Annotated in this window: 54 protein-coding genes and 2 pseudogenes (1 of these 56 running past the window's edge); 32 read left to right on the forward strand and 24 right to left on the reverse strand. The window is 55.2% G+C overall.

Annotated features, from left to right (window positions below; all coding sequences use genetic code 11):
* Positions 1-89 precede the first annotated feature (89 nt).
* Entirely contained in the window at positions 90-572 is a 483-nt protein-coding gene (locus tag C482_RS13170) for a DUF2240 family protein (protein WP_006168130.1), read from the reverse strand.
* Between the two features lie 86 nt (positions 573-658).
* The gene (locus tag C482_RS13175) at positions 659-1,309 is read right to left on the reverse strand and encodes a ribonuclease H family protein (protein WP_006168131.1); all 651 of its coding nucleotides are present in this window, start codon (positions 1,307-1,309) and stop codon (positions 659-661) included.
* 195 nt (positions 1,310-1,504) lie between these two features.
* Between C482_RS13175 and C482_RS13180 the strand changes: the two genes are divergently transcribed.
* From C482_RS13180 to C482_RS13210, 7 genes are all read left to right on the forward strand, one after another.
* Entirely contained in the window at positions 1,505-3,061 is a 1,557-nt protein-coding gene (locus C482_RS13180; RefSeq protein ID WP_006168132.1) for an ABC transporter substrate-binding protein, read from the forward strand.
* Positions 3,062-3,282: 221 nt separating this feature from the next.
* Positions 3,283-4,272 (forward strand): ABC transporter permease, encoded by a 990-nt coding sequence (locus C482_RS13185; RefSeq protein ID WP_006168133.1) that lies wholly within the window; start codon positions 3,283-3,285, stop codon positions 4,270-4,272.
* The gene (locus tag C482_RS13190) at positions 4,269-5,279 is read left to right on the forward strand and encodes an ABC transporter permease (RefSeq protein WP_006168134.1); all 1,011 of its coding nucleotides are present in this window, start codon (positions 4,269-4,271) and stop codon (positions 5,277-5,279) included. Before C482_RS13185 ends, C482_RS13190 begins: the two co-directional genes overlap by 4 nt.
* 1 nt (position 5,280) lies before the next feature.
* A complete protein-coding gene (locus C482_RS13195; protein WP_006168135.1) occupies positions 5,281-6,570 on the forward strand; it encodes an ABC transporter ATP-binding protein in 1,290 nt (429 codons plus the stop codon).
* Positions 6,567-8,030, forward strand: coding sequence for an ABC transporter ATP-binding protein (locus tag C482_RS13200; protein WP_006168136.1), 1,464 nt, complete (start codon positions 6,567-6,569; stop codon positions 8,028-8,030). The genes C482_RS13195 and C482_RS13200 overlap by 4 nt, the downstream gene beginning before the upstream one ends.
* A gap of 200 nt (positions 8,031-8,230) precedes the next feature.
* Positions 8,231-8,608: a DUF7344 domain-containing protein gene (locus C482_RS13205; protein WP_241431925.1), complete on the forward strand. Its 378-nt coding sequence runs from the start codon at positions 8,231-8,233 to the stop codon at positions 8,606-8,608.
* 131 nt (positions 8,609-8,739) lie between these two features.
* A complete protein-coding gene (locus C482_RS13210) occupies positions 8,740-9,678 on the forward strand; it encodes a DMT family transporter (RefSeq protein ID WP_006168138.1) in 939 nt (312 codons plus the stop codon).
* 324 nt (positions 9,679-10,002) lie between these two features.
* Here the strand turns inward: C482_RS13210 and C482_RS13215 are convergent, their stop codons facing one another.
* Both C482_RS13215 and C482_RS13220 read right to left on the reverse strand, forming a co-directional pair.
* Positions 10,003-10,254: a hypothetical protein gene (locus tag C482_RS13215; RefSeq protein WP_049896726.1), complete on the reverse strand. Its 252-nt coding sequence runs from the start codon at positions 10,252-10,254 to the stop codon at positions 10,003-10,005.
* Between the two features lie 615 nt (positions 10,255-10,869).
* A complete protein-coding gene (locus C482_RS13220; RefSeq protein ID WP_006168140.1) occupies positions 10,870-13,098 on the reverse strand; it encodes a CDC48 family AAA ATPase in 2,229 nt (742 codons plus the stop codon).
* A gap of 255 nt (positions 13,099-13,353) precedes the next feature.
* Between C482_RS13220 and larC the strand changes: the two genes are divergently transcribed.
* Complete coding sequence (gene larC / locus C482_RS13225; RefSeq protein ID WP_006168141.1) at positions 13,354-14,736, forward strand: nickel pincer cofactor biosynthesis protein LarC; 1,383 nt, start codon at positions 13,354-13,356, stop codon at positions 14,734-14,736.
* Positions 14,737-14,830: 94 nt separating this feature from the next.
* Here larC and C482_RS13230 read toward each other — a convergent pair whose 3' ends face one another.
* Positions 14,831-15,205, reverse strand: coding sequence for a hypothetical protein (locus tag C482_RS13230; RefSeq protein WP_006168142.1), 375 nt, complete (start codon positions 15,203-15,205; stop codon positions 14,831-14,833).
* Between the two features lie 689 nt (positions 15,206-15,894).
* Between C482_RS13230 and C482_RS13235 the strand changes: the two genes are divergently transcribed.
* Positions 15,895-17,412, forward strand: coding sequence for a hypothetical protein (locus C482_RS13235; protein ID WP_083858620.1), 1,518 nt, complete (start codon positions 15,895-15,897; stop codon positions 17,410-17,412).
* 369 nt (positions 17,413-17,781) lie between these two features.
* Here the strand turns inward: C482_RS13235 and C482_RS13240 are convergent, their stop codons facing one another.
* Positions 17,782-18,090 carry a hypothetical protein gene (locus tag C482_RS13240; RefSeq protein ID WP_006168144.1) on the reverse strand — a complete coding sequence of 103 codons (309 nt, stop codon included), beginning with the start codon at positions 18,088-18,090 and terminating at the stop codon, positions 17,782-17,784.
* Between the two features lie 420 nt (positions 18,091-18,510).
* Between C482_RS13240 and C482_RS13245 the strand changes: the two genes are divergently transcribed.
* From C482_RS13245 to C482_RS22035, 3 genes are all read left to right on the forward strand, one after another.
* Positions 18,511-19,077 (forward strand): hypothetical protein, encoded by a 567-nt coding sequence (locus tag C482_RS13245; RefSeq protein ID WP_006168145.1) that lies wholly within the window; start codon positions 18,511-18,513, stop codon positions 19,075-19,077.
* Positions 19,078-19,422: 345 nt separating this feature from the next.
* Positions 19,423-20,268 carry a DUF4330 family protein gene (locus tag C482_RS13250; protein ID WP_006168146.1) on the forward strand — a complete coding sequence of 282 codons (846 nt, stop codon included), beginning with the start codon at positions 19,423-19,425 and terminating at the stop codon, positions 20,266-20,268.
* A 777-nt stretch (positions 20,269-21,045) separates the two neighbouring features.
* Positions 21,046-21,243, forward strand: a complete 198-nt coding sequence (locus C482_RS22035; protein ID WP_006168147.1) for a hypothetical protein — start codon at positions 21,046-21,048, stop codon at positions 21,241-21,243.
* Positions 21,244-21,263: 20 nt separating this feature from the next.
* Here the strand turns inward: C482_RS22035 and C482_RS13260 are convergent, their stop codons facing one another.
* From C482_RS13260 to C482_RS13270, 3 genes are all read right to left on the reverse strand, one after another.
* Positions 21,264-22,592 carry a TIGR00341 family protein gene (locus C482_RS13260; protein WP_049896731.1) on the reverse strand — a complete coding sequence of 443 codons (1,329 nt, stop codon included), beginning with the start codon at positions 22,590-22,592 and terminating at the stop codon, positions 21,264-21,266.
* Between the two features lie 235 nt (positions 22,593-22,827).
* Positions 22,828-23,865 (reverse strand): two-component system sensor histidine kinase NtrB, encoded by a 1,038-nt coding sequence (locus C482_RS13265; RefSeq protein ID WP_006168149.1) that lies wholly within the window; start codon positions 23,863-23,865, stop codon positions 22,828-22,830.
* A gap of 287 nt (positions 23,866-24,152) precedes the next feature.
* Positions 24,153-25,139, reverse strand: coding sequence for a GDP-mannose 4,6-dehydratase (locus C482_RS13270; protein WP_006168150.1), 987 nt, complete (start codon positions 25,137-25,139; stop codon positions 24,153-24,155).
* 318 nt (positions 25,140-25,457) lie between these two features.
* Between C482_RS13270 and C482_RS13275 the strand changes: the two genes are divergently transcribed.
* Positions 25,458-26,705: an NAD(P)/FAD-dependent oxidoreductase gene (locus C482_RS13275; protein WP_006168151.1), complete on the forward strand. Its 1,248-nt coding sequence runs from the start codon at positions 25,458-25,460 to the stop codon at positions 26,703-26,705.
* A gap of 476 nt (positions 26,706-27,181) precedes the next feature.
* On the opposite strand, the gene C482_RS22420 is transcribed toward C482_RS13275, so the two are convergent.
* Complete coding sequence (locus C482_RS22420) at positions 27,182-27,394, reverse strand: hypothetical protein (RefSeq protein ID WP_241431926.1); 213 nt, start codon at positions 27,392-27,394, stop codon at positions 27,182-27,184.
* Between the two features lie 88 nt (positions 27,395-27,482).
* Between C482_RS22420 and C482_RS13285 the strand changes: the two genes are divergently transcribed.
* The 4 genes from C482_RS13285 to C482_RS22425 all read left to right on the forward strand — a co-directional run bounded on the left by C482_RS13285 (position 27,483) and on the right by C482_RS22425 (position 29,337).
* The gene (locus tag C482_RS13285; protein ID WP_006168153.1) at positions 27,483-27,926 is read left to right on the forward strand and encodes a helix-turn-helix domain-containing protein; all 444 of its coding nucleotides are present in this window, start codon (positions 27,483-27,485) and stop codon (positions 27,924-27,926) included.
* A gap of 258 nt (positions 27,927-28,184) precedes the next feature.
* A complete protein-coding gene (locus C482_RS13290; RefSeq protein ID WP_006168154.1) occupies positions 28,185-28,799 on the forward strand; it encodes a DUF7437 domain-containing protein in 615 nt (204 codons plus the stop codon).
* Positions 28,796-29,182, forward strand: coding sequence for a hypothetical protein (locus C482_RS13295; protein WP_006168155.1), 387 nt, complete (start codon positions 28,796-28,798; stop codon positions 29,180-29,182). The genes C482_RS13290 and C482_RS13295 overlap by 4 nt, the downstream gene beginning before the upstream one ends.
* Positions 29,179-29,337 carry a hypothetical protein gene (locus tag C482_RS22425; RefSeq protein WP_006168156.1) on the forward strand — a complete coding sequence of 53 codons (159 nt, stop codon included), beginning with the start codon at positions 29,179-29,181 and terminating at the stop codon, positions 29,335-29,337. Before C482_RS13295 ends, C482_RS22425 begins: the two co-directional genes overlap by 4 nt.
* 405 nt (positions 29,338-29,742) lie before the next feature.
* Here C482_RS22425 and C482_RS13300 read toward each other — a convergent pair whose 3' ends face one another.
* Both C482_RS13300 and C482_RS13305 read right to left on the reverse strand, forming a co-directional pair.
* Complete coding sequence (locus C482_RS13300; protein WP_006168157.1) at positions 29,743-30,666, reverse strand: hypothetical protein; 924 nt, start codon at positions 30,664-30,666, stop codon at positions 29,743-29,745.
* Positions 30,659-31,198: a hypothetical protein gene (locus C482_RS13305; protein ID WP_006168158.1), complete on the reverse strand. Its 540-nt coding sequence runs from the start codon at positions 31,196-31,198 to the stop codon at positions 30,659-30,661. The genes C482_RS13300 and C482_RS13305 overlap by 8 nt, the downstream gene beginning before the upstream one ends.
* Before the next feature lie 246 nt (positions 31,199-31,444).
* Between C482_RS13305 and C482_RS13310 the strand changes: the two genes are divergently transcribed.
* The 3 genes from C482_RS13310 to C482_RS20510 all read left to right on the forward strand — a co-directional run bounded on the left by C482_RS13310 (position 31,445) and on the right by C482_RS20510 (position 35,958).
* Positions 31,445-31,732, forward strand: a complete 288-nt coding sequence (locus tag C482_RS13310) for a winged helix-turn-helix domain-containing protein (RefSeq protein ID WP_241431927.1) — start codon at positions 31,445-31,447, stop codon at positions 31,730-31,732.
* 1,226 nt (positions 31,733-32,958) lie between these two features.
* On the forward strand, positions 32,959-34,419 hold the full coding sequence (locus C482_RS20505; protein WP_006168160.1) for a sulfatase: 1,461 nt from the start codon (positions 32,959-32,961) through the stop codon (positions 34,417-34,419).
* Positions 34,420-34,473: 54 nt separating this feature from the next.
* Positions 34,474-35,958, forward strand: a complete 1,485-nt coding sequence (locus tag C482_RS20510) for a flippase (protein ID WP_083858621.1) — start codon at positions 34,474-34,476, stop codon at positions 35,956-35,958.
* Positions 35,959-36,461: 503 nt separating this feature from the next.
* Here the strand turns inward: C482_RS20510 and C482_RS21535 are convergent.
* Positions 36,462-36,784: pseudogene (locus tag C482_RS21535) on the reverse strand (IS6 family transposase); the annotation flags it as partial.
* 148 nt (positions 36,785-36,932) lie between these two features.
* Here C482_RS21535 and C482_RS21205 point away from each other — a divergent pair.
* From C482_RS21205 to C482_RS22865, 3 genes are all read left to right on the forward strand, one after another.
* Positions 36,933-37,850, forward strand: a complete 918-nt coding sequence (locus C482_RS21205) for a hypothetical protein (RefSeq protein ID WP_152422008.1) — start codon at positions 36,933-36,935, stop codon at positions 37,848-37,850.
* Positions 37,851-37,922: 72 nt separating this feature from the next.
* Positions 37,923-38,954 carry a glycosyltransferase family 4 protein gene (locus C482_RS20515; protein WP_275039631.1) on the forward strand — a complete coding sequence of 344 codons (1,032 nt, stop codon included), beginning with the start codon at positions 37,923-37,925 and terminating at the stop codon, positions 38,952-38,954.
* Between the two features lie 623 nt (positions 38,955-39,577).
* Positions 39,578-40,162 (forward strand): O-antigen ligase family protein, encoded by a 585-nt coding sequence (locus C482_RS22865; RefSeq protein ID WP_394295542.1) that lies wholly within the window; start codon positions 39,578-39,580, stop codon positions 40,160-40,162.
* Between the two features lie 24 nt (positions 40,163-40,186).
* Here the strand turns inward: C482_RS22865 and C482_RS13330 are convergent, their stop codons facing one another.
* From C482_RS13330 to C482_RS20520, 3 genes are all read right to left on the reverse strand, one after another.
* The gene (locus C482_RS13330) at positions 40,187-41,278 is read right to left on the reverse strand and encodes a glycosyltransferase (RefSeq protein ID WP_006168163.1); all 1,092 of its coding nucleotides are present in this window, start codon (positions 41,276-41,278) and stop codon (positions 40,187-40,189) included.
* Positions 41,279-42,084: 806 nt separating this feature from the next.
* A complete protein-coding gene (locus C482_RS21540; RefSeq protein WP_161605603.1) occupies positions 42,085-42,366 on the reverse strand; it encodes a hypothetical protein in 282 nt (93 codons plus the stop codon).
* 230 nt (positions 42,367-42,596) lie between these two features.
* On the reverse strand, positions 42,597-43,454 hold the full coding sequence (locus C482_RS20520) for a glycosyltransferase (protein WP_152422009.1): 858 nt from the start codon (positions 43,452-43,454) through the stop codon (positions 42,597-42,599).
* Between the two features lie 410 nt (positions 43,455-43,864).
* On the opposite strand from C482_RS20520, the gene C482_RS20525 reads away from it, so the two are divergent.
* Positions 43,865-44,650, forward strand: coding sequence for a class I SAM-dependent methyltransferase (locus C482_RS20525; RefSeq protein WP_083858623.1), 786 nt, complete (start codon positions 43,865-43,867; stop codon positions 44,648-44,650).
* A 97-nt stretch (positions 44,651-44,747) separates the two neighbouring features.
* On the opposite strand, the pseudogene C482_RS21210 reads toward C482_RS20525, so the two are convergent.
* A pseudogene (locus C482_RS21210) lies at positions 44,748-44,888 on the reverse strand (glycosyltransferase family 1 protein); the annotation flags it as partial.
* A 304-nt stretch (positions 44,889-45,192) separates the two neighbouring features.
* Here C482_RS21210 and C482_RS13340 point away from each other — a divergent pair.
* The gene (locus C482_RS13340) at positions 45,193-45,645 is read left to right on the forward strand and encodes a hypothetical protein (protein ID WP_152422010.1); all 453 of its coding nucleotides are present in this window, start codon (positions 45,193-45,195) and stop codon (positions 45,643-45,645) included.
* Between the two features lie 120 nt (positions 45,646-45,765).
* Here the strand turns inward: C482_RS13340 and C482_RS21215 are convergent, their stop codons facing one another.
* Together C482_RS21215 and C482_RS13355 are read right to left on the reverse strand one after the other, a co-directional pair.
* Complete coding sequence (locus C482_RS21215) at positions 45,766-46,704, reverse strand: hypothetical protein (protein ID WP_152422011.1); 939 nt, start codon at positions 46,702-46,704, stop codon at positions 45,766-45,768.
* Between the two features lie 6 nt (positions 46,705-46,710).
* Complete coding sequence (locus tag C482_RS13355; protein ID WP_006168170.1) at positions 46,711-47,871, reverse strand: eCIS core domain-containing protein; 1,161 nt, start codon at positions 47,869-47,871, stop codon at positions 46,711-46,713.
* Positions 47,872-48,242: 371 nt separating this feature from the next.
* Here C482_RS13355 and C482_RS13360 point away from each other — a divergent pair, with 371 nt between their 5' ends.
* From C482_RS13360 to C482_RS13370, 3 genes are all read left to right on the forward strand, one after another.
* Complete coding sequence (locus C482_RS13360) at positions 48,243-48,443, forward strand: hypothetical protein (protein WP_006168171.1); 201 nt, start codon at positions 48,243-48,245, stop codon at positions 48,441-48,443.
* 127 nt (positions 48,444-48,570) lie between these two features.
* Positions 48,571-48,858, forward strand: coding sequence for a ribbon-helix-helix domain-containing protein (locus tag C482_RS13365; RefSeq protein WP_006168172.1), 288 nt, complete (start codon positions 48,571-48,573; stop codon positions 48,856-48,858).
* Entirely contained in the window at positions 48,851-49,114 is a 264-nt protein-coding gene (locus C482_RS13370; RefSeq protein ID WP_006168173.1) for a type II toxin-antitoxin system RelE family toxin, read from the forward strand. Before C482_RS13365 ends, C482_RS13370 begins: the two co-directional genes overlap by 8 nt.
* 124 nt (positions 49,115-49,238) lie before the next feature.
* On the opposite strand, the gene C482_RS13375 is transcribed toward C482_RS13370, so the two are convergent.
* The 3 genes from C482_RS13375 to C482_RS13385 all read right to left on the reverse strand — a co-directional run bounded on the left by C482_RS13375 (position 49,239) and on the right by C482_RS13385 (position 51,852).
* Entirely contained in the window at positions 49,239-49,427 is a 189-nt protein-coding gene (locus C482_RS13375) for a hypothetical protein (RefSeq protein WP_241431928.1), read from the reverse strand.
* A gap of 218 nt (positions 49,428-49,645) precedes the next feature.
* The gene (locus tag C482_RS13380; RefSeq protein ID WP_006168175.1) at positions 49,646-50,611 is read right to left on the reverse strand and encodes a hypothetical protein; all 966 of its coding nucleotides are present in this window, start codon (positions 50,609-50,611) and stop codon (positions 49,646-49,648) included.
* A 2-nt stretch (positions 50,612-50,613) separates the two neighbouring features.
* The gene (locus tag C482_RS13385; RefSeq protein WP_006168176.1) at positions 50,614-51,852 is read right to left on the reverse strand and encodes an eCIS core domain-containing protein; all 1,239 of its coding nucleotides are present in this window, start codon (positions 51,850-51,852) and stop codon (positions 50,614-50,616) included.
* Positions 51,853-52,167: 315 nt separating this feature from the next.
* On the opposite strand from C482_RS13385, the gene C482_RS13390 reads away from it, so the two are divergent.
* From C482_RS13390 to C482_RS13405, 4 genes are all read left to right on the forward strand, one after another.
* Positions 52,168-52,677 carry a hypothetical protein gene (locus C482_RS13390; protein WP_006168177.1) on the forward strand — a complete coding sequence of 170 codons (510 nt, stop codon included), beginning with the start codon at positions 52,168-52,170 and terminating at the stop codon, positions 52,675-52,677.
* A complete protein-coding gene (locus C482_RS13395; RefSeq protein WP_006168178.1) occupies positions 52,670-53,158 on the forward strand; it encodes a metal-dependent hydrolase in 489 nt (162 codons plus the stop codon). Before C482_RS13390 ends, C482_RS13395 begins: the two co-directional genes overlap by 8 nt.
* A 228-nt stretch (positions 53,159-53,386) precedes the next feature.
* A complete protein-coding gene (locus tag C482_RS13400; protein ID WP_006168179.1) occupies positions 53,387-54,364 on the forward strand; it encodes an NAD-dependent epimerase/dehydratase family protein in 978 nt (325 codons plus the stop codon).
* Complete coding sequence (locus C482_RS13405) at positions 54,364-55,728, forward strand: nucleotide sugar dehydrogenase (RefSeq protein ID WP_006168180.1); 1,365 nt, start codon at positions 54,364-54,366, stop codon at positions 55,726-55,728. Before C482_RS13400 ends, C482_RS13405 begins: the two co-directional genes overlap by 1 nt.
* Here the strand turns inward: C482_RS13405 and C482_RS13410 are convergent.
* Positions 55,677-57,122 carry a sugar transferase gene (locus tag C482_RS13410; RefSeq protein WP_049896725.1) on the reverse strand — a complete coding sequence of 482 codons (1,446 nt, stop codon included), beginning with the start codon at positions 57,120-57,122 and terminating at the stop codon, positions 55,677-55,679. The two genes, C482_RS13405 and C482_RS13410, sit on opposite strands and share 52 nt — an antisense overlap.
* Positions 57,123-57,362: 240 nt before the next feature.
* Positions 57,363-57,671: the 3' end of a hypothetical protein gene (locus C482_RS13415; RefSeq protein WP_006168182.1), read on the reverse strand. The gene runs 2,154 nt beyond the window's last position; 309 of the gene's 2,463 nt are visible here — the last part of the coding sequence; the start codon falls outside the window, past its right edge; the stop codon is at positions 57,363-57,365.

The raw sequence follows: 57,671 nt of genomic DNA on the forward strand, positions 1-57,671 counted from the left end.
CGCACCTCGAAAACAAGTCCGCTCGTAGACCTTAAATATCCCAACGCGGTCGGGAATCCTCGCGCTTCAGCGCGGGGAGGACGTCAAGCTCACCCGTTTTCGTTCCCGTTCCCGTCTCCATCCTTGTCCGTGACGAGTGCCGAACGGGCAACTGGAACCAGCTCGTCGATGTCGATCCCCTCGCGACGGGCGTAGATCACTGCCGCGGTCTCGATCGTGACGCCGAGTTCGCTCTGGAGTGTGTTGATCGCGCCGACGGCCTCGTGTTTGGCCATGCCTTCGGCGACCAGCGCGTCGAGGACGCGTTCGAACGCAGAGCGCTCCGTAAGGATGTCTTCGTCTGGGACGAACTCTTCTGGAATCGTCACCTCGGACGGGTCGAACCCGGCGACGAGTTCGTTTCCATCGGGTTCGAGGAGCCCATCTTGCGTCGCCACGTCGATCAGGCGTTTCGACTGGTCGGGCGAGAACCAGTCACGGTCGAGCGAGAGTGCGACGACGAACTCGTTCTCCTCGAGTCGGTTCGTGCCGTTCTGGACGAACGGGGCGGCGACGGCGACGCGAAGGCTCATCGGAGACGACTCTCTGGAGCGGCGAAATAACGATGGCGGTTCGGCTGCGCTCGGCTTGAACGTGATTCGATGGGATAGTGGTATCGTCAGTCAGAGGCCTGACTGCCGCCGCCACTACTGTTTCTGTTTGCGCGAGACGGTGGCGGGAACTCGGTCGGGGACGGTTCTGACTGTGGTGGTTCTGGGAGTACACAGCGGTCGGGTTCGCGGTTGACGTGCTGGTACTGTCCAGGTGCGTTCGCGAGCGGATGGGCCGGGTTCTGATCGCTATCGATTTGGGCAGCACGGACCTCACCGAAGCCGGTGAGCCGTGCCTGGATGCCACGCCAGTGATAGCGCGTTGCGGCCGGAATCGAGACCGGCTGTGGCGGCTTCCCATCGGGGTGGCTCGTCGCCAGAATCGTGTTGTTGACGTTACTCGCGAGCGCGTCGTGGTCGATGAGGACACCAACAGATGCGTCCTCTGGCGCGCGTGCGGCGAGTACGTCGAGCCCGAGATGGAGCGCCCGATACTCGGCAACGTTGTTGTCCGGCGGCGTATCCGCGGTCGCAACTCTGGCGACGCGGGTGCCGTCGCGCGTTTCGATGACAGCGCCGAGCCCGCCACCCGACTGGCGGAAGGACCCATCGGTAGCGACGTAGAAGTCTCGGTGATGGGTCCGCGGGGGGTGGGCGATGTGGGGCGTCGGCGACTCGTCGAACAGGTCCCGCAGTGCGGACCGGCCGTGAGCGGCCATACTCGTGGTACGTCCTGTGTCGCACTTAAACTTGTGGCACGCTTCAGGTGCTGAATTGACGACACTGTTCTCTTCCAGAATGTTTCGTGAAAGTGTGTGTTTGTTCGTAATACCACGAGAAATGGGACACTTCCACACGAGATATGTGATGGCGTACCAGTATATATAAATAACATCCCTTCTATGAGTCAACGTATGCAGGGTGCCAATTATTCACTCGACCGCCGGACGCTACTACAGCGGACCGGAGCAGCGACGAGTATTGCTGGACTTGCAGCAATTGCAGGCTGTATCGACGACTCGAACGGCGACGGTGACGACGAGTTCGTCGTCACGCAGGGGGAGTTCGCCACGACGGTCGACCCGAACGACCACAACGACTCGCCGACGTACAACGTCCTTGATCAGGTGTACGAGCCACTCTGGGACGTCACACCCGACGGCGAACTCGAGCCACGAGTCGTCACGGAGTGGGACCACCCCGACGATAACACGATGGAGCTGACGGTTCGAGACGACGTAACGTTCCACGAGGGCCAAGAGATGACCGCCTCGGACGTCGCGTACACGATCAACCGTGCCGTCGACGAGGATGTCGGAATCGTCAGCGAACAGGCCGACCGCTACCCTGGCGTCACCGGCGCTGAAGCCGAGGACGACACGACCGTGCTCGTCGAACACGAGTCGGTGGCGTCGCTGGTTGAGTTCAACCTCGCCACAGTCGCGACCGTCGTCAGCGAGGAGTGGATGGAAGACCAGGACCAGCCTGCCAACGAGGAACTGAACGGAACCGGGCCGTACCAGGTCGAAGAGTACACGCCGGATCAGGACATTATTTACACGACATTCGACGATTACTGGGGCGATGTTCCCGATATCGACCGCGTCCGCTACCGTGCAGCCAGCGAGGCGAGCACGCGAGTCTCCGAACTCGAGACGGGCGAGAGCGACCTGATCGTCAACGTCCCGCCGACGGACACCGCGGGAATCGACGAGGCCGACGATGCCGATATTCGGTCGGTCGTCAGCCTCCGGAACATCTTCCTGGTCATGCCGAACGACGACGAACCGTTCGACAGCCAGGAGTTCCGCCAGGCGATGAACTACGCGGTCGACGTCGATTCCATCATCAGCAACGTGCTCGACGGCTTCGGCGAACCGAGCACGCAGCCAATCCCCGAGGGGATCTTCGGCTACAACGACGACCTCGAGCCGTACCCACACGATCCCGATGAGGCCGAGGCACTCATCGAAGAGAGCGGGTACGCAGGCGCTGAAATTACGCTCGAGTCGCCCGAGGGACGCTACCTCAACGACACCGAGGTTGCGGAGATGGCAGCCCAACAGATCGACCAATTGGACAACGTCTCCTGTGACTTCCAGATCATCGACTTCGAGAGCCTCACCGAGTCCTCGCTCGACGGTGATCCGTCGACGTCGCCGGACTTCTTCCTCATCGGCTGGGGGAACCCGACGTACGACGGCGACTACGGCCTCACCCCGTGGTTCGTCGAGGGGCAGGCGTCGTACAACTTCATGGACGACGACATCGAGGAGATGATCGTCGAGAGTCAGAGTATCGACGATCCGGACGAGCGCGAAGAACTCCTGCAGGAGATCAACGCAGAGCTCTACGAGGCAGCGCCGTGGGTCTTCCTGCACCGCGAGGAGAGTATCTACGGCATCCGCTCTGATGTCGACTGGGAGCCACGCGCCGACGAAAGCATCTTCCTCGACGAGATGCAGCGGTAGACAACCACAACCGAACCATCACTGGTCACTGTCAGTCGCTGCGCCGCCCGCACCGAGTCGGACTGTCGGTCTCGCCGGCTTCGGCTGGCCGATCAGCGCTCGACAGACAACAGACACACAGTGACGAACCGACACCCCACGTCGGACCAATGCAAACACACGCACAGTACGCATACCAACGGACAATCCGTCTTTACACGATTCGAACGCATACATAGTCGATGTCTCTTGCCAAATTCCTTATTAAACGAACACTACAGGGTATCTTCGTCGTCTGGGGAGTAGTCACGATCACCTTCGGCCTTCGGGCTATCGCACCTGGCGACCCCGTCGACCTGATCGTCGATCCGGCGACATCCCCCGAAATCCGTCAACAGGTTCGCGAGGAGATGGGACTCGACCAGCCGCTGCTCATTCAGTACATCGAGTACCTCCAGGGCATCCTGGTCGGCGACCTCGGATTCTCGTACCAGTCTCGCCGCGACGTGACGACCATGGTTATCGAACGAGTGCCCGCAACACTCGAGTTAGCGATCGCCGCGACGATCGTCGCGATCGTCATCGCGATCCCGCTCGGCGTCATCAGCGCGACCAGACGCCACGAGCCGTCCGATTACGGCGCAACGATGTTCTCGCTGGTCGGGATTAGTACGCCGAACTTCTGGCTGGGGATCATGTTGATTCTCGTCCTCTCGGTGCAGTTCGGTCTGTTCCCGGTGAGCGAGCGACCGGTCGGCTTCGTCGAAGCTGTGACCGTGCTCGTGACGACCGGCTACTTCAACGACCTGATCACCTGGTTCCGTCATATGACGCTGCCCGCACTCACACTTGGAACGTACTTTACAGCCCTTATTACGCGACTCACGCGCAGTGGTATGGTCGACGAACTCGGGAAGCCCTACGTGACGGCGACCGAAGCGAAGGGACTCCCGAGCGTGCTGATCAGATACAAGCACGTCCTCCGGAACACGATGATTCCGATCATCACAGTGCTCGGCCTCCAGCTCGGGACGCTCATCGGTGGCGCGGTCATTACCGAGTGGGTTTTCGACTGGCCAGGACTCGGAACGAGACTGATAAACGCCCTCTATGCCGGTGACTGGCCGGTTATTCAGGGCGTGCTCATCTTCATCGGGATCGGGTTCGTCGTGATCAACATCGTGGTCGACTCGCTGTACGCCTACCTCAACCCGCGGGTGGTCGACGAATGATTTCAGATCGTCTCAAATCGAGTCTGAAGCGGGAGTTCGACCAGAGCCTGATGGCGAAACTCGGGCTTTCGATCGCGCTCGTCATCATTCTGGTCGCGACCTTTGCACCGATACTCGCAACACATCATCCGGGCCAGACCGGTCACTTCGACGAGGAAGGGAGCTCCTACCCACCGATCGGATTTGACTACCAGACCCACGCCTGGGAGGACGGCGATGACGGCCGTGAGCGCATCCCGCACACGGTCCAGCCAACGTCTGAGCACGTGCTCGGGACGAACAACCTCGGACAGGACGTCTACTCGCGAATGCTGTTCGGTGCGCGAACGTCGCTGCTCGTCGGGTTGATCGGAACCGGCCTGGCGGCAGCCTTTGGCGTGCCGTTCGGGCTGGTTGCGGGCTACTTCGGTGGCCGGACGGATGACTCGATGATGCGGGTGGCGGACATCATGCTCGCGTTCCCGTCGCTCGTCCTCGCAATCGCCCTCATTGGGGTGTTCGGCAGAAGTGTCCAGTACATCCCGGACCCGATCGTTATGGCCGGGTTCGCCGAGGGAATGCCTGAATACGCGGTGCTTCCCGGGACCGTCACACTCGTTGTTGCACTCGTCAACTGGGTGTGGTTCGCCCGTGTTGCCCGCGGTGAGGCGCTCGCGATACGCAACGAAGAGTACGTGAAAGCCGCACGAAGCCTCGGTGCGAGCAACTGGACCGTGCTTCGCAAGCACGTGCTGCCGAACAGTCTCACGCCGATCATCGTGCTCGCAACGATTCAGGTCGCCGCGATCATCCTCCTCGAGAGTTCGCTGTCGTACCTCGGGTTCTCCGGGACGACGCTCTCGTGGGGGTACGAGATCAGCCAGGGACAGGATTACCTCCGAACTGCCTGGTGGATCTCGACAATCCCAGGCGTCGCGATCGTGCTCGCCGTAATCAGCATTAACCTACTCGGCGACTGGCTCCGGGACGCCCTCGACCCGAACATCGAGGGAGAGGGAGGTGTCTAACATGACTGAAGATATTATTCGCGTCGAAGGACTCTCGACTCGCTTCTTCACGGAACAGGGACAGGTAAACGCAGTCGACGACCTCGACTTCCGGATCGAACGCGGCGAGGTCTTCGGCATCGTCGGCGAGAGTGGCAGCGGAAAGAGCGTGACCGCTCGCTCGCTCATGGACCTCATCGAGTCACCCGGTCGGATCACCGACGGGGAAATCTGGTTTAACGACGCCGAACTTGCCGACAGCGTCGCCGAAGGCAACGAGGAGGCCGTCGACGGCGACTTCGTCGACCTGCTCTCGATCACCGAACAGCAACGAACGGCGCTCCGGGGAACCTCCTTCAGTATGATCTTTCAGGACCCCGAGAGCAGTTTCAATCCGAGCCTCACCGTCGGCGAACAGCTTGCCGAAGCCGTCGAGGTCCAGCAACGAGCCAGTGCGAACCCGCGTTCGACGAAGGCCAAGACACAGACGGCCGACTACTCCTTTGGCAACTACCTGCTCTCGACGATGCTCCCCTCCCAGCGATTCGTCACCGACGAAAGCCGGGAGCGAGCGATCGAGCTACTCGAGTTAGTCGGCATTCCGGACCCCGTCGAGCGAGCCGACGAGTATCCACACGAGTACTCGGGTGGGATGCTCCAGCGGGCGATGATCGCCCAGGCGCTTGCGGGTGAGCCGGACGTGCTCGTCGCCGACGAACCGACAACGGCACTCGACGTGACGATTCAGGCCCAGATCCTCGACCTGCTCGACGAGCTACAGGAAGAGAACGGGATGACAATCCTGCTGATCACGCACAATCTGGGTGTCGTCGCGCGGATGTGCGACCGTGTAGGCGTGATGTACGCCGGCGAGATCGTCGAGCGGGGGACACTCGAGGATGTCTTCGACGACCATGTCCATCCCTACACGGAGGGGCTGCTCGGGTCGATCCCGGATCTGGCGAGTGCCGGCGGGCGGCTCCAGCCAATCGGCGGAAACGTGCCAAGCTTGCTCGATCACGAAATGGGAGATAGGTGTCACTTCGCTGACCGCTGTCCGAAGGCAATGGATCAGTGTCTGGAGCATCCACCCGAGTACGCTGCAGCAGGCAGCGACGACCATACCGTCCGGTGTGTACTCGCAGAGCGTTCCTACGACGAGCAGGATTCGCTTCCGACGGGTTATTTTGACGAAACCGAACGACCAGCGGGAGACAAACACGAGGATCCCGACCGGTCAGCGGGGGAACCGCCAGAGGAACGAACGCAGCCACAGACGACGATCGACGAAGTTGGAGGTGAGTCCCGATGAGTTCCGACGAGCAACGCGAACACGCAGCTGAGACAGCAGGAACAGAGTCTGGAGTGGACACTGCCGGCTCGGGAGCCGGAGCTGGCACTACATCCAGATCGTCAGCCGACAGTGACGCCCACACTACCACCTCGGCCGCAACGGGTGCTGAAGCACCGCTGGTCAGCGTCCAGAACCTCGAAAAGTACTTCTGGGAGAACGACTCCCTGCTGGACCGACTGCTGGGCGGCGAACCGGTCGCCGTCCGCGCCGTCGACGGCGTGAGTTTCGACATCTACGAGGGCGAGACGCTCGGGCTCGTCGGTGAATCCGGCTGTGGAAAGTCGACGACCGGCGAAACCCTGTTGCGCCTGCAAGAGCCGACCGGCGGCCGCGTTGAGTTCGGCGGTGAGAACGTCTACGAGATGGACAACGGAGCAGTCACCGACTTCCGACAGAGTGCACAGGTCGTCTTCCAGGACCCGTTTTCGAGTCTCGATCCGCGGATGACGATCGGCGACATCGTCCAGCAGCCACTCGACATCCACGACGTCGGTACCACCGACGAACGCCGTGCTCGCGTTCGAGACCTCCTCGAGCGCGTCGGCCTCTCGACCGACCAGCTTGACCGCTACCCTCACGAGTTCTCCGGCGGCCAGCGCCAGCGAATCGGCATCGCCCGCGCACTCGCACTCGAGCCGGAGTTTCTCGTCCTCGACGAGCCGACAAGCGCACTCGACGTTTCCGTGCAGGCGCAGGTACTGAACCTACTCGAGGACCTTCAGGACGAGTTCGACCTCACGTACCTGCTCATCAGCCACGACCTCTCGGTGATTCGCCACATCTGTGATCGGGTTGCCGTGATGTATCTTGGTGAAATCGTCGAAATCGGCCCCGTCGAAGAGCTGTTCGACGATCCGAAACACCCCTACACGAAGGCGCTACTCGAGAGCGTCCCGAGAGCGACGACGGAGGAGCGAGAGCGCGACCGGGAGACGCTCGCAGGAGACGTGCCCTCGCCACGCGATCCGCCCAGTGGCTGTCGGTTCCGGACACGGTGTCCGATGGTGATTCCGCCGGAGGACCTACAGATTGAGCAAGAGACCTTCCGCGAGATCATGACCGCCCGCGAGCGAATCGAGAACCGAGACATCTCACTCGAGACGGTCGGTGGCGAGCAGATCGAGTTCGAGGATGGTTCGGTTCCATCGGCGGACGTGCCGGCGTTCGTCGACCTGCTCCACGAGCGGTTGTTCGACGAGCCGTTGCCGGGCCGACACCGCGAGGTCGTCGACGAGGCACTCGCCGAACTAGCAGACTCCGATTGGGAGGCAGCAGAGTCCACCCTGCGGATGGAGTACGAAAGCGTTTGTGAGCGCGAGAATCCGGGTCTCGGCGAGGGTGCGCATCCGGTGGCCTGTCATCTTTACGGTGAGGCAGGTACCGGAGAAAACGCGATCGATCCAGATACCTGGTCCTGAACACTCACACACCAATATTCAGCGAGTGCAGAGTGTTCAACGACTGCGAATTGAATTGTGATGTTTTTCACACGAGACGGTTATTTCTCGTCGAAGAGGTGCCACATCACCGGAATTGCGGTACACGTTCAAAATCGTGAACGAACGAACCCAATCTGTATTGGCAGTAGGTGTAATACCGTCACTAGCTTGGCACAGATATGAAACACTCAAGCGCCGCTCGGATGGAAGCAGCGTGCTCACTGCTGTCAAAATTGGAACGTCGGTATCTGCTGTATCAACTGTCGGACGGTCGCCGAGCGAATATCGACGACCTCATCGACCAGATTGCAGCCTGGGAGCTCGAGGGCGACGGGCAAGGAGGGTACGACGCTGTCGACGAAGAGACGCGCCAGCAGGTATATATTTCGCTGATCCACAACCACCTGCCGCGGCTGGCGGATTACGAGATTATCGACTACGACCTCCGGAGCGGTGACATCGTCCTCGACGACGGTTTCGAGGACATCAAGCCGCTGCTCGAGCAGTTCAGGCAGACAGAAGAACATCCGGAGTTGCGAAAGCGAGCGACGCTGTAGCCAGGCGGCCGGCGACTCGACCGTTGTGACAGCAGTTCGTCTGTTACTCGGCAGTTGTACTATCCCTTTGTTGTCAACGGAGACCGTCACCGAATCGCAACAGATAGTGTCACCGAACGGCGAGTATCGCTGTGAGCCGCGCTAGGAACACCGGACTCTTTCTCGCTCTCGCTGCCGCCTGGGGTACCGCATTCGTCGCTATCAGCGCCGGTCTCGACCACTTCCCGCCGGTGCTGTTCGCCGCCTTGCGCTACGATATCGCCGGCATCCTGATGCTCGTCTACGCGGCCTACGCCGTCGACGACTGGTACCCGACCGGACGCGCAGAGTGGGCCGTTGTCGCCGTCGGGGCGACGCTTTTAATCGCAGCCTACCACGCATTTCTGTTCGTCGGCCAGCAGCACACGACCGCCGCCGCAGCCGCGATTCTCGTAAGTCTCTCACCCGTCCTGACAACCGGCTTCGCTCGTCTGCTGATGCCCTCGGATGCGCTCTCAGCACTCGGTATCGTCGGCGTCGGCCTCGGACTCATTGGTGTCGCAATTATCTCACAGCCAGAAACCGGCGACCTGTTCGCACCAGACGTCATCGGCAAGGTGCTGGTCTTCTGTGCGGCGACCGCGTTCGCACTCGGCAGCGTCCTCACCCGCCGTATCGATGCTGCGTTGCCGATCGAGACGATGGAAGCCTGGTCGATGCTCGGCGGCGCACTCCTGATGCACCTCATCAGTCTCGCTCTTCGGGAACCGATCGAACCGTCGGCCTGGACCGACCCGCAGGCACTCGGCGCACTCGGCTACCTCGCCGTCGTGGCGAGCGCGCTCGGCTTCCTGCTGTATTTCGACCTCTTGGAGCGTCTCGGTGCCGTCGAAATTAACATGGTTTCCTACGTTGCCCCAATCTTTACCGTAATCGCGGGCTGGCTCTACCTCGACGAAGTCGTCGACGCCGCGACGCTGGTTGGCTTTCTCCTCATCGCACTCGGGTTCGTCCTCGTCAAACGACGGGCGATTCGTGAGACGCTCGGTCGTACTCGAGGGGAGGACTCGAGTACGGGTACCGATGACTAACCGATCCTGTCGCGCTAGCGTCTCGGTTACTCTCTTGTGATCTCAGACGTTGGTGCTTCCCAGTGATCTATCAGAGTCATTACGTCGAAAACTCAGCTGCGGTTATATCCTCGACACTCGCGCTATCAGTCTGAAGGACGTACGTATAGATCTGAGCGAGCGTTGGATTTTCCAGCAGATCAACAAGCGCTCGAAGTTGCTCAGTTGGTGGCGTCTCGGACGGCGTCGTCGATTGGGACACCCTATTATGGATTGTGTATAATTCATAATAACGCACCCGCTGAGCGCCTTCTTTCAACGTCGTTGCACAGCAAGGACCCCAAATTAGCGACCGTTCGACTGACAGTGTTCGTGGCCGACGTAGAGTGCGACCAGATTACAGCCGAGCAAGAGAAGAAACATCGTCGTTTCGACCCAGGTTGAGAGACCAGTAAACAACAGTGGGATGTAAATAATCGGGAGGGCGATCGCAGACCAGAACGCGAGTGCGCGAACGCGGAGCGAAAGCGGGTATTTTTGTGGCGCGGCTGCGCGACGCTCCGCCGACGGACGGGTGGTTCTGTCTGCCTGATTCATCTGGTGAGTCGGTGTAGTGGCCCGGTCTGCACGGGAGGCGTTTGATTCGTGCTGTTCTCGATTCGCTTGCGGGTCCGATGTCGACGACGATCCAGCAGACTGGTCAGCGCCAATAGAGGACTCTGACATCGACGATTGGTTAGTGACTGGACGAGCGCCGTGATATAGAACGGCGACTGTTTCGGTACATTCGAACGCATTCGAGACAATTCAGCCGAAAGCGAATGATAGGTGAGTGCGAAACCGGTGCGAGAGTGGCGGATACCCGTTACAGTGGCCGTCCCCAGTACAACCGAACGGAATTCATGGTGTGAGAACGGTATGCGAGACGGACGGCTACAGCGAACGGGACTAAGACTGTATTAGCAGTCGGTAAGGAACAGCTTACTCCGCAACCCCACACTCACGATCCGACTGCCCACAGACAGGGTAGTCACTCAGAACATGGCTCAGAACGGAAGAGGCGAGTCATCACTGGGCAGGACAACGCAGCGGACAAACGAAGCGACGACAGAACAGCATGGAACGAAAAGACGGGCCGAATCTCGGTAACCGAACAGGGCTCGCGATCAGCGGCTCGACTCGAGTACACCCCGAGTCGAACAGGCGAGACTACTACTGGAAGCCGATCCGACTGCCGCGGCGGCCGGTCGGGTCGGGGCCACTCGAGCCGCCCTTGAATTCCTCTTCGATGCGCTCGTAGTAGTCGAGGATGTCGTCCGTGATCGTCGGACGGACGTTCTCCATCGCCTGTCGGAAGTGGCGCATCTCCACGATGTCGGCCTCGTGGTCCTCGCGCAGGGCCTCGATGGCTGACTCGCGGGCGATCGACTCGAGGTCGCTGCCGACGTAGCCGTCCGTGATTTCGGCGATCTCACGGAGGGTGACGTCTGCGGCCAGCGGCGTGTCCTGCGTATGGATGTCGAGGATCCGTTCGCGGCCGTCGACATCGGGTTCGCCGATCATGACGAGCCGGTCGAATCGACCCGAGCGCAGCAGTGCGGGGTCGATCATGTCCGGTCGGTTCGTCGCGCCGATCACCATCACGTCCTCCATTTCTTCGAGGCCATCCAGTTCCGTCAGGAGCTGGTTGACGACGCGTTCGGAGACGTTCGACCCGGTTTCGCCACCGCGGCCGGGGGCGAGCGCGTCGAGTTCGTCGAAGAAGATCACCGTCGGGGAGACCTGTCGGGCCTTGCGGAAGGTCTGCCGAATGGCCTTCTCCGATTCGCCGACCCACTTGGAAAGCAGCTGTGGGCCACGAACCGAGATGAAGTTCGCGTTGGTCTCGTTGGCGACTGCTTTCGCCATGAGCGTCTTCCCGGTTCCGGGCGGCCCGTACAGCAGGACGCCCGCCGGCGGATCGATGCCCAGCCGACTAAAGCGATCGGGGTTGTTGAGCGGCCACTCGACAGACTCCTGGACCTGCTCTTTGGCATCGTGGAGGCCCCCGACATCGTCCCAGGAAATCTTGGGCAGTTCGACCAGGACTTCTCGCATCGCCGAGGGTTCGACCTCGCCGAGTGCGCCGCGGAAGTCCTTGCGCTTGACGATCATCCGGTCGATCAGGCTCGGCGGGATGTCCTCCTCGTCCAGATCGATCTCGGGGAGGTAGCGCCGAAGCGCCTTCATTGCCGCCTCCTTGGTCAGGCTCTCGATGTCAGCGCCGACGAAGCCGTGGGTCTCATCGGCCAGGTGTGAGAGCGCGACATCGTCTGAGAGAGGCATCCCGCGGGTGTGGATCTGCAGGATCTCCTCGCGGCCGACCTCGTCCGGGACACCGATCTCGATTTCACGGTCGAAGCGGCCCGGTCGGCGAAGCGCGGGGTCGACGCTGTCGACGCGGTTCGTCGCCGCGATGACGATGACCTGTCCGCGGGCCTCGAGGCCGTCCATCATCGTCAGCAACTGGGCGACGACGCGGCGTTCGACCTCGCCGGTGACGTCTTCGCGTTTTGGCGCGATGGAGTCGAGTTCGTCGATGAAGATGATCGCGGGCGACTCCTCGCTCGCGTCCTCGAAGATTTCCCTGAGCTGTTGCTCGGATTCACCGTAGTACTTCGAGATGATCTCCGGGCCGGCGATCGAGAAGAACGACGCGGAGGTCTCGTTGGCCACGGCCTTCGCGAGGAGGGTCTTCCCGGTCCCTGGTGGGCCGTGTAAGAGGACACCTTGTGGCGGCTCGATCCCCAATTTCTTGAAGATCTGTGGATGTTTCATCGGGAGTTCGACCATCTCCCGCACGCGCTGGATTTCACCCTGGAGTCCGCCGATATCCTCGTAGGTGATCCCGCCGCCAGTCTTCTCGAAGCCCGAAATCGGTTCCTCTCGGAGTTCGACATCAGTGTCTTCGGTGATGAGGACGACGCCCTCTGGTTCAGTCTCGACGGCAATCAGGGGAATCGCCTGACCCGGCGAGCGCATGAACGGGTGGTTCGTCGAACTCATCACGGGCACGATGTCGCGGCCGACGACCGGCCGCTTCAGGATCTGGCGTTTGACCATGCCAGCCGCATCGGACCCAAACTGCACCGATGCCTCTTCCGGCGGCGCGAGCGTGAGTTTGTCCGCCTTTGTCGCTTCTGCCTTCCGAATGGTGACTCGCTCGCCGATACCCACGTCGGCGTTCTGTCGCGTGAAGCCATCGATTCGGACGGTATCCGTGTTCCAGTCCTGCCGGTCTGCACGCCACACCTTCGCGGCAGTCGTATCTGCACCTTCGATCTCGATTATGTCGCCCGGACTCAGCTTCAAATGCAACAGCGTGTCCGGGTCGAGTCGGGCGATACCACGACCCGAGTCGTTCGGGTACGCCTTCGCAACCTCCAGTTGAACTTCATTCATGATTCAGGATGCACGGCAATGTCTGTGACTCCGATTCCGGATCGGATAGGTTTTTTGCTCGTCAAAGTTTGCTAGGTGCTACCAAAGCTATGTTTGGCAGGTAGATACATAGAAGTGTCGACGGCGGTGTGATTTGAGAGAACCAGCGTGACACTCACGTACCTCGAATGAGTTTGCGGGCACGCTCACACAGCACCACTGGGGGAAGACGCCGGGGAAGCGTGGTTTTTTGCACACGCTACCCCTTCTCTCTGTATGACCGTTCTCGCCTTCGACGGCCGCATGGGTGCAAGCGGCGACATGATCCTCGCCGCCTTGCTGGATGCTGGTGCCGACCCGGACGTACTCGAGTCCATTACGGACGAACTCGATGTCGCGTATCAGATCGACGAGACGGTTCGGTGTGGGATTTCGGGGACGACAGTGGATGTGATGTTGACTGGGGAACCCGATGAGCACGACGAGCATGACGATGAGCATGGTCATGGACAGGATCATCACGGCCATGGCCACGACGATGGTAATCACGAGCATACCCACGACCACGACCACGACCGCAAGCATACCCATACCCACAGCCATGACCATTCGCATGAGCACACACACGACGACCAGACACACACCCATACCCCCGCCGAAGGACACGGCCCCCACCGCAGCTACACCGACGTCCGCACCATCGTCGAAAACATGGCCCTCCCCGACCCCGTCGAACGCGACGCACTCGCCATCTTCAAACGCCTCGGTGAAGCCGAGGCCAGCGTCCACGGCAAGGCACTCGAGGACATCCACTTTCACGAGGTCGGCGCGGACGACGCCATCGCGGACATCGTCGGGGCGGCGGCGCTGGTGCACGATCTCGCGCCGGAGCGCATCGTCACCACGCCGCTGTCGACCGGTGGCGGGACGGCCTCGATGGCCCACGGCGAGTACCCGATTCCCGCACCTGCGGTCGTCGAAATTGCCCAAGAGGCCGACTGGGCGCTTCGCGGCGGGCCTGTCGACGCCGAACTGCTCACACCCACCGGGGCGGCGATCCTCGCGCACTTCGCCGACGGCGTCGATTCCCTCCCCGAACTCGACGTAACGGCCGCCGGGTACGGCGCGGGCGGCTACGACCTCGACCCCCACCCGAACGTCCTCCGAGTGCTGGTCGGCGAGGGAGCCGGCGGCCTGTACAAGGATGACATCGCGGTACTCGAGACGAACCTCGACGACGCGACGCCGGAAGTGCTGGGTGGCCTCCAGCAAACCTTAGCTGCGGCAGGTGCGCGGGATGTCTCGATTCTGCCGGTGACGATGAAGAAATCTCGACCGGGCCATCTGGTGAAGGTGATTTGCAAGCCCGAAGATCGAAGACGGGTTGCACGGCGACTCGCCGAGGAAACAGGCACGTTGGGTGTTCGTGACGCAGGTGTCACCCACCGCTGGATCGCCGATCGTGAGTTCGAAACGGTCACAGTCGAGTTCGGTGGCGAGCGCTACGAGGTGACAGTCAAAATCGCGCGTGATAGCGATGGCGAGGTGTACGACATGAGTGCAGAGTACGACGAGGCGGCTCAAGTGGCGTCGGAGGCAGGTGTCGCGATTCGGACGGTACTCGAGTGCGCCGAGCAGTCAGCGTTGGAACTGGAGTAGCGATCTATCGAACGGATGGCGAGACAAGAGTACGACGGACTCGGGCGAAAATTGGAAGAAATGTGTTCGAAACGGCGTTACGCGTGGTTATCCGTTAGAGGCCAACGTCAATGTCGCCAACGTTGATGTTGTCACCGCTCTCGGCCGTCACGTCACTGACTTCAGCGTTGTTAACCTGAACCGCGGTCTGGTCCTGGTTCACTTCAGCATTGGATGCACTGAAGGCAGAAGCGGCAGGCGAGCCACCGTACTTGGCGTCAGAGGCCGATGCTCCGAGGGCGAACGCACTGGAGTACGACTCAGCGATACCTATCTGGGCGTTGTTGTTCTCCTGATCAATGCCGATTTCGACGGTCGCGTCACCCGTCTCCTGGTCGACGTTCTGTGCCGCTGCCGTGCCGGCGAACCCCATGAACATGAGGCTGCCAATGAGCGCTACCGTCAGTGTAATTGCGAGTGTTCGCTTCATGTGTTGTAATCCTGAGGCACGCTCCACGGCAGAACGGGGCCGCTCGTAACGACGAGTTCAGTGGCCAAGCCACTGGTGAACCCCGGTTGCTGTGGCGCGTTGCCCGGTCACAACACACCAGCGAGGACCACTTCAACCCGAACAACGGTTTCACGGCGAATACTCCGATTAGCGCAATTGAAGCCGAAACTATCGCCGTGTGCGCCACCATACAACGACAGTGAAACCCGTGTTTCTGCGGAACGACATCGGTAGTCTTTCGATTCGGGCGGAGACCACCGCTGAACGGTGACGACACGAGCAGACAACTGAACGCAGGTATAGGTTGACTGTTTTGCGTGCGGTAATGCCCTACTTTGGCTGCTGTAACAATCATCGGTCTGTGACCGTACAGATACGATGAGTACCAACTGGGCGGTTGTGGCCCCGTAGACGACGTCTGAGAGGGGGTGAACACTCAGTCGTTTCGTCTCTTGGAACCGTCGAAAGCACTCCATTCGGGTCAGAAGTCGGTGTCTTCCACTCGGTAGGCCCTTCCATCAGTTCGACAACAACCAGATAACAAAGTCTGTCATCCGGATACGAAGGTTTGCGCCGTGGAGATGCAGAAACAAAAGACTCTCACGGCTCAGATCAAACGAAACATGAGTAACACAACGACGAGACGGTCACAGTATACGACCGTCCTGATGGCGTGTATCGTCGCCCTATCGATGATCGCAATGGGTGCCCCCGCAGCAGCCGCTGGCGAGGACGTGAGTACGAGTGGAGACGTTCACGCACTCGAGAACGGTGAAGAACTGTACCTGGTCTTCGGTGCTGAACTCGACGGGATGACACTCGACGAGTACATCGAAGCACACGTCGCCGGTGAGGTCGATGCGACGGTGAACCAGTACCAGGAGGTCGAACAGGTCAACATCAACCAGCAGTCGAATGCGACCTCGATCTCGATCGACGGTGGCCAGGCGACTGCGGTACAGGATGCGACCCAGTATAACGACAACGAGCAGTTCGGTGAGGCACTCGCCCAGAACATCCCGGGTGAGACGACGATCTTCGAGGACGTCGGCACCGTCAACATCGTCATCGGCAACGGTGACGGCAAGCACTACGACGGCTGGGGTGTTGCCGAGAAGAAGGGCCACAAGGATAAGGTTGACACCGATGTCGACCAGATTGCTGAAGCCGAAGTGACTCAGAGCCAGTACGTCGGTCAGCTGAACTACAACGACCAGAGTACCGCGTTTGCCCTCGCAGACAACGAGAGCGAAGCGCTCGCAATTCAGCAGTCCCAGCAAACGAACCAGAACCTCCAGCAAGGAGTCGCGAACGCAACGAACGTCTACGCTGGTGGCGGTGACTTCATCGACCAATCCGCTGACGCCACGGTCAACCAGGGACAGTCAGCCTCCCAGGAGAACGTCAACCAGCAGGATAGCGCCGTCGCAATCGCCGTCGGTGAGAACAGCACCGCAACGGCGATCCAGCTCACCGAGCAGATGAACTTCAACGAGCAGTTCGGTGCTGCCGACGCTTCGAACGTCCTCACCTCACTCGCCGGGATGAGCATCGCATCGGCTGGTGTCGATGACGCCGCCGCCATGGAGGATGCCGCACAGGCCATGAGCGAACTCGGCGACGACAAGAAGCACGACGATAAGAAGGACAAGAAGGACAAGAAGGACAAGGACCACAAGAAGGGCGATGACATACAGACCGCAACCTCCGCTGTCAACCAGGCCCAGGAGGTCGAACAGATGAACGTCAACCTCCAGAGCACCGCGATGGCGATCGCAACGAACGGCAGCGACGCCACCGCAGTCCAGCTCGCCACCCAGCAGAACCTCAACGCACAGATCGGCTTCGCTGACGCGCTGAACGTCTACGCTGGACCCGGCTACGTCCACGACAGTACCATCCACTCCGAAACCACCAGCATGACGCTGAGTGGCGGTGAGGTCACGGACGCGCCAGGTATGGCGTTCGACTACGATGCACAACAGACCAACGAGGTTGAGCAGGACGCAACCACACAGATCGAACAGATCCAGTACGTCCTCCAGGAGAACATCAACGAGCAGCAGGCCGCAGTCGCCGTCGCCGAAGACGGTGGCAGCGCCGGCTCCGCACAGGTGACGCTCCAGGAGAACGAAAACGTTCAGTTCGGAGCAGTCTCCGCAACGAACGTCTGGGCCGGAGCCTAATTCGCGCTTCAGCGCATACGTTCGCCCGTATCCGCGATTCGACTCTTTCTCGTTTCTTCGCTGTGCTCCTCGTGAGAACGACAGCGGCAGTTCTGTTAGGAATCCAGGCTCCTGATTGGATTGATGGGTAAGTACCGTTCCACGCACGCGGAAGTCCAGTTCGCACGTGGTTCACGTCACCGACGGTCAATTTTGTGTTCTCAATCACCGTGTCTGACCGTTTTTGTACACTCAATACGTCTGTCAACGCCAACAAGATCAACTCGACTAGCTGTGAAGATCGGGAACACCACGAGTACAGAGTGACAGAAGGACAGCAGGTCGGAAGGGAAGAAACGCTACCGACCGAGTCAGTGCTGAACGAGCGGCTCAGAACGGGAGCAGGCCACCGAACAGCGACTCATCCGACTCGGTTGGTATCGTTGGTGGCTCGACGTCAGGAGTCGCGTCAAACGAAGGGATATCACCGTCTGGACTGGTCTCGGTTGTCTCATTCACGATCGACTCTTCGGTGGTCTCCTCCAGGTTTTCTTCGACATTGACCTCCTCAGTGACGATAGAGGTCTCTTCATCTGGACTCGCCGCCACACCTGCGGTAACCGTTGTTGCGAGCAGGCTGGCGACGACTACGAGCGTTGCGACACGTCTGATCGAAGCGGACCATCGTTGCGATGTCATAGATCAGTGCCCAGCGGGCATCGTCGACTCGTTACCACCGGGTATAGTGTTCGGCCTCTGTTCCACAACAATCGGCAACTTCTATCAGACTAGCATAGTGTTTGCGTCCAGACCCTATCGTTCAGTCAACATGGAAATCTGCGTCCGAATGGTAGGATGTTCCTACCAGGTGAAAGGATAGGCCGTCTCAGCCGTCGTCTGGGTACGATCGAGTCACCAGACAGCGTCAGTTCACCAGCAAGATGAACGAGCCGAGACACGGTAATAATCGATAACCGTTCAAACACATAGGGATGCCGAACACAGCGAGAGAACAGATCAGCGACAGTGATTATTACCCGTTCGTGAGAAACTATCATTACGCCGGTCGTGTGGCCCCTCAGTATGGGTCGCACTCGCACTTCGGTAGCCGCGTTGGCTATGGCTTCGCTGGTCACAACGACAGTTTCTAGACGCACGTTCGCTGCACTCTCCGGAAGTGCCGTCCTCGCCTTCCTCGCCGGTTGTCTCAATGCGAGTTCGTCGGCCGATTCGACGCCAGCAAACGGGACAAACGGAACAAACAAAACAAACGAAACACCTACCGACACGGAACCCAATCACGGACACCCGGATGCACTCGAGTCCGTCGAGAGCGACGCACTTGAGCGAGCAGTGGTCCGGGATGAGGACGAGAGTGAGAATTGGGAGAGTAAGCCAGGTGTGTACAGCGTTCGGATTCGAAACGCGATGACTGACGGTGTCTCGGCGACAGTTAAACTCGAACACGACGGGGAGAGTGTACTAGACCGAGAGCTCCGGATACCAAGTGATGGTGATGTCGTACTTGAGCTCAGGGCACGTGGTACCTACAGTCTTGGAGTAAAGACTGAAGCGGCAACCGTCGAGACGACGGTGAGTTGGGAGCCAGCGGACTGTACAACAGGGACGACAGCGCTCACGATTAGTGCGAGCGGAATCGAGACGGAGGCGTCGATTCAGTGTTGACGGGTATGGGTGGGGGCCAGAGCAGTGACGAGTGTGTTTCGCCGGGACTGTTTGTGTGGTTCGAGAGCAATAGCACGCATCGAGAGATAACAACGAGGACGTAGTCGGTTCAGACGGGAGAAGATACGTGTGGTGCCGAGTTGGGATTGCTTATTCCCGAAGGAGAATCTATTTAGCACCGTGTCTGCAGAACTGTGCCATGAACAGTGGTAAATCGGGGAGGGACAGCGATTTCCGAGAGGGAGCTTGTCGCTTTGAGACGAGGTTGCAGACTGGTGTGGCGGACTCGAAAACACGTAAACCGACACGGTGTCGTCGGGAGAGCAATCGGCACCGATCTGACCGATGGCACTGATTGACGAAGACGGAAACATCTTCGGCGTCGTCAACATTGTAGACGCGCTAGTCGTGCTCATGCTCCTCGCTGTCGTCGTCGCCGGTGTCGCGCTGGTGATGGGGACTGGTGGTGAGTCGGGTGCCGGAGACAGTGCTGGTATCGATGGCGAGTCCGAGACACGGTATGTGACGTTCGAACTCGGTGAACAGCCAGACTACGTCGCCGAGCGACTGGCGGAGGGAACAGTCGCAACGATCGGCGGAACTAACGAGAACGTGACCGTCACTGATGTTTACGTGACAGCGCCGCCGCCAAACGAGGGTCCCGAGGCACTCGTTCGTGCGGAGGTCGACGGAACCACTCGCGCTGATGCCCACAACCGAGACGTATTCGTAGTTGACGATCACCAACTCCGGCTCGGGACGAGCTTCCAGCTCGATACGGGCTGGTACAGTACGAACGGAACGGTCACGGCGATCGACACCGACGGCGAAACGCTCAATATCGAGTCGACAACCACGACTGCGACTGTGGAACTCTCGAATATCGAACCGGCCGTCGCGAACGAATTCTCAGAAAATATGACCGAGACCGCCTACGGTGAGACCGTCGCGACGGTCACCGCTGTCGAACGGGAGTCGGCAACCATCGTCGCCGAAACCGAGGAGGGGGAACTCTACGAAACAGAGCATCCTCAGAACGAAGACGTTACGTTGACGGTGGAGCTGGCAACGACGGAACGCGACGGTGTAGCAGGTGTCTACTTCCGCGGTGACCGACTCACGGCCGGAAGCACTATTGCACTCGACCTTGAGTCCACGACTGTTAGCGGCACCGTCACCGACCTCGAGTGACACCAGTCGCTGTCTGTCGTTCCATGTTCGCTCTCACTATGCGCTCCGTTCATTTCGGACTCTTTGCAGTCTGCCGAGCGACAGCACGCGGTTCGAATCTGGTGAGCCAGTGGTGGCCACAGACCACAACAGAGGTGCGTAGGCGATGACCGAGCGATCGTCAGATCCGACTGGTGGGTCCGACGATGGCGGGAATGAACGGGAGAGTACTCGAGACGATGCACCAGATGCACACGATGGTACGTCTCGAAGTGCCAACATATCAACCCGACTCCGGGACTCAGTCACAAATTCGAGAGTTGCTGCTGTGTCGACAACACTCTCACGCGTCGAATCGCGAGCGACTACGATTGCGAAACAGTCACGGATCGCCTCGGCCGCAGCCACCTGGAAACAGTACGTCGAACGGTCGTACTGCTATCGCTGGCTCACGGCGGAACCCGACCCCGACGTGATCGTGATCGACCTCCGAGAGACGTGGACCGTTGGACCGGTGATTCGGCTGTTGGATCGAGTAAGTGAGCGGCTTGCTGTTGCACTCGAGTCCTCCGGTCTCGCAATGCGGGGACGCCAGGGGTGGGCCGTGGTTCGCGACCGGCCGATTCGGATCGCGAGTCTCGTTGTCCTCCCGGTGATCCTCATTTCACTCCTGTACACAGTGCAGAGTGGAGCCGGTATGTCTGAGCTGCTGGTCGCCTCCCATCTTGGTGTCGCGGCTCTCGCAGTGGCGGGGNGATCCTCATTTCACTCCTGTACACAGTGCAGAGTGGAGCCGGTATGTCTGAGCTGCTGGTCGCCTCCCATCTTGGTGTCGCGGCTCTCGCAGTGGCGGGGACCCGGTCACGACGGAGTCTCGACGAGGTGCTGGAGACGCGCGTGGGACGGTGGCTGGTTGCGGCGTTCGAGCCGCCGGAACCGCCGGCACGGAGCGGCGAACAAGAAGAGTCTTCTGAGAGTTCCGAGAAACCGCCCTGACAGATATGTTTGATAATTACCTACACAGTCTCGTACTCGATAAACCGAACGTCGACACGCACGTCGGCTTCAATTTCGTCAGTGATTCGTTCGTTTAGTTCTGAGACGAGTTCCGGGTGTTCGTCATCGGCCGGCTGCTCGACCGTGATGACGATGCGTTCGGGTTGCTCAAGTATGGAACCTTCTTCAATTCGCATTACGGGCTCGAACGGAATTCCCTCCTCGAGAAACAGTTCGACCTCGATGAGGGACACGTCCTGATAGGCCGGCGAGTCGAGGACGGCCTCCGCTTCGGTCGTAATAGTATTTTCAAGCGATGCATCTTGATACGACGTCCACGTGACGCCGATCAGAAACATCGACAGGACGAGGATACTGATCGTCAACACGATGAGGCGACGACGGACTAACCGACGTGCGATCCCAGTCTCACCCTGAATCTGGGGACGGTAGCCCATCGCCCAGAGGGTGAACAGGCCCGTGATATTGACGCCCAACAGATTGACGAAGACGAGAATCAGCGAGCCAACTGCGGCGTTCGGTACCCCCCACGCGATAGCGATGCCGACGGCTGCGGCGGGCGGGATCAGCGCAGCGGCGATCATCACACCAACCAGTGCGACGGAGGCACCTGTCGAGAGGCTCAACACACCAGCAATTCCCGCACCGAAGGCGACAACCAGCGAGAAGAGGTTCGGAAGAACCCGTTCGCTGACTTCGTGGATTTCGATAACATCGATTCCGGGTGGCACGAGAAACAGCGACTTCGAGAGCCAGGCGAACGCCGTAGAACCGGCGATAGCGACGGTGACACCAAGCAGTTGATACGTAACTCCAGTCCAAAACAGGTCGTTTTCGTTGAGAACGGTCCCGACACAGGCTGCGAGCGCCGGTCCGATCAAGGGTGCAATCACCATCGACCCAACGACGACGGCGGCCGAATCGAGCAACAGTCCGGCCGTCGCAACGATCGCACTCACCAACGTCAGCGTCACGTATACCGGAATCGTCGACACGAGCCCTTCCGATTCGGCGAACAGTTCGTAGCGAGCAAGGCGCTCACCGTCCAGTATCTCTCCCGTGTACTGATCTCTGAGCTCGCCGAACTCCCGGGAGATCACCGTGTCTGCCGTAACGACCACCGTGTGGTCGTTCTCGTCGAGTCCAACCTCCTCTAACTCGTCCAAGACGACTTCGACAGCGCTTTTCGGGAGAGTAAACGAAATGAGAGAGACGTACTCGCTGCTGTCGTCGGTCGGAACAACCGTGTAGTCGATCTGTTCTACGTCAAGTACCTCCAGGACAGGATCGTGCGTCTCTGGACGGACTGAGATTTCGACGTGGCGCATGGAGTACTGGCCACTGGAGACGAACATCAAAGATGGGGGCCATCTCAGCAACTCGGAACCAAAGCCGGCCAGCGGCAACGAGATCTTCCAGCCAACCCCTGTGCGTTCACAAATCGTTCCACTGCTGCCTAGTGATTCAACACGGCCGTTCGTCCAGTTCGGCTTTGTTGTAGTTCGTTTGGACCGTAAATAAACGCAGAAGCGAAACGAATCCCACGACGGTTGGGCGTGGGAGTCACTCGAGATGGAATTCGAACCGCGCCCCGTCCTCGCATGCGCCAAGTTCGATCGCCCAGCCGTGAGCGGAGGCGACCTGCTCGACGATCGAGAGGCCTAGCCCAGTTCCATCAGGGTGTGTCGTGTAGCCATGGTCGAAGATTACCTCCTGTTTGTCGTCGGGTATCCCCGGACCATCGTCTTCGATATAAAAGCCGGAACCAGACTCCAGGCTCCCAACCTCAACAGTCGTGTGTGGACCACCGTGTTCGACTGCATTGTTAAACAGATTCTCGAGCAGCGACTTGAACTGAGTTTCGTTGGCCCGAATTGGCTGAACATCGTCTGTGACGACCAATGTTGCGTCCTTTGTATCGACCCACCGCCAGGACTGGGACGCAATGTCGTCGAGTGAGACGTTCTCGAACGAGTTGTTCTCACCCTCCGGTTTAGTGAGTGTGAGCATGTTACCATGGAGTTCTTGGATTCGCGTTAGTGCATCCATGATCTCGTCGAGTTCGTCCCGATCAAGATCAGCCATCAACTCTGTGGCATACCCTTGTGCAATATTCACAGGGTTCTGGAGGTCATGTGAGAGGACACTCGCAAACTCCATGAGCCGCTCATTTTTGGCCTGAAGGCGTTCTTCTCTTTCTTTTCTTCTAGAGATATCCCGGAAGGTGCCAGTGAACAACCGATTGCCCTTGTAGTCGTGTTCGAAAACGCTGATCGAAACCGGGATTTCGTGGCCATCTTTGTGTACTGCAGGCAGTTCTATCCCGTCCCAACTGATATTTCGTTCGCCAGTTTCGATGTAGGCCTCGAGCTGTCGTTCGTAAATTGGCTGCAACCGATCCGGGATGATCTCGAGTGTTGAACTGCCGACGAGTTCCGACGGTGTGTAGCCGAGAATGTCCTCGATAGCGGGGTTTGCGAAGACGATTTGACTGTCTTTATCGATGGTGAGCAGTCCTTCCGGCGTATTCAGCGCGAGAGTTCGAAAAAAATAGTCGTCGAGTTCTGAAATCGTTGAAGATATAGATCTATAATCAGACATTCCTGGACCACTCGTTCGACCGTAGTAGTAATTCAGCCGGTATAAAGCTTCAGAAAAACTAGTTTGTGACTTTGTCGGAAGTAATCAATTATATGATTGTATAGGTGTTACCGATGGGCGACACGATTTCCAGTCGCCATTGACCTCCTCCCACGACTTTACGCGATTCACTCCCGCCCTGATCGCTCCTCGGTTCCGATAGGGCGTCGGAACGCTCGTCACTCACTGGAAGGGCGGATTCTCTCCCTGAATCAAGATAGATGCACCAGACGCAGCGATGGCAGCCGTCACGAGTTCACGACAAGCGGCTCGTACCACTCACGGTTTGTCTCGTACCAGTCGATAAACTCACGAACTCCCTCGCGAATATCTCGACTCGGCTCGTAGCCGATCAACTCGTTTGCCTTCGAGATGTCCGCGTGCGTGTGTTCGGCATCGCCATCTCGTGCGTCGGTGTACTCGAGTGGCAGGTCGGGATCGATCTCGTCGCGGACGACCTCGGCGAGCGTCTCGATGTCGATGTTGTCCGTCGAGCCAATGTTCATGACCTCGCCGTCGGCACTGTCATCGGTAAGCAGGCGATGGTTGGCGTCGACGACGTCTGCGATGTAGGTGAAGTCCCGGGTCTGTTCGCCGTCGCCGTAGATGACTGGGGGGTCGCCGCGCATACAGCGCGAGACGAAGTTCGAGATAGCCATGTTCGGGCGCATTCGTGGCCCGTAGACGGTGAAATAGCGCAGGGAGACCGTCGGGAGGCCGTAGACCTCGTTGTAGACGCGCATGTAGTGTTCGGCCGAGAGCTTGGAGACGCCGTAGGGAGAGACGGGTTCGTTCGGGTGAGCCTCGTCGTAGGGGAGGGACTCCGGTTTGCCGTAGACACTCGAGGAGGAGGCGTAGACGACCCGGTCGACGTCGTTGGTGCGGGCCGCCTCGAGGACGTTGACGGTACCCGTGACGTTGAACTCGTTGACCTTGTCCGGTTCCTCGACGCTCTTGCGGACGCCGGCCTGGGCGGCCTGGTGGTAGATGACGTCGGTTGATTTGGTAAGCGAGGTGAGGAGGTCGGCATTGGTGACCGAGCCGTCGATGATCTCGCAGGAGCCGTCGGAGTCGGTGGCGGCTGCTTCGATCGCTTCGACGTTGTGCTCTTTGATCCCGAGGTCGTAGTACGGTTCGTAGTTATCGAGTACCGTGACGTCGTGGCCAGCCGTGGTGAACGATTCGGCGAGGTGACCGCCGATGAAGCCGGCACCGCCCGTGACGAGAATGTCCATGTGCGAAGGGGTATGATAACGGCGAAAATAGAAGTTGTTATCGAATCGTCCGGTCAGTCGCCGTCATCCATCGTCGGTATCGTCTTGCTGACGCGGATGTAGGAGCGAACGGAGTAACACGAACGAGCGAATAGGCAGGGGCAATTCACTACGCTTCCAGAGACACTGTGAGCAACGGATCTGATATCAAACCACGACATATGGGGATGAAGGGTTATTTCGACTGACATGGTCTGCCTCCATGGGACCATGTATGAGTGGCAATAACAAACAATATCCTGGAGGCAGGGGCGATAGCCACACCAGCGGTGAGCGAAGATGAGTACCGACGCAGACGTGATCATCGTCGGCGGTGGGTGTATTGGCGCGACAATTGCTCGCGAGCTGGCAGCCGACCACAACGTGTTACTGCTAGAGCGAGACCAGATCGCCGGTGAAACCACTGGCCACTCGTCGGGGATCATCCAACCGCAGTACCAGTTCCCCCACCTGCCGAAAGCCGGCCGTCTCTCCTTCCGATTCTTCGAGAGCCTCGATGGTCACCGCAACTACGAGTACACCGCCCGGGAGCTCGTTAACCTGCACGGCCCTGAGAAGACTGAGCAAGTACAGCGATACACGGAACTCGTCTCTCGCAACGGCGGCTACGATACAACGTGGCTGTCGGCTGCGGAGATTGACGAGCGATATCCTGGCGTTTTCAACGTCGGTGAGGAGAGCCCGATCGCTGGAGGCATGGTGTACGGACGCATGGGCTGGGTCGATCCATACACCTACACGACGACCGTGAGCCAGGATGCAACAGACCGAGGCGCAACGATCGAGACCGGTGTCGAAGTGACCGGCCTTCTCGTCGAAGCGGGGAACGTTGTCGGTGTCACGACCGAGACCGGAGACTACCGAGCACCCGAGGTCGTCGTTGCGGCCGGGCGCTGGTCGCGGGAACTCGTTGCAGACCACATTGCGATCCCGATCCAACCACAACGGTTCTGGCACATCAACCTCGAGAGCGAAACCGATCTCTCCCAGCGAGTGAGCGACGAGTACCCACAGTGGTACATGGACCTGGATTTCGGCGACGGGCTTCCAGCAGACCTTGGGCTCGAGGGATTCATGGCGACGTTCTGGCGGCCGGAGCACACGGGAGAACTGCACGTCGCCGGTATCGAAGGCCTTCTCGGTGAGAACCCGTCCGTGAAGACAACTGTCGATGAAGAGTTCCACCTGTTGCTCGCCGAGCGAATTGCGGATATTCTCGACGAGTTCGATGAGGGTCGAGTGACGAACGATGGCTGCTGTCCAACTGGAGATGCGATGTCCCCAGACTGGCTTCCGATCATCGACTCGCCAGCCGATGGGCCTGCTGGGTTGACCATTGCAACCGGCTTCAGCGGACTCGGGTTGAGTGCTTCACCGATCGCCGCAGCGGCAGTCCGGCAACTAATCAGCGGCCACGGAGCGCCGTTTTCGTTGGCCAGTCTATCACTCGATCGGTTCGATGATCGGTCTGCCGAGTTCGCCGAACCACCGTTCGATGTCTTCGATACGAGCGTCTTCGAGGAGTGACGACTGTTGTCCTACAGTGGGTTTGATGACGGCGTACTCGAGTCCAGGTGTGTGTTGAGTTCGTTGAAACCACGTAGTGAGAGTGACTGCTCGAGGAACGCTCCAGCAATCGTGCGTGTGCGAGATGTCTCGGATGAGTCACCGAAGAACCGTCTACGGATCAGGTTACTGTACCCCTGCCGTCATCGAAGGCGAGCAATCGACAGCCTGCTGTGTGGAGACGGAGTTTTGTGTTCGGCAACTGAGTCGTCAACGTCGTTGATACCGGTATTTTCCGCGGGATTTTGTACTCAAGCGCTCGCGTACGGGCGTCTCTCCCCCACAAAGCCACCCCTCCTCATGGGATCTCGCTAACAGAGTCTCGAAGGTCGTCCGTGTCTGCCCAGCCAAAACAGCGAGGACCAGTTCGACGTGTGACGCCGCCATCCCGTTTTCGTATTTTTCTCTCTCGGTCTGTGGATCATCGTACTTTCGTTTCAGGATCCACGCCTTTCCCGGTACGGCGGAGCGAACAGCAACCCCATCTCCCACACGTACCCGCCATCAAAGTCCTCGATCACGGCAACGATATGTGTGGCTCGGCCACAGAGGATATCGAAGGCGCGAGCCCAGAGTCTGATTTCGTCGGGCGTCAGGCCGTAGTCCTCCAATCGAAAGGCGACGGCGGGCGGGTCCGTTCGATCATCCACCAGCTCGTAGACGATCTTTCGGCGTGTCGCTGCTCCAGTTGTCCCACCCACTCCAACACTTTTGTGGATATACCCGGAAGGTGGAAATATGAGGCGCAACACGGATACGGGGTCCAGCGGGGGAGAGACGGTCGGTCCCAGTAATGGATTCGATGCGTGGAAAGCCCTCCAGAAGGCGACTGACAAGAAGCGGGCAGATATCATCGCTGATATCGTTGGCCACCCCAAGGGAGCGCCCAGCGTCGAGGAACTGACGTACATGAATCCTCGACTGAGTGATGACGCTATTCGTCGCCACCTCAAGACGTTAACAGACGTGGGCGTTGTGCAGTTGCTGGAGTTCGAGCCAGGAGCGCGCACTGGTGGCTTCCCCTACCAGTTTTTCAAGCTGTCTGCGGAGGCTCGTGCGTTGTTCGATCAGAACGGGTTGTTCCCTGAAGAAGCGTGGACACGTCAGTGGCAGTCCGTAGAGAAAACGCCGCGGATTCGAGATATCGAAGCAATGCCGCGTCCCTCCCGTAGCGACGAGTAACACCATCTTCCAGCGTCGGGGCTCTGGTGACATCACGTCTCATCTTGTATTCGGTCGGACACTGGATGGTAACCTCCACCCGCCCCAATGAGTTTCCTGAAATCTGAATCGGCTACTACCGTTTATAACGGAGAGGATGTCACTCCCAATCTACCGATTGACTGGACTCGAGTAGTGCCAATACTCGACCGATGATCGCATCACTCCTCTCGTTGCGCAGGTAGTTTTTAGTTCGCGGAGTGCGAACTAGTGAGTGTGATGGCGACAAAACAAAACACGACAGAGATTGAGGTGACGGACCTGCGTCCTGTCCTCGACCTCCTCCAAAAGCCAAAGTTAGCGGAGTTCTACGCCGTGCTTCGCAACGGGCCGACGACGATTCCGGCTGTCCTTCCGCAGGTTAGCATTGGGAAAACAGCAGCGTACGACTACTGTGAACTCCTCAAAGCAGCAGGCTTGCTCGCTGAGGCGGGGCGCGAAAACGGGAGCACGGTGTACGAAACACGTGACTTCGATTTGACCATCGAGATCGATGGCGAGCAGATCACCGTGACACCCGAACTTGCCCGTGTCCTTGCCGAGCGCGACGAGAACCCGGAAGTCGATCGGTTCATCGATCAGTACGGTATCGGGACGCTCGCCGAGTTTCTCCCGCTGGCTCGGGCGTACGCTACCGGGTCGACGACCCACCGAGCGATCGCTGACAGCCTCGACATCTCTCGTGCTGCAGCGTTCGAGATGCTCGGCGAGATTCTCGACATTCTGGATCTCACTCCCGAGTCGAATCACATCCACGGCGGCGATGTTGACGAAACTGCTGCCGCCGCAACTGTTCACGACGCGACGCCGGACGAGTCGGCCGATACTGAATGAGAGTCGTCAACGTCCTCGATACCGGTATTTTCCGCGGGATTGGCAAGCCACCGAGTGCTGCGTACGACGACCTGGAGACGATCATCACAGATCACACCGTCGAAATTCAACTTCCGCGCCCGATTTATGCCGAACTCGGTGGTGATCCAACCGCCGATCAGCAGCCGTCTGGAAGCGACTACGTCGACCAGGCAATCCGTGACGGATGGATCGATATTGCTGCGCCGGTTGCTGACTCTGAACCCGTCGATGCTGCGGTTCAGGACGCACGACACGTCATGGAATCAGCGATCACGCACGGGAAGACCGCAGTGTTTGCGGAAGACCTCTCACTCATCGGCGTCACGATCAACTGTTCGAACGCGCGGAAAGCATTCACGTGAATCTGTTTACAACCGACCTGCCGCTACAGCAGGCAGCAGCCGCCGTCGTTCCCTGCTATGGCTACTACGACTTCGACGTGTACTTCGCACCTCCACAGTCCGTTTCGACGTTGCTCCATCCATCACACTTCACCGCGGGCTATCGGTCTGAGTGACCGTTTCTGACGTGGTCGCTGTAGACCACACTCGAGGCCGGCTGTGAATTCGTTTGGTGAGCGGACGTTCCGTGGACACCTGTCGTCACCGGTGGTGGCTGTGGTGGGTGTCTCCTGGCTCAGCTACCGAGCTACTCGAGTCGCGAGACCCACAGCTCCTCGACCCTGGTGGCTCGCTGGACTCGAGTTGGTTCGTGGTTGGACTCGAGTCGGTGGAGCGGTTGGTGGTGGTGGTGCGTCGGGGGGTGTGGCGTGGTAGTGGTTTAGGGGCGTGTGCGTAGCGTGTTGGGGGCTTCGGGTTCGGGGCGTGTGGGTAGGGTCGTATCCGGCGCGTTAGGGGCGTGTCTGGTGCGTTGGGTGTGTTCGATCTGTGTTCTGGGAGTGGCTTTCGTCGAGTGGACAGCCCTAGCCGTGGACGCCAGCTGTCTCCGGTGGCTCGCTCCTGACGGTCTCGCCGGGGAGGTCCGCATCCGCCGGGAGCACCAGCCGACGCTCGGTGTACTCGAGTCCGTTCTTGCGCTGGGTGGTCCGGTGGACCGCGAGCCGGTGCTTCGACAGATCGAGGAGGGCGTCGATCGTTCTGGAGACGAGTTTCTTCGCGTAGCTCTCGCTCGTGCCGGGTTCCTGTCTGCGGATCCAGTGTTTCAGGTCGCTCGCCGTGACGTACTCGCGGACATCCTTACAGCCGGCCTGCCAGGGATCGTCGCCGAACTGCGGGTCGGTGCGAGCCTGCCAGAGCCGTGCGGCGAGTCGGGTGGGGAGAGCGTTTGCCGTTGCCCGGCGTCTATCCGCATCCATCCGGGCGAGTTGCTGGATCGGCAGCAGGTCGCCGAAGGCGAGTGTCGTGTGGCCGTCGTCTAACGGGTCCGCGCTCTCGGGCAGGCGGACGTAGGTCCGGCCGTCGTCCTTGGTGATCTGTTCGAGCTGGTTGCCGGGGACGTCGAGCTCGTGTGGGTCGATATGGTCGGCGGCGAGATGGGCACCCTTCTCGAGTTCGCGCGCCTGGAGTTCTTCGATGCGGGCCTTGTTGGTGGCGGCCTTCTTCAGGGCCGCCTCGAGTTTCGCGGTGTGGGGGTTGCACTGGCACGTGCAGTTGCACGCTGACTTGGGCTTGGACTCGGGTTCGGTGTCGGTGTTGGTGTCGGACTCGGACTCAGTCCTAGTATCGGACTCACCGCCTGACTCTCCCCCACCCTCCGATTCAAGACGCGCTTCGAGCCGATCACAATCACGCTCGAGTTCGGCGATTTGGTTGGACTTGCACTCGAGTTCCGACTCCAACGCTGCGATTCGTTTGTGGAGGGACTCGAGTGTGGGGTCGTCACTCATCGGGCTCACCTCCGGTGTCGTGGTCGTCGGGTGTGTTTTGGCTGGGCCGGGTGTCGTCAGGTGTGTTTTGGCTGGGCCGGGTGTCGTCAGGTGTGTTTTGGCTGGGCCGGGTGTCGTCAGGTGTGTTTTGGCTGGGCTGATCGTCGGCAGTCTCGTGGCTCGGCTGATCCTCTGTGGTGCTCTGATCAGGTGTCGAATGGTCTGCAGGGGTATCTGGCAATGCATCCGGCCCGGAGTAGGTGAGAACGTTCGCTGTGTCGGGTCGGTAGGGCATCGACGCCTCGGGGCCGATCGCGAGCAGGCCGACGTGGCTCGCCTCTGCTCTGATCTGTCGGAGGTGCCGGCGGAGTTCGCGGCGCTGGTCGGGCTCCAGGTGGTCAACGGCGGTCGCGTTCGGCGGGGTCGTCCTAGCGAGCAGTGCGCGCGTGATCGAGTCGATGTACTCGAGGTGCGTCTGGAGGGACTGGTTCGGGTCGATCGGTGCGTCCTGTCTGTCGGGGGTTTTAGTACCCCGTGTCTCGTCGTTTGACATGGCTTCCGTAGGGTAGATACGGGAGCTTCTCGCGGGCTTGGTGTCTACAGCACCGGCCCGCTGTTTCGGACCCTCAAGAGAGTCAGGTCCAGGTATATCTTCCCTAACAAGAGGACTATATTCCAGTTACTTAACTTCTAGCATATATGCCTCATGAATGGACCATATGATCCAAGAAGAGCCTGATCCGGAGCAATTAATCACCGAACAGATGTCCTCGGAGATATGCGAGCCCGTGTATCGTGGATGAACGAAGCTGACGATGCTATTCTAGAATACTTCCAAAAACTGGAGACAGACACGGATCATCGGATCGCATTACCACCGACCGCCGTCTGGTACAATCTCGTCGAAGAACTTAGTGTTCTTAACCGAAGTCAGAATACCATTTCTCGCCGCATGAATGTCCTTGCAGATGCTGGTTTACTTGAAAAGACTGACAAGAAGCGCGGCTATTACAAGATTACAGACTACGGTCTCTCCTACCTCCGAGGCGAACTAGAGGCACGCGAACTTGAGCGAGGTAAAAACTAGTGTTCTGTCAATTGTCAATTGAAGAAGGAGAGTCGGTAAAGTTTGGTGCAATGTTTACAGTTGTAATTGCCACTCGATCTGAGGATTCTTCTCATTTCGAGTACACCCATACAGCGACCTCTGAGTGGAGTGTCATTGCATCCGAAATCCAGTGGTCAAGGCTACTGACGAATTAGAGCGTTGATTCCGATTTCAGCCATGTTGAGCCGGCTGCCGCGAACCGGAGTAAAGTGAAACTTAAACCATTTGAGTATCTGATAGAAGACGACTGGTGGATACGTCTTGTACAGAGTATTGAGACGACATATGCTCAGATTACCCAAGACAACTTGAATGGGATCTGTGTTGAAATACTGTTCAACCAGTGCGTGCACCGCGTTTGCCTAGTCTTGTTTCATGCGGCGGTCTGTGACGGTTATCTCCTGCCAGCCAACGAGCGGTTCAAAATACACGAAGAGGTTGCGCGTCCCGCGAAGGTGAACAGAACATTCATCAAAACAGGCAACAGGACGGAGAGTCGTATGAGTTGTAGTAGAGGTCGAGAACGTCTCCCATTCGTGTGGCGAAATCAGCGTTGTTCTTGAGAGGAATCACACTATGGCTTGATTTCCACGGTTTTAGGTCGTGTTTATAACCAGACGAACCGTCTTGCGGGAGATCAACTTGATATCGATCGCCTCGGCCTTACCGAGTTTGTCGGTAAGAAACCGGAGCGTCCACTGGGAACACCCACGGGTCGCTGACTGCATGCCAATGCAACGAGCCGAGTTTCAGTAGCCACATCCAGTTTGCGTTCAGACGCGATCGGACTTGTGGCAATCTGCTGCCGCAAGCCCTTCTTCAGAGAAATGCTTCCGTGTTAGATGATCACAAGGCTATACTCCAGCACCTCGTTAATCTATGGATCTGACCAGCCGCCGTCGACCCTCAGCAAGATCCGTTCTCGGGTGAACTTTTGCACTCTTTCCTCTTCTGTTGAGAGAAGAATCTTCAATCCGGTTCACTTTTCCTCGCTGAGATCAGTGGTATGCTTCCTTTGATACATGTGCCTCATATATAACGATACTATAGACGGCTAGAACGATATCCTTAGCAGATGAATTTGACAGAGTGCTAGACACAGTCAACGGTCGTGCCATCCATCCAATATATGGACGCTAGCGAAGGTACTAAACTAGACCGCACCTACCACAATTTTAAAGTATAATACTATGCCATAAGAGGGTATGCCTAGTCCAAACGCAATTATACTTATATTTGACACACTGAGGGCAGACCATCTTTCTTGTTATGGAGGCCAGGTTGACACCCCCCATTTTGATCGATTGGCAGAACATGGCACGCTATTCGAATCAGCATTCGCTGCTGGTCCTGCTACTCCAATTTCACATGCGGCACTTTATACAGGTCAATATCCATCAGAGAACGGTGTCACCGGACAGTACCTTCAACTGCCGGAAAACGTTCCTGTAATGGCAGAATGGCTACAAAAAAGAGGATATGACACATATGGGATTACAGGGCCCGCAAAAATGGGATCAGATTGGGGGTATGATCGAGGTTTCAATAGCATGTTCGAGACATATTACGATCTTGGTAAAAGGCCATCAAAGAAATACTTTAAGAAGGTTGTTTCAGATAGGCTTGTTGCTAGAGATTTTATCCAGACTATGATCAAAGGTGGGAGAAGTTATACAAGTTTAAAATTTAATGTCTTGTGTGAGAAAATTAGAAATGATCTCACACACCCATTTTTTGCCCTTTGCAATGTTCTTCCTACACATCTCCCATATGACCCTCCACGCCCGTACAAGAAACAAAGGTGCTCTAACTATTCACGACCTCGATGGTTCTTTCTTGAATATTTGCTGAATACTAGTGGTGACATAAACAATAGCGAAATCAGATTGGATCGGATTAGACGCATTGAAGATGGTGAAGGTATTGGACAATTCTTAGCGAACCCAGACTGGCTCAATAATTCAGAAATTGAGTTGTTACAACGTTGGTATGAAGCCTCCGTCAAATATGCAGATGATATATTTGGCCGATTTCTTGAGTTTTATGAGAGAGAGCTTATTGAGGACACCATTTTGATTGTAACAGCAGATCATGGTGAGCAGTTAGGCGAAAAGGATATTTGGGAACATAGTCATTATTTATTTGATGAAACGATTCAAGTGCCACTACTTATAGCAGGACCCAGAGTACCAACCGGTGTTCGGCGTGGAGACCTAGCGTCATTGATTGACATCTTTGATACTGTTTGTGACCTTTGTGATTTAGAGACGCCAAATACAACCAGTGGCGAGTCACTATTTAGCGATGATCAACGTGAGAAAGTATTTATGGAATATGGAGAACGAGACCAGCAGGAATTTGCCCAAAACAGCAATCACGGACGATACTTGGATACAGAACAATTACGAGAATTTTCTGCCGGTCGAAAAGGGGTGAGAACAGATGAATATAAATTTGTCATGTCCTCAATTGACGAAGAGAAATTATATCGGATCCCTGGTGAAGAATTAATAGAAGACCCAGAAGATGATATGCTAGACAAATTTAGAAAAGATATAAAAACAATACTAGGTGATGAATTTGGAAGGTGGCCCGAAGGGGATCCATCTGAATTTGAATTAAGTAATGAAGTTGAAAAGAATCTCAGGGATCTAGGATATATTTGATAAGTAAGTCAGAAATAGGTAATTCTATACGATTCAACTATACGATCATAGCCCATGTCTGACAGTAATGAGAATGATTCGTTATCCTCAATAACGCGTGGAGCGTCATTATATTTCATCGGAAAAATCGTAGTGGATGTGCTTGGATTTGTTTTCCAATTAATTTTAACTCGTGGACTCGGAGCGGGTACTTATGGAATATATGCATATAGTAAAAACATCATCGGTATATTTTTGGTTTTCACTAATTTAGGTACCGATAAATCACTTCTTAAATACATTCCACAATATCATGATGAGCTTGAACGTCAACAGTTTGTATTAACACTCGCTACAATTACGTCATTGTGCGCGGCGACCATCGCAGCGGTTAGTCTATTTATATTCTCACCAACTATTTCTAGATTGACACTCAATAACCAACTCTTTGTAGATGTCTTACGATTCTTTGCCCTTATACTAATATTTGATACTATCTCAAGAATATTGTACAGTGTATTTAGGGGGGCAGAAAAGCTAGAGTACGAAGTATTAACAAACAAACTAGTTCGGCCAGTATTTCGAGTTAGTGCAGCTGTCTTGGCACTCGGACTAGGGTTTTCACTCATTGGAGTAATGGTTGGATTATTGTTCGCACATTTATTAACCCTAATTATATCAATATACTTGTTCTATACACGGTTCAAATTATCTCTGCCCCACTCATATTCAATACTAAAGGAAGGGAGTGTGAGAAGTTATTATAATTTTTCGATACCAATCACAGTGAAGGACGCAGGAGACATCTTAATGAACCGAGTGGACATTCTAATGGTGGGATTTTTTCTGTCATCTACCGCGGTTGGGATTTATAACATTGCCGTACTCCTTGCAGGAATACTGGCACTTCCATTAGCAGCATTTAATCAATTATTCCCTCCAGTTGCCTCCCGCCTATTATCTAATGAGAAACGCAGTGAGTTGAAATATTTGTATGAAGTCATAACTAGATGGGTATTCATAATTTCACTAATCATGGCGATCTCTCTCGTAACCTATCGATTTGAGCTACTATCACTATTTGGTGAAGAATTTACTGGTGGTTCTCTAGTGTTAACACTATTTGTTCTAGGGCAGTTAGTCCACAGTCTTGGCGGCGCAAATGGATACTTGTTAATGATGACTGATCACCAATATCTCCTCGCAGCAAACCAATGGGCATTCGGAATATTGAACTTCGTTTTGAATTATATTTTTATTGTGGAATATGGATTTATAGGAGCTGCGGTCGCTACCGCAAGTGTTTTTGCACTACTGAACATCACAAAGACAATTGAACTTTGGTATTTAGAAGGGTTGTTCCCATATTCGTTGTCTTTCCTAAAACCCATTATAGCAGGTATTTTTTCAATAATACCTATGCATATTATGGGCATGTTGTTAAATGGGATTTATTTAGTCTTTGTCGGCACTTTGATAGGGGTGCTAACCTATATTATAATAATTATTTCTCTAGGGGTCGAGGAAGAGGAAAAAAGTTTAATTAAATCACTTGTATAAGGATCGGTATTAGTAAGTAAGTGTAGCTTGGTTTATTTCGACACTGACCATGGTATCCACTATGTCCTTCCCCCATGTATTATTCCTGAGTGAAATGGACCATCTCAACGAAACCCATGGTATTGACGACATTGTCGTCAGTGTACGCGCCTGTCGGCGTGATGAGCATCGACACGCTTCCGCGATGGATAAAAATTTATTCTGGAAGTTAAGAAGATATGTATTGGGAACTTTCACTCACAGTCGTTGAATGGTGTTCTCTTCGAGATTTTCTGTGCAATGATCAGGTGCGTCTTGATCGAATACGATGAAATACATCGCCACGGACCTACAACTGGATTCGTCCCGCAGCAACTGGAACGGCGCGCTGTGAGCTGCGGCACTCACCTGCTTATTCGATTTTCGTCTACGTTGAGGAGTTGACTATGGAATTAATGTGCTCTCATTGACTGGTCTTCTTGAAGTTTTTCCCGGTGACTTTATCAACTCGAAATCGGACCGTTTTCGACGTGGTTTCGGTTGTTGTAGTTGAGCTGACCGCTCAATTCGTGATGGGCAAAGGAAGTCAGATAGGCACCAGAATCGGCGAGAAATTCTATCTCGTCAATATCGTGTTTCTCAATGAGTCGGTGCAGAAATGCCGCCGCGGACTCAGTCCCACAGCGGCTGTAGACGGCGATTTCAAGCAGTAGTCTTGGGTCTATGTTGATCACGGCGTATAACCACTTCTTTTCACCGTCGATCCCAATTTGTTTCTCGTAACCTCGACCCGCCGACGACAGAACCGTCGCGGGTCGCTCTGCGTGGAACGCTTTGGATGAGTATAGAGTAGTGGCGATCATGCGTCAGTCCACTATATCGGCAGCTTCTGAAGAGTGTATCAGGGACCACGAAATGAGTAAGTGGTTTTATGTACTTGTCTTGCTAATTGGTGCGCTATACACTCGTATAGAGAGCACTCAGCCATAGCCACTATGAATAGAGTAAATATACCTAAAATGAAAGAGAAGATATTAAAATCATACTATTCATTGTTCAATAATAATAGTTGGTCGCTTATAGAAGAAGACTGGGACAACATAATAATACTTGATGCATGCCGATATGATATGTTTGAAGATTTGAATTCTATAGATGGCCAATTAGAGAGTCGATGGACCTATTCGTCAAATACACCAGAATATATAGAGAACAATTTCGTTGATGAGACTTACAATAATACAATTTATGTAACTTCAAATCCAATATATAGAGTCGATGAATGGGTGTCTGGGAACATTAAAGGCAGTTTCGATAAAATTATTGATGTTTGGATAGAAGGATGGGACGATAAATTAGGCACAGTCCATCCAAGAACCATGTATGATACTGCAGTTGATGTAAACGAGTTATATCCGAACAAGAAATTGGTAATACATTTTATGCAACCACATTATCCATTCATTGGAAACACTGGAAAAGAGGAAATTGGAAAGCAGGATCTCCGGGGACGTGTGAAAGCATTAGAACAGGGGGATATTGATAACCCTCGAAATGTCTGGGAATTACTGGACCAAGGTGAAGTAGCTGTAGAAACAATTTGGAAAGCATATCGTGAGAATTTACAAATAGTATTAGAATACACTGAGAGGTTGGTTGAGGACCTATGTGGGAAAACAATTATAACTGCTGATCATGGAAATCTAGTGAGAGAAAGGGCTCACCCATTTCCATTCAAACTCTCTGGCCATCCAAAGGGAATATACACAGAAAAACTCGTAAAAGTCCCATGGCATACTGTAAAGTATGAGAGTAGGAAAGAAATTAGCGATGATAAATCTGAGAGAAGAAATGATATACAAAAGTCCGATGAATCAGTAGAAGAGCGTCTTTCTGATTTAGGATATTTATAGGTAATCCAAATGAAGATTTCATATATATCAAATTCCACAATACCATCGAGAACAGCGAATTCAGTACATGTAATGAAAATGTGTGAAGCCTTCTCTAAATTAGGCCATAGTGTCACACTATATTCATCGCCAGGAACTGATAAAGACCCTTTTGAATATTATAATATAGAACACAGATTCAAACTCCAATATTGCAGCCGACCAAACTATGGAAGGTTAGGTAATTTGCTCTACGCACGCAATGTGTGCAATAATCTAATAGAGTCAGATGTTATATATTCTCGATACATCTATCCAATGGCAATCTTGCAGAATACAGGTAGTAAACTAATTTATGAAGCACACCAACCCCCAGGGCATTTGTTTGGGAAATCAGTCGAAAAATACACATACGGGAAGGAGTCATTCGAAGTGCTAGTCACGATATCAAATAGTCTGAAGAACTACTATACTACTGAGTTTGGCTATGATGATACAGATAAAATAATTACTTTGCATGACGCTGCAGACCCTATTGATGAATCCGTTGAGAAAACCTCATTAGATCGTGCGACAAGTTTGCATAGATTACAAATTGGATATGTAGGTTCAACAAGTAAAGGAAAAGGAGTTGGGTTTATACTCACACTAGCCAAACATGTTAAAGACCACCAGTTCCATATAGTGGGGGGGAGCACGAAAGAAGTTGAATCTATGTATGGAGACATTCCTTCAAATGTGGCGTGCCATGGATACGTCCCCAATTCAGAAACCGGAAGATATATCAAAAGTTTTGATATATTATTAGCACCATATAGGGAAAAAGTGACCCCAGCGAACAGCGATCAGGATTTATCTAGATATATGTCTCCATTAAAGATTTTTGAATATATGAGTTCTGGTAATCCGATGATCTGTTCAGACCTGCCTGTTTTGAGAGAGGTATTAACTCATGGAGAAAATTGTTACCTAGCTGATTGCGGTGATGTACACGAATGGGAACAAGTAATCCGTACATTGGAAAATAGAAATATACGAGTAGAAATTGGGAATCAGGCTTACGAAACATTTGTAAATCACCATACATGGGAAAGAAGAGCACAGGAATTACTTAATTATCTATGAGCACACGTGCAAATACTAAGCTATTGTCGGTTGTGAAACACGGCCTGTTTTATCTATTAATAGGAGTTATTTTATTCTTATCAACATACTCTTTGCCAGTCGAAAGCTACAACCCCACCAATACTGCATATAGTGTATACTCCCATTTCATATTATTATTTACCACAATTATAATAGGAGTGTACTACCTCCATAACAATGCCGTGTTAGAACTCAACTTTACACTATTCATTTTTGGGGCAACGATATCGTTTGCTGCCATCTCATCCACTATTTATTATCATCATATCAGATTTGTGTCCACAATTCTCATTTGGAACCTTCTTTTATTCACTACTATTCTACTAATCGGTCTCTTACTGGATAAGCAAAAAATACCCAGAATGTGCGTGAGGTTTTTATTCTTATTTTCCTTATTTTCGTTGGTAATTTCATTGCTGTCTATGGTCCACCCACTGCAATGGGGGTGGATTGAAATAACCTACAATAGTGAATACCCACGTATAGCAGGATGGTTTGTAAATCCAAATTACTTGGCTCCCGTACTAGCTGTCGGCTTCTTAACTACAGTCCATTATTATGAGAAATATAACCATATCTACATCTATCCTAGTGCACTATTTATGATTGGAATGTTATTTACGGGTAGTCGGGGAGTCACTATTGCTGTAATTGTTGCAATACTCGTCTATTTTTCACTTGATCGTGATATAAGCATAGGGCGGATAGGATTATACTCTATAGCAGGGGTAATTATACTTGGGATATGCGTTCTTCTGTTTCAGCACACTACCAATGTTTTTCATCGGGAGACACCATTCGCTCGCTTGGAGATCTGGGCCGAGGGTTTCACAGTTCTTGCTAGTTCTTCCCCGTTTGAATTGCTACTAGGGAATGGACACCGATATTTTATCACTGAAGTCGGAGAATCCCCTCACAATGGTTATATACGGTTTTTGATCGACTATGGAATAGTGTTTTTAGTGCTATACTCTATATTGGTATATTATCTAGGCAGGTATCTCTATTTCTCACGTGAAGTAGACTCGTCATTTTGGTTATCAGTATTGGTGTTTTTATTAGTTCGAGATATGACTGATCAAGCAATATTCCATATTCGATTCGAAAGTTTTGTATTCATGTTAGTAGTGCTGGTATGTCATATTTGGCTCACCTCTAATTGGAACAGCAATCAAACTATAGACTGAACTACTTACTATAGACAGTGGTATCTATTTGAGTCTCTGATACAACTGTTGATATTTCTGAGACATACGAGATGCGCTGAGATTATTTGTTGCGGCTTCTCTGGAATTTCTGCAATTCATATTATTAAGGGAATCAAGCTTCCCGGAAAGATCCTCGTGGTCATATAGTTTGAACGTTCTCCCACAATTGTCATACTGTAGAATCTCATTATGTGGATTAATATTAGATAGACACACTACTAGCCCAGATGCAAGCGCCTCCATCACAGAGTTTGGAAGACCCTCGGACTTTGACGCCGAGACAAAGTAATCACTGGCCTGTAAGTAGTCGTCAACATTCTCAACCCATCCCTCGAAGAAAACACGACTCTCATCTTCGACGGCGTTCTCACACTCGTCTCGGAGCGGACCATCACCTAACATCACCAGGTAACCCCGATCACTCAATTCACTCTCGAAAAAACCGCGGACAACAGTCACGGGATCTTTCCGTTCGATAAGAGATCCTACTGAGATCACAATCGGTCCATCGTCTGGCAAACCAAGCTCCTCCCGCCGAGCAGATTGTTCCGAATCAGAGGCAGGAGTGTATGCAGTCGTATCAACTCCGTTCTGAATCGGAACAGCGTCGATACCACGTTCCGCCACCTTTGCAGCGATCGTTTCGGAACAAGCGACCGGGTACTGGAGTCGTTTTAGAATGTTTGTGTGAACGGCTGCCATCGCAAGACCCTGGGCTGTTCCATATTTTGCTGGATAGTCATCATACGCATCGTTCCGAATTGTCGCGACATGCGAGTACCCAGAGAGAAAGATCGTCGCAAGTGTGTCTGCTCGAATTCCCTGCGTATGAATCACGTCGGGATCGTAATTGTCGACTGCATTTCGAAGCTGATACGGACCAGTCAAGCCACCTTTGACCCGAGAAAGCCCCAGTGTCTCGTACTCAACATCCAACTCGAGAAACCGTTCGAGCTCGGAGTCTGAAGGCTCGGGTGACAATGTTAGCACTCGCGCATTGAACTCGTCGTCAAGATTTTTGAGTAAATAGTATAGCTGATTCGTCGGTCCACTCTGTCGGAGTGTCGAAACGATGTAGAGGAGATCGATGGCCATACGCGTATCTGTACCTATTGCGGCTAATAGATAATGGAATCGTCAGATGAAGGCCGGTTCGAAAATGACTATTGGGCTGGCCGAACTGGTGTTCACGTACCCGGATGAGTTTCAATCCACTTGAACGAAAGATTGCCGAAGCCCTCAACCGCTTTCCAGTGCTGAAACAGACGACCAAAGCACTCTACCAGCGAACGAACTATTTCGTTTTCGGCAATCGTGATTTCACTTCTGGTGTCCACACGGAAACCGAACTCCTCACCCCTGCAGAGTATGTTGAAGTGACCTCTTTCTCCGGGCCAGAGTTCTTTGGATACTTCGATACCACACCGTGGAATCGAAACGGCGACTCGTTGATCTATCACCGTCCGACAACAGAACCTGGCGTATCAATCCAGTTGTATCAAAACGGCCGCTCACAATCTATCGCAACCTCTGCGGCGTGGAACTACCAGCAAGGGTGTAGAACGAGATGGCACCCAACAGAAACTGACCATGTCGTATACAACGATATTCTAGACGGCTCTCTCGCCGCGACAGTCGTTGATACGACCGGAACCACGATACAAACGTACGATCGACCGCTGCAGGCGATGGCACCGACAGGACAGGAATTCATCTCACTCAATTACCATCGCCTCGACCGGAACCGACCCGACTATGGATACGGAATAGACGATGAAACGAAAATCGCCCAACCAACTGATGATGGACTCTGGAAAGTAGAGACAGAGACCAATACAGCCGAACTATTGATCTCGCTCGCGGAGCTCATCGATAACGAGGTTGCACAAGAAGATCACTATCTAAATCACGTCCTCTACAATCCAGCGGGAGACCGGTTTGTTTTCCTCCACCGATGGCGAGGACCACAGGGTCGCGTCTCCAGACTGTACGTCTCTGACCGAGACGGAAATTACCGGTTGCTCATGGACGACGATGTTGTCTCCCACTACTGCTGGCTCGACGAGACGCAGGTGCTCGTCTGGGGTCGTTCCAAGCAGCATGGAGATGGGTACCACAAAATCGATGTCGAGACTGGTGAACAACAATTTGTTCACCCATTGGATGGATACGGCGATGGCCACCCGTCAGTATCACCGAACGGCCGCTGGGTTGTCACAGATACGTATCCCGATCGCGGTCGTCGTCGGCATTTGCTCCTCTTTGACCAACACACAGACACAGTGACCGAACTTGGTCAGTTCTTCTCACCGTTTGGCTACGAAGGTGAAAATCGCTGTGACCTCCATCCACGTTGGAGCCCCGACGGGACTAAAATATCGATAGACTCCGCGCACGATGGGACGCGGAGAAGTTATATTCTCGATGTCTCTGCACTAGTGTCCGATTCGTCGCGAAGAAACGTCCGATAAATCCACCCTCGGACGTTATTCGGGAGTAGGCGAACGGGTATTCGGATTGCGACATTCCGTAGAAATTCGAACCACGAGATGGCACCCATTCTGAGGAATTCGCGTTGTAATTGAACTTCGAGTCGAGCATACGAGACGCCTCCTCTTCGCTCGTAGAGCCCGTCACCAGCTCGGCACTTGACGAGCACTGCAGGAATGTTCTCGATCGTGTATCCCTGAGAGAGCATTCGCATCCAGAGTTCGTAATCCTGCATCGAGCGATAGGGTCGATAGTTTCCCGCCTCTAACACGGACGAACGCCGAAACATGACGCTAGGGTGGTTTGTCGGCGACCGGAATCTAGCCATCCGAGCAACGGATTCTGAATCAGATGGGACTTCTCTCACGTTGTCAATAGCATCAGGTTGATCTCGAAATTCACCAACGTAACTCCCAACGACATCAACGTCAGGGTTCTCAAGTAGATAGGAGATTTGTGCCTCAAAGCGCTCTGGCTTCGAAATGTCGTCGGCATCCATCCGAGCGACGAACTCATAAGAACATGCTTCAAGCCCCGCCCGAAGTGCAGCACCGAGGCCTTGGTTAGATTCTAGTCTAACGAGAGTAAAGACCTCAGGATGCGAAGTTCTGAAACGCTCAATAACGTTCTCTAATTCAGTGGTCAGGGGGCCATCAGCAACGAGGACGATCTCTGAGGGGACTTCCATTTGATCGAGAACGCTATCAAGAGCGATAGTCAAATGATCTGGGTCGTCGTTCTCGTAGACGCTAATGAGCACCGAGAATTGACGTGTAGCCATCTTATGAGTTAAGAAGAGGTATGTTGAAATCGTCCGTGGATTGTACACCGTCGATGGAATACTGAGTCATCGTAATTGGAACCACCACATTGTTCGCACTGATCGAATATTCACAGATTTATACTGCCATCGCTAATGAGTTCCCCTTCGAATCAATGACTGAGGCCTATCCGTAACGGACTAGACAGAACGAAGATGCAGAGGCAGAGGAACTGTTCGGCTATATCCGTTTACCTGGTCAGGACACCCGACACGAAATTCCTTCGTTGTCTCGAATGATAGATGTCTTCCCTGACTAGTACACTCTATGACGATTCGTATGTAGTAGGTTACTGAAAAAGAGTGTACAGGATAGACATTGTTCTTGCTGTTGCGAAGAGGTTTTGATATCTAGTCAACACCGTACTGGTATGACTCATGACCGTGATTGTCCCTTGTGCAGGTCAACAAGCAAAACGGCAGCCAAACAGTACGAGGGATCAGCAATTGGAACATGTGACCGATGCGGGTTTTTATATGTACTAAATCCTGAATCGGACACTGCATCAGAGTCACAGACAGAAATAGACCAAGCTAGACACACTACAATCCCAGCACCTCGACGGAGGCATTACTATATATCGAACTTGATTGAGCAAACAGTTGGTAAAGGGGCAGAGGTACTAGAGGTTGGTTCTGGATATGGTGGTCTAGGGAAACTACTAGAGAAGAATCAACACACGTATCTCGGTTTTGAACCGAGTGATATACGGTCAAAGATAGCGTCTGAAGGAGGGTTAGATGTTATAGATTCGATATTCGATCCGTCGAAAGTTGACCAGTCTTTCGATGCGATCGTGATCGACAATGTTCTTGAACATGTTCTAAATCCGACTGAGTTGATCACGGATGCCGCAGAGGTAGTTAGTGACGAAGGAATTGTGATTGTCATTGTTCCGTCTCGATATGACCTTCGACGTCTTCACCCGGGCTGGAACGACGACAATTTCTGGATTCCAGCTGCGCACATCAACTTTTTCAGACCAACAGATCTGAGAAGGGTATATTCGAAAGCAGGTCTTCGAATGATCCCGTTCCCGTGCTCTTCGATCGAAGGGAAACAGTCAAAAGATGTCTTATTTAAAGCAAAGTCCTTGATCGATTCGACAGGATACTACCCACTCTCGCTATACACATATGGTACGAAAGCACGTTGATTTTTGACATCCATAGATCCCAGTCAGAAGGAAAGATCATGCTTTCATGGAGTGATAGCCACGTTCTCGGCTTGAGTTAGAAAGCAGCACGACCGGAAAGATTAGGATCCATTCGAACCGTGACGACCGTCACGTCGTGTCCCATCGCGGCCTGGTCTCGACTCATCGCGTGGACGTGATACGGTCCGCCGCCTTTCGCGTCGGGATAGATCTTCTGTGCGACCCGTAGAATCCGCATTGGTACTCGCATACGTGAGTCGCATGTTATGTTATTCGGTTCGAAACGGGGACAACCGGGACCATCCAGTCGCAAGCTCAAAGTCGAACTCGGTCACAGGCTGGCCATGCGTGAGCTGTGGACCTGTTCCGGTTGTTCACTTGGAGAGTCTCCGGTCTCCCGGTACGAATGTAGAGGAAGCCTAGCGAACGGTGAACAGTACGGTTGCTTGCGATGGTTACATAGCGACAGCCTTGCGTGACCAACAAGCTGTTTCGAAGACATCGTCAGAAAACTTATTATGGAATTCACCGGGATATTACCTATGAAACGCAGGAACTTTGCGTATGGCTGTGGATTGTTAGCTGTCCCGAATGTGCTCTCAGGGCGCTCAGTAGACCAAATCACACAGGAAGGGGAGGATCATACTGAGACAGAAAAGACTGAGACCACACACATTATTGTTAACGAGAGTTCAGGAACGATCGAGGGTGAAATCTCTTTCAAGCGCTCTGAAGATAGTCCCGAAGACGCTGAAGAATTTGTAGTCGATGCTGAAGCAACTGAACGCATTTCAGCGAACGTCTCAGCGGAAAGAGAGTACCAAATGACTATCGATGGAGAAATAATTTCGACAGAAACAACGTTCACGGGCTCGGAAGCTGAAGCCACAACAAAAGTTCCCTTCAAAAGAACGCAGTCAATTGCCGCTGCTGCTGAACCGGTATTCGTGGTCGTCACCCATGAGTCGGTAACTATTGGGCGCGTTCAGGATTGACGACCGTGATTTGTACCGATTCTCGCAAAGGTGCGTCAATATGAGGCACCAGGAAACCGAGAACCATGTTTTGGACGGCAGGTTGAGTACGGATTTGGGCCGAGACTGGTCCGGCAGTAGTCACCGTTCCAGCGCACTAAGATCGGGGAGACGATAGGAATCGACTGATGAATCGGTGTAATGAACAGGTTCGTACTGTTCAAGGTGCTCGTTTCGAACGGTTTGACGGAATGTTCCAGTACCAAGAATCTTGACAGACTCGGGTGGTTCAAGTCCCATCTGAAGATAACAGTCCCGTGTCTGGCACAGGAGGTGATGGACGACAAGCATCTGAAACCCTTCGACAGGGAGATACGCTTCCCAAGGCGCGTCGATGGGAGACAGTTCTAACCGGGCGTCAGGCGCACCCATATCGGATCGTCTGGGATCACGTTTCTCGTCTCCGGTACGTGTCTGGTAGAGCACACCGAGGTCAGAAACATCGGCAATTGTGAAGCTCTCAGCATTGACTCCAGACTGTTCGAGCGCTTCCCTAATGGCTTGAGTTACCTTTGCCCGATCATGGCTCGCCTCCAACACTGCCGCGAGAGACCGAACTACCTGCTGACCAAGGAGTGACTCCAGATCAATGTCTAAATAAACGTACTGCAGGTATGCCGTTAGTCCGTCGGCCTCCGGCGGATCGATCACTGGGTGACTATCTGCGTCAATGGTGCTTCGGAACTGCTGGTAATACGTTCCGAAATGGTGCTCGAATGTCTCCGTTGGCAGGTCAGCGATACTAGCAGCGACAACTGCAGGGCCCTCTGGCGTCTGCCATGGCTCGAGCGTCGGATGTCCACGTTCACGGTAGACATGATAGCGAGCAAATCGTCGAGATTGTGCAACATGAACGTTCTCTTCATCTGTTCGTTCGGACCCTTTGTCAGGGTAGGTATCTTGCTGATGTGAATAGATGTCTCCATTACGCTCGACTTGTATATCATGCTCAATCCGATTATTATCGACGATCGTAACTCCAGTGACAAGATCGTCTTCCCCGTATATTGTTCCATCCATAGCTAATTACTGTAGATCTCGAGGTTCGGTTTCGCCCAGATCTTCTGCCCAGTCGGGTTCATGACCGAGGTTCCGAAGAATGTTTGCGAGCAGGTCCTCGTGGCCAGCAGCAGCGAAGATACGTCGCCAAATCTGTGGATCAAGTTTGCGATAGGCTAATCGTTTCGCGGTGAGCCCTGTCGCGGCTGTAACACTCGCTGCTCCAGTAATCATTGCTGTCTCTGGGTCAGTGAGCCCCGTCTCGAGAGCACTCGTCTGGACTAGAGCCGTGATTATTCCTGTCGAAATACCCGCTTTCGCTGCGCCTTTCAAGAGTTTCCGAAGGGTAATCCCCTCATCGTCTTCGGTATCGTCCTCGAGTTCACGTATCTGCTCGACCAGAGGGCCACCAGCACCAGGGACAGGTGCGCCGGCCCCAGTTCGTTGGATGTGAATATTTGTCCCCATCCGATTCACGACCAGTGGTTCGTCACCCGAGAGCGCCTGCTGTGCTGCTTCGTCAGCGTCCCGCTCCAACTGCGGATCGGGATCGATCTCGAGAGCAGCACCTTCCTGGGGCATCATGCTGATTGCCGCGCCAGTCTGCTGGCGAACGTGTGCCAACTCGTGAGCCAGCAGGAACTGACCTTCGCCCGACTCGGGATCATACTCGCCGGCGTTAAACACAATGTCGTTCCCACAGGTGAACGCTTTCGCGTCGATCGCGTCAGCTGCCTGCGCAGCCTTCCCACCAGTATGAATCCGGACGTTCGAGAAGTCCGCGTCCATGCGCTCTTCGAGTGCCCGCTGAATCGGCTGCTCAAGAGAGCGACCACCCTCGCCTAGCACGTCAAGGACAGTATCAGGAACCTCGTCCTGCGTGGTGTCGGTTCCTTTGAGTGCGCGCTGGATGTGGTGGTCGCGCGTTTCGGTCTCTGTTGCAGTGGAACCGTAGCCCGGAACAACGGGTTCGGCCGGCGGCGTTGCTTCGGGTGACGCATGTGCATGTGCATGTGCATATGGGTCCGGAGCGTTCGGGACGGATGCTCCAGAGATACCAGGGTCAGGTTGTGCCGACGGCATTCGGGCGATAGGCTGGCCGCCAGCCTGCGACTGCGACGATTGCCGCTGCTCGTGTCCGTCCTCGCTCTCGGAGTCCGAGTCGGTTCGAGTCCGACGTTTCTTCATGGTGCGTCCCTCTGGACACCGTCGATTCGAAGCGAGCGGATCATACACGAACTCTTGAAGTCTTGGCACATTAATACTTGTTTCCTGGAAAGTGAGAACTGGCAACAGACAAAGCACACCCACAACTGATCACGGCTCAGTTCTACTCGAGCCCCTGGGTATAGCAAGTCGTGTAGAGTGCACTCGAGTTGTGACGAGAATAGCACTCGAGACCGCTTGGACAGAGCGTACGAAACAGTTCGACCAGCGAAGAGTGCGTAGAAACGGGTATCCAGTTACAGGTGAAACGATAGCGTATGACGACGGAAATAAAGATACCCGAGGACGCGAAATCGCGGCTCGAGGAACTCCAAGCGGAGGTCTGACTCCAGATGGGACGGACCGTCACGCAACAGGAACTGTTGACGCGTCTCATCGACGAGGCGTACGAATCACGCAGTGAGGTGATCGATTCGTTCAGAGAGTCGTCCGTACCCCTCTCGGAAGACGAAAAAGAAACAATGCGTCGTGATCGGTTCCGGTCGGGCGTCGAAACGGACGAGAGCGACATCGACGACGTGCTCTACGGATAACGATCTGTATCGGTACCAGCCTTCTCGATGCGGAGCAGGATCTGGATGCCTCGAGACACAGTGCAGCGAACACAGCTCCAGAATAGAGGGGAAACAGTTATTTGTGGGACGGACGTCTCACACAGTAATGAGTACTGACACCAGTGATGCCGATAATGGTAACGGCAACGGGACCACCAAGATCGACATCCGGGTTCCAAACAGGCTCCTCGAGAAGATCGACGAGGAGTACGAGCGTCGGGGGTACACCTCGCGGTCGGAGGCGGTCCGCGACGCACTCCGCGACTGGATTGATCCACCAACGAGACTTTCCGATGAAACGCTCGAGGAACTTGTAAAGAGCCGCGAGCAGCGAAAGCAGGGTGAAACGCAATCAGCTGATGATGTTCGTGATCGCCTCGGCTTGAATGACTGACGTCGAGTACACCGAACAAGCGATCGGCCATCTCGAGAACCTAGACCCGCAAGTCGCCGATCGTGTGATGAACAAAGCTGATGAGGCGACTGACTGGACCGAACATCGACTCGAGCGTCTTTCCGGCTACCCATATTATAAACTTCGTGCCGGTGACTACCGAGCGATTATCACTTGGGATCGCGACGACGATATTCTCATCGTCGAGGCGGTCGGTCACCGACGGAAGGTGTATGATCGACACCTTCCCCCATGATACCTCTGGAAACGAGATCACTGGAACCAAAATTGACGATCCCGTAGAGTGGGACAGACAGTCGTTGGGGAAGGCTCCCGTCCAGTTCGCAACCTATATGGATAAATCAGTCACCTGAGTTGCGTCATTCGGTTCCGTTCTCACTCGCTTCGATCCACTCGTCGCGATTCTCCGCTCTGTAGAGGTCGTTAAAGAGCTGATTGGCTCCGTGGACGTCGTACGCTTGTCGAAGGCGTTCAAGGTCGTCCGTGAGTGCCCAATAAGCCCCCTTGTGCCGGACGAGGGCGCGGTCCTCGAGGCGGGAAAGTACCATGACGATCAAGTGGACGAGATGCAAGATGCAATCGAGACCGCTGATCAGGCAGGCCGTGACGAAGTCCGTGGGGTCGCGAAGCGGTCCGAATGATTGTCGACATGGGCTTCGTTTTGGATGGTAGCGACGATGTCGAACCAGTCCGTGCCGGCAACAGCCACTTCGAGACGATTCCTGGCGTCACCAACGAAAGCTACCGATAGCTGCCGCTCATCGGCTCAGACGAACGCATGCTCTTCCTCGGGATCGATATAGTTCGGATACATTTCGAGGCGCTTGTACTGCTCGGCGGCTTCGAAATCGCCGTAGCCGAGGATACGGAACGGTTCCGGTGGCTCGAGTCCCATTCGGATGAAGGCGTCGCGTACCTGGCAGGCCAGATTATGGTTGACGTAGTCCTGGAACTCGGCGAGGCTACCGACATCCATCACTGGCAATTCGATCCGTGTGTCGGGCTCCCGATCGAACGGCTCGGCAGCGTCCGTGACGTGTTCCGCACCCCGGTTGTCGAGATAGGCCATGTGGAGCGACGAGACACCGGCAAGTTGGAGGCCGTCGGAGAGGTCACTATCAGCGGCGTCGGCCAGTGCTCCCAGTTCTCGAGATGCAGCGGTCCATCCATCGAGGTTGACCGTGTCTCCATCATCAAGCGACATGGTGTCTAACCGATCCGGCGAGAGATCCAATCCGTGTCGAGTAGCGATCGCTTCAGCTTCCTCGCTGAATTCGGTCTCGAACGGATCCAATCCCAGATAGACGTTCTTGCGGTAGAGCACTGAGTCGGGGCTGGACGCTGCCGACGGAATCTCGACGACACGATCAGTGCTAGAGTCGTAACTTCGAAGCTGTCGATACAGGTCGCCAAAGTGTTGTTCGAACTCAGACTCGGTGAGTTCGGCGATAGCCACCCGAACAGCGTTGATACGCTCCGGATGGATTCGGCGAGGCTTCATCGTATCGTAGCCCTGCTCGCAGTAGACGTAGTATTGGGCAAATCGACGTGCCTGTTCGACGTATTCGTTGCCCTCATCACTGCGTTTAGCAGCTTTGTCTGGATATTCGTCTTGAAGGTGGCTGTTTATTTCGCCATTGTGTAGAACACCGATCTTGTGTTCGACACCAGTATTGTCCACAACCTGGAGTCCAAATCCACGGTCAGTTTCTTTTTTGATGTCTGCTATCATATTTAGAAGTCTGTCTCCTCGGATTTCAATCCAGTATCCTTTCCACCGAAGCGCTGACGGAGCTTCTCGTCGATCAGTTTCTCGACGGATTGTGTGACACCACTGAGTTGATCGAGCGATACATCCGGAATTTCGGCGTTGGCGATCGTATCCCGCCCCTTCCCCCAGAGTTTTCCGTACAGGGTTTTGCCGACATCAGAAACGGCCCCACCGGCGAGTGCCCCTAATACCGGGTTTGCGGTGACAGCACTGACTGCTAGACCAGCAGTGCCGCCGACAACACCGGCCCCCGCAGCTTCACCGACGCGATCGGTCATGCTTCGTTCGGCGTTGACAGCGTTGAATAGTTTTGCCTGATTTGTCTTGATCTGGCGCACCTCTTCAGCTAAGGCCTCAGGAGTGGCTTCGACCTCGTCAAGTACCAGTTCGCCACCGTCTCGATCGTCGTTCCCACTGAACGGGTTCAGTTCACCGAGTGCTGTTCGTTGGATGTGTACATCTGCTCCCATCCGATTGACGGTCAGCGGACCATCACCCGACAGCGCCTGTTCGGCGGCCTCGTCAGCCTCGCGCTCTAACTGCGGATCCGGATCAATTTCCAAATCCGCCCCTTCCTGGGGCATCATGCTGATCGCCGCGCCAGTTTGCTGGCGAACGTGAGCCAACTCATGCGCGAGCAGGAACTGTCCTTCACCAGACTCAGGATCGTACTCACCAGCGTTAAACACGATATCGTTCCCGCAGGCGAACGCCTTCGCGTCGATTGCATCCGCGGCTTCAGCTGCTTTCGCGCTCGTATGAATCCGCACGTTCGAGAAATCCGCATCCATGCGCTCCTCGAGTGCCCGTTGAATCGGTTGCCCGAGGGACTTCCCACCGTCGCCCAGTACCTCGAGGACAGTATCCGGTACTGCGTCCGGGTTCGTCCCGGTTCCCGCAAGGGCACGCTGAATGTGGTGGTCGCGCGTTTCGGCCTCTGTTTCGGGAGAGTGGTAGCCCGGAACGACGGGTTCGCCCGGTGGCGTTACTTCGGGTGACGCATGTGCATGCGCATATGGATCCGGAGCCTGATGGACAGGGCCCCCAGAGAAAGCAGGGGCAGGTTGTGTCGAGGGCATTCGATTAATTTGCTGGCTGGACTGTCCAGTCTGGTTCGACTGTGCCGATTGGTGCTGTCTGCGTTCGTCCTCGCTTTCGGCGTCCGAGGCCGTCCGTTTCCGACGACGTTTTCGCTTCTTCATGTCTCGTCCCTCCAGATACCGTCAATTCGGGCCGTTCTAGTCATACACGAACTATTGATTCTACATTATATTAATTTTACCTCCTTACAATAGGAAGCCAACAAGAGACGAAATACAACGGCGACAACCGATCGCAGCTCGATCCAACTCGAGTCCGGTAAATCGATGGGCACTCGAGTTGTAATGTGACAGCGAGTACGTATCGGGTGACAGGGTCCGGGTGTGGGGTCTGAAGTGGGGCGTGTGAAGACACAGATCCAGTTCTGAAAACACAACCACCAAGTAGCACATCTGAGAGCACGAATACGAAAACGAATGCGCCTCGCGACTCGACTCGGTATCGCCCTCGTCTTACTCCTCACCCTAATGGGCCTCGGGGTCCACTACGGAGCCACCTACGACGAGAACTGGCCCCACCCCTCCGGTGACCAGCTACAGGACAACTACGACGAGTTCACCGACGACCACCAGCTCGTCTCCGGCGAGGTCCAGTCCATCTCCGAGGACACGATGACGATCCACGTCACCGACTCGGCTAACGAGGTCGCGGCCGAACTCGAGATCACCCATCACGACGCCACCGACCAGGTCCAACCCGGAGGATACGTCCAGGTCTACGGTGTACTCGAGTCCGACCGAACGATGACGGCCGACGAACTGGTCGTCGTCAACGAGAACGAAACTGCCCAGCAGTACAAGCTACTCACCTCCATCGTTGGCGTCCTCCTCGCAATCGCCTACTTCTTCCACCATTGGAAACTCTCCCTCACCAAGCTCGGCTTCGAGCCACGAACAACCGACCAGGAGGACACACACGATGGCTGAACTCCTCTCACACGTCCTCATCGCCTACGTCCTGTTCACCATCGCGAGCTGGCGACTCGAGTGGCTCACGAAACGCTGGGTTGCGATCGGGATGATCGGTGCGCTCCTCCCAGACCTCAACCGAATCGGCATGTTCGTCGACGACGCCACCATCGAGACCACCCTGGGAGTCCCCTTCGGGGTCGACGCACTCCACACGCTCGGTGGGGTCATTCTTCTCTCTGGAATCGGCGCATTGGTCCTCACAGAAGCCCACAGACGGGCCTTCAGTGTTCTCCTGGCAGGCGCACTCACACACCTCATCACGGATGGTCTCAAAGCATACGCGGACGCCGAAGCCGGTGCCTGGCTCTACCCGTTCACGTGGTACCGCCACCCGACGCCGAATCTGTACGTCTCTACCGACCAGAGTGTGCTCCTCGTCACGGGAACACTCGCCGTAACCGTCTTCCTCTGTGACAGGTACTGGAGCGACCAGTAGTGAACGGACTCGAGTACTCCGCCAAGCCCGTCCACAGCGACGATCGATAGCAGTCGGTGAGGCACATGAAGGTCAAAACGACGCACAACGCTGCCCGTTGCCACGACCCCTGACGGGGAAGACCACGTCGGTAAAATCACGCTACGAACACATTTGCAGCGGTTAGCACGGTATTTCTGCCAGTACTGACGCAATGGTTACAGTGCTTGCTAAAATGGCAGTGCTACGATGGTAACAGTCATCACAGGGGGCGGCGGTTTCATCGGTTCTCACCTCGTCGACGCCGTGCTCAGAGAGACGTCTGAACGAATCATCATCCTGGATGACTTCTCGACCGGGTCTCCGAGCAACCTCCCCAATACGGACCGCCTTGAAATCGTCTACGGCGACGTCTGTGACGAAGCTGTCGTCTCGGAGTGTATCGCTCGCGCAGAGACCGTCTATCATCTCGCGGCCGCTGTCGGCGTCGAGAAAATCGCTAACGAGCCGCTCGAGAGCCTTCAGACGAACCTCCAGGGAACGGAACACGTTCTCGAGGCTGCAACAGAACACGATGTCCCCACCTTCATCGCCTCGTCGTCGGAGGTCTACGGGAAGTCCGGGTCGGTTCCCTTCGAGGAGTCCGACAATCGTGTGCTCGGCCCCACGGAGAGTCTCCGCTGGAGCTACGCCTCGGCGAAGGCGATCGACGAGATGTTCGCCCAGGCATACTACGAGAAGCATGGGCTCCCCGTCGTCGTCGGCAGGTACTTCAATATCGTCGGCCCACGCCAGACGGGACAGTACGGGATGGTCATTCCGACGTTCGTCGAGCAAGCCCTGAGCGGGGAGCCGCTGACCGTCTACGGAGATGGTACGCAGACGCGGAGTTTCACACACGTCAGAGATGCAGTACAGCTCACCCGTGAACTTCTTCAAACGTCGAGGGCACACGGCGACGTATTCAACGTCGGGTCGCCGAACGCGACGAGTATCAACGAACTCGCCGAGCGGGTGATCGAGCTCACGAGCTCCGACTCCGAAATTGAGCACGTGCCGTATCAGGTCGTCTTTGACGAGACCTTCGAGGAGCCACAGCAGCGTGAGCCAGAGGTACAGAAACTCGAGCGAACGCTTGGCTGGTACCCCGAAACAGATCTCGATTCGATTCTCCGGGACGTAATCAGAGAGCGCCGGCCGCTGTCCGAACGCGAGGAGATCGCCTAATGACCATCGACGAGGAGATTGCAGAACGGACAGCGACCGTTGCAGTCGTTGGCGTTGGCTACGTCGGCCTCCCGCTTGCATGTCACTTCGCGGACGCTGGCTTCGATGTGATTGGGTTCGACATCGACGAAGAGCGAATGGCCGAGCTTCGAAGCGGCACGTCGTACATTGACGACGTTGCTGACGAGGAACTCAGAGACGCCCTCGAAGCAGGCTTTCAGCCGACCAGCGATCCAACACGACTCACAGCGGCCAACGTCTTCGTCGTCGCTGTCCCGACAGGGATGAACGGCAGCACACCCGACATGAGCGCCATCCGAGCGGCGAGTCGGACCGTCGCCAAATACGCGCCGTCTCGAGAGATCTTGTACGTCTGTAGCAGCACAGTGTATCCGGGAACCGCAGACGAAATCATTCGAGAGGAACTCCGATCGGGTGGGCGAGCACTCAGCGAGGACACGTTCGTCGCTGTCGTACCGGAGCGAATTGACCCTGGCGGGCAGTACCTCGTCGACGAAATCCCACTGATCGTCGGCGCGGACTCAGCGTGCGAACGGGCAACTGCACGGACGCTGTTCGATGCCATTACCGTGAGAACGGTACCAGTGAACTCGACGAAAGCCGCAGAGATGGCGAAAACACTCGAGAACACGTACCGAATGGTGAACATCGGACTCGTCAACGAAATCGCACGCTACGCCGAAGCGATCGGCGTCGATATCTGGGAAGTCATCGACGCAGCGGACACCAAACCGTTCGGGTTTCAGGCGTTCTACCCCGGGCCAGGTGTCGGCGGCCATTGCATTCCAGTCGATCCGCGATTTCTCACCTGGCTCGGTCGTCGAAATGGTCAACCACTTCGAATGGTCGAACAGGCAAACGGTATGAACGGACGGATGCCGTCACACGTCATCAATCGCGTTCGAACCGGACTCGAGTCACACGGCGTGTCACTCGAGGCCGCAGAGATAACCGTTCTCGGCCTCACGTACAAGCCGAACGTTGGAGACACCCGAAACGCACCGGCGGTCACGATCTGTGAATCACTCGTAGATACCGGGGCGACCATTACGCCGGTCGACCCGCACGTGGACCGGGCCCCTATCGGTGGGAAACTGCTGGAGCCGGCTGGAGAGATAAATCAGACTGTTGCGAGCCAATCCGATGCGGTGTTGCTGCTCGTCGATCACGACGATTTTGTCTACGAACCGCTAGAAGCAGCACCATTCGTCTTCGATACGCAGAATGCGATCCCCGGCGACCTGTCGGTGCCGGTCGTCCGACTCGGCGATGGGACCTCGATGCAACCGACTCAGTTTCGTGCGACGAGTTCGACCACGTCCTCGACGACCTTCCAGAACTGACGAAGCAATATTTTCACGTCCAGCCGGAGCGACTGTGTTCGAATATAGTGTAGGTCGTACTGGATCTTTTCGTCCGGCTCCTGACTCGTTGCATTGTTGATCTGGGCGAGTCCCGTCAGGCCAGGCTTGACAAACCATCGCTGCTTCCACTGCACAGCCTCGCTCTCAAACCCTGGCTCGAGTTCGGTCTGTGCGGGACGGGGGCCAACGACACTCATGTCGCCCACGAGAATCGACCAAAGTTGTGGAATCTCGTCAAGGTGCGTCGTTCGGAGGAACGTCCCCAACGGTGTCCGGCGATCCTCGTCGATCACTGTGCCGACCTCGCCGCCCTTCTCCGGCTTGAGTGTCCTGAACTTCAAGATCTGGAATGTTTCGCCGTAGAGATACGTCCGCGTCTGGCTGAAGAAGACTGGGCCTTGGCCCTCAAGTTTGAGCGCGATCACAATCAGAACGATCACCGGTGAGAGAACGAGCAAGGCAGTTCCAGCAACAACGATATCGAACAATCGTTTGAGCAGGTGGTCTAGCGGATCCCACGGTTCGACCTCGATGTCGACCAGTTCACCTACCACACCTTCGTCGACGAGGACCTTGTCAGCGTACTCTCGGTGGGCCTTCGCCGCAACACCGTGCTCGTGGCACACATCGAGCGAGCCGAAGAACTCCGCGCGGTCGGCCTGCTGAAACGCCAGAACGACGGTGTCAATGTCGTATTCGACGAGGACGTCCTCGAGTCGCGCCAATCCGCCAAGCCGCTCCGGATACTGCGCCCGCTCGACCTCGCGGATAGCCTCATCGGTCGATTCGGCGAAGAGGGCACCACCATCTGCAACGGCGAGCACACCATCAGTATCGTTCCGTGATGCAACGACCGATGGACAGAGATAGCCGAGAACGGGGCCAGAGACTGCAGCAGTCACGCGCTGGAGTTGGTCTGCATCATCGCCGATAAGGATTGTTCGACCCTCGGACGCAGCGGGTCGGCGGCGAATCCAGACGAACCACGACGGGACGACGATGACGAGAACTCCAATCGTCATCGTCACTGTTGCTCGCGGAAGGCGGTACGACCAGTTGAAATATCCAAGCGTCGAGAGCGCAAGCCCAGCGACGATGAGCCGCTTTTGAGTGAGAAAGACGGTATCGAGCACACGTCGCGGTTGTGGCTTGTACAACGGAATGAGACTGCCAGCGACGGCAACCACGCTCAGCCCCAGTGCCCAGTAAAGCGAACGACCCGAGAGGACGGTTACGTCGAGGCGATTGAACACTGGAACATAGGTCGTAAACAGCGACTGGGGAAGATTGTGGTTGGCGACCAACACTGCAAACACCGTCAGGAGAACGACACCACAGAGGCTCACGATTCGATACCGCCATCCTGTCACCATACACCACTTGTCGCCACCCCGAGTGAGATAATGTATTTTATATTCATCCCTGACAGTTCGTTTGTGAAAGAGAAACACTGAGACGGCGATCAGAGTAACGGAAGCAAGAGAGACACAGCGGGTGATACACAGCCAGAGAAAGTGATGGTGGGGGAAGCTGTCAGCCGAAACTAGTCGGTGAACGCACAGTCTCCGGCAAGAAGGGAACGAGGACGTGCGTATCACGTACCACGCCCGTCGCTACTCGAGTACGACCTGCTCGCCGTTCTCTACGTCAGCCATCGAGACCTCACGTTCGTTGTCACCGATAGTGTACTCGCCGGGGTACGGCACTGTCACGGAGAACGAGCCGTCTTCATCGACTGCCACCGTTCGTTCGTACGTGAACGTCTCGTCCGAGACGGCAACTTCGGTTTCGAGAGACAAGTCTTCACCAGCCTCGCCAGATCCGGCGATCGTCGCGCCGGGAACGACAGCAAAGGCAGAGGCCTCATCGTCAAGGTAGATAGCCTGGTAGTGCGCCAGTCCATCGGTCTCGTTCTCGCCAGC

Source organism: Natrialba chahannaoensis JCM 10990, from assembly GCF_000337135.1.
GTDB lineage: Archaea > Halobacteriota > Halobacteria > Halobacteriales > Natrialbaceae > Natrialba > Natrialba chahannaoensis.

What these genes read in the sequence shown, in the direction of transcription:
- C482_RS13200 (WP_006168136.1), top strand. Translation starts at nt 6,567, where the DNA reads ATGAGTTCCGACGAGCAACGCGAACACGCAGCTGAGACAGCAGGAACA.
- C482_RS22035 (WP_006168147.1), top strand. Translation starts at nt 21,046, where the DNA reads ATGTCTGAGCTGCTGGTCGCCTCCCATCTTGGTGTCGCGGCTCTCGCA.
- C482_RS13360 (WP_006168171.1), top strand. Translation starts at nt 48,243, where the DNA reads ATGGGACGGACCGTCACGCAACAGGAACTGTTGACGCGTCTCATCGAC.
- C482_RS13190 (WP_006168134.1), top strand. Translation starts at nt 4,269, where the DNA reads ATGATTTCAGATCGTCTCAAATCGAGTCTGAAGCGGGAGTTCGACCAG.
- C482_RS13260 (WP_049896731.1), bottom strand. Translation starts at nt 22,592, where the DNA reads ATGCGCCACGTCGAAATCTCAGTCCGTCCAGAGACGCACGATCCTGTC.
- C482_RS13355 (WP_006168170.1), bottom strand. Translation starts at nt 47,871, where the DNA reads ATGAAGAAACGTCGGACTCGAACCGACTCGGACTCCGAGAGCGAGGAC.
- C482_RS21215 (WP_152422011.1), bottom strand. Translation starts at nt 46,704, where the DNA reads ATGGATGGAACAATATACGGGGAAGACGATCTTGTCACTGGAGTTACG.
- C482_RS13290 (WP_006168154.1), top strand. Translation starts at nt 28,185, where the DNA reads ATGGCGACAAAACAAAACACGACAGAGATTGAGGTGACGGACCTGCGT.
- C482_RS13410 (WP_049896725.1), bottom strand. Translation starts at nt 57,122, where the DNA reads ATGGTGACAGGATGGCGGTATCGAATCGTGAGCCTCTGTGGTGTCGTT.
- C482_RS13245 (WP_006168145.1), top strand. Translation starts at nt 18,511, where the DNA reads ATGGCTTCGCTGGTCACAACGACAGTTTCTAGACGCACGTTCGCTGCA.
- C482_RS20525 (WP_083858623.1), top strand. Translation starts at nt 43,865, where the DNA reads ATGACTCATGACCGTGATTGTCCCTTGTGCAGGTCAACAAGCAAAACG.
- C482_RS13380 (WP_006168175.1), bottom strand. Translation starts at nt 50,611, where the DNA reads ATGATAGCAGACATCAAAAAAGAAACTGACCGTGGATTTGGACTCCAG.
- C482_RS13250 (WP_006168146.1), top strand. Translation starts at nt 19,423, where the DNA reads ATGGCACTGATTGACGAAGACGGAAACATCTTCGGCGTCGTCAACATT.
- C482_RS13340 (WP_152422010.1), top strand. Translation starts at nt 45,193, where the DNA reads ATGAAACGCAGGAACTTTGCGTATGGCTGTGGATTGTTAGCTGTCCCG.
- C482_RS13330 (WP_006168163.1), bottom strand. Translation starts at nt 41,278, where the DNA reads ATGGCCATCGATCTCCTCTACATCGTTTCGACACTCCGACAGAGTGGA.
- C482_RS13300 (WP_006168157.1), bottom strand. Translation starts at nt 30,666, where the DNA reads ATGAGTGACGACCCCACACTCGAGTCCCTCCACAAACGAATCGCAGCG.
- C482_RS13265 (WP_006168149.1), bottom strand. Translation starts at nt 23,865, where the DNA reads ATGTCTGATTATAGATCTATATCTTCAACGATTTCAGAACTCGACGAC.
- C482_RS20520 (WP_152422009.1), bottom strand. Translation starts at nt 43,454, where the DNA reads ATGGCTACACGTCAATTCTCGGTGCTCATTAGCGTCTACGAGAACGAC.
- C482_RS13235 (WP_083858620.1), top strand. Translation starts at nt 15,895, where the DNA reads ATGGCGTGTATCGTCGCCCTATCGATGATCGCAATGGGTGCCCCCGCA.
- C482_RS13285 (WP_006168153.1), top strand. Translation starts at nt 27,483, where the DNA reads ATGAGGCGCAACACGGATACGGGGTCCAGCGGGGGAGAGACGGTCGGT.
- C482_RS13395 (WP_006168178.1), top strand. Translation starts at nt 52,670, where the DNA reads ATGGCTGAACTCCTCTCACACGTCCTCATCGCCTACGTCCTGTTCACC.
- C482_RS13270 (WP_006168150.1), bottom strand. Translation starts at nt 25,139, where the DNA reads ATGGACATTCTCGTCACGGGCGGTGCCGGCTTCATCGGCGGTCACCTC.
- C482_RS13400 (WP_006168179.1), top strand. Translation starts at nt 53,387, where the DNA reads ATGGTAACAGTCATCACAGGGGGCGGCGGTTTCATCGGTTCTCACCTC.
- C482_RS13220 (WP_006168140.1), bottom strand. Translation starts at nt 13,098, where the DNA reads ATGAATGAAGTTCAACTGGAGGTTGCGAAGGCGTACCCGAACGACTCG.
- C482_RS13385 (WP_006168176.1), bottom strand. Translation starts at nt 51,852, where the DNA reads ATGAAGAAGCGAAAACGTCGTCGGAAACGGACGGCCTCGGACGCCGAA.
- C482_RS13205 (WP_241431925.1), top strand. Translation starts at nt 8,231, where the DNA reads ATGAAACACTCAAGCGCCGCTCGGATGGAAGCAGCGTGCTCACTGCTG.
- C482_RS13405 (WP_006168180.1), top strand. Translation starts at nt 54,364, where the DNA reads ATGACCATCGACGAGGAGATTGCAGAACGGACAGCGACCGTTGCAGTC.
- C482_RS21205 (WP_152422008.1), top strand. Translation starts at nt 36,933, where the DNA reads ATGAATAGAGTAAATATACCTAAAATGAAAGAGAAGATATTAAAATCA.
- C482_RS13305 (WP_006168158.1), bottom strand. Translation starts at nt 31,198, where the DNA reads ATGTCAAACGACGAGACACGGGGTACTAAAACCCCCGACAGACAGGAC.
- C482_RS13215 (WP_049896726.1), bottom strand. Translation starts at nt 10,254, where the DNA reads ATGAATCAGGCAGACAGAACCACCCGTCCGTCGGCGGAGCGTCGCGCA.
- C482_RS20515 (WP_275039631.1), top strand. Translation starts at nt 37,923, where the DNA reads ATGAAAATGTGTGAAGCCTTCTCTAAATTAGGCCATAGTGTCACACTA.
- C482_RS13365 (WP_006168172.1), top strand. Translation starts at nt 48,571, where the DNA reads ATGAGTACTGACACCAGTGATGCCGATAATGGTAACGGCAACGGGACC.
- C482_RS13275 (WP_006168151.1), top strand. Translation starts at nt 25,458, where the DNA reads ATGAGTACCGACGCAGACGTGATCATCGTCGGCGGTGGGTGTATTGGC.
- C482_RS13180 (WP_006168132.1), top strand. Translation starts at nt 1,505, where the DNA reads ATGCAGGGTGCCAATTATTCACTCGACCGCCGGACGCTACTACAGCGG.
- C482_RS13195 (WP_006168135.1), top strand. Translation starts at nt 5,281, where the DNA reads ATGACTGAAGATATTATTCGCGTCGAAGGACTCTCGACTCGCTTCTTC.
- C482_RS13230 (WP_006168142.1), bottom strand. Translation starts at nt 15,205, where the DNA reads ATGAAGCGAACACTCGCAATTACACTGACGGTAGCGCTCATTGGCAGC.
- C482_RS13295 (WP_006168155.1), top strand. Translation starts at nt 28,796, where the DNA reads ATGAGAGTCGTCAACGTCCTCGATACCGGTATTTTCCGCGGGATTGGC.
- C482_RS22865 (WP_394295542.1), top strand. Translation starts at nt 39,578, where the DNA reads ATGATTGGAATGTTATTTACGGGTAGTCGGGGAGTCACTATTGCTGTA.
- C482_RS20510 (WP_083858621.1), top strand. Translation starts at nt 34,474, where the DNA reads ATGTCTGACAGTAATGAGAATGATTCGTTATCCTCAATAACGCGTGGA.
- C482_RS13240 (WP_006168144.1), bottom strand. Translation starts at nt 18,090, where the DNA reads ATGACATCGCAACGATGGTCCGCTTCGATCAGACGTGTCGCAACGCTC.
- C482_RS13375 (WP_241431928.1), bottom strand. Translation starts at nt 49,427, where the DNA reads ATGGTACTTTCCCGCCTCGAGGACCGCGCCCTCGTCCGGCACAAGGGG.
- C482_RS13185 (WP_006168133.1), top strand. Translation starts at nt 3,283, where the DNA reads ATGTCTCTTGCCAAATTCCTTATTAAACGAACACTACAGGGTATCTTC.
- C482_RS13170 (WP_006168130.1), bottom strand. Translation starts at nt 572, where the DNA reads ATGAGCCTTCGCGTCGCCGTCGCCGCCCCGTTCGTCCAGAACGGCACG.
- larC (WP_006168141.1), top strand. Translation starts at nt 13,354, where the DNA reads ATGACCGTTCTCGCCTTCGACGGCCGCATGGGTGCAAGCGGCGACATG.
- C482_RS20505 (WP_006168160.1), top strand. Translation starts at nt 32,959, where the DNA reads ATGCCTAGTCCAAACGCAATTATACTTATATTTGACACACTGAGGGCA.
- C482_RS13390 (WP_006168177.1), top strand. Translation starts at nt 52,168, where the DNA reads ATGCGCCTCGCGACTCGACTCGGTATCGCCCTCGTCTTACTCCTCACC.
- C482_RS13310 (WP_241431927.1), top strand. Translation starts at nt 31,445, where the DNA reads ATGAACGAAGCTGACGATGCTATTCTAGAATACTTCCAAAAACTGGAG.
- C482_RS13175 (WP_006168131.1), bottom strand. Translation starts at nt 1,309, where the DNA reads ATGGCCGCTCACGGCCGGTCCGCACTGCGGGACCTGTTCGACGAGTCG.
- C482_RS13370 (WP_006168173.1), top strand. Translation starts at nt 48,851, where the DNA reads ATGACTGACGTCGAGTACACCGAACAAGCGATCGGCCATCTCGAGAAC.